Raw genomic sequence first — 56242 nt, forward strand, 5'->3', positions numbered from 1 at the left:
GTGTTGAGCCCGACGAATGGGCAGCGCCGTTGACCGGGCCAGAATTTGGCTACCGCCGCCGGGCCCGCATCGCGGTGCGCTGGGACGCAAGGGCCAAGCGGCTGGACGTCGGCTTTCGGGCTGCCGGCAGTCAGGACATCATCGCCATCGACCACTGTTTGGTGCTGGTACAGGCTTTGCAACCTATTATGAGCGGGCTGCCGGCCATGCTGCGCCAGTTGAGCAATCCGAAAGCCCTGGGGCATGTCGAGTTGTTTAGCGGTTCGGCGAATGCCGTGTTGTTGCGCCATATGGCGCCGCTCAGTGCTGCTGACTTGCAGGTTTTACAGAATTTTTGCGCCACCCATCATGCCCAGTTGTGGCTACAGGGCGATGGCGAGCCGCAACCGGTCGATTTGATGCAGACCTTGGGCTACCGTTTACACCAGTGGGACCTGGAGCTGGCCTACCGACCGGGTGACTTTGTTCAGGTCAACGCCGGGGTCAACGAAGCCATGGTTGCGCAAGCGCTGGAGTGGCTGGCGCCGCAGGCTGACGAACGGGTTCTTGACTTGTTCTGTGGGCTGGGTAATTTCGCATTACCCTTGGCGCGTCAGGTACGCGAAGTGGTGGCCGTCGAGGGCGTTACGACGATGGTCGAACGCGCCGCGCAAAACGCGGTCAGTAACAAGCTGCATAATGCAGCGTTTTTTCAGGCCGACCTGTCGCAGCCCTTGGTGGATGCAACATGGGCCTCGCAGGGCTTTGCCGCTGTCCTCCTTGATCCGCCGCGTGACGGGGCCTTTGAGGTGGTGCGCAAGCTGTCGGGGCTGGGGGCCAAACGTTTGGTCTATGTGTCGTGTAACCCGGCTACGCTGGCTCGCGACACGGTTGAGTTGATGAAACAGGGGTATCGGTTAAAACGTGCCGGAATCCTCGATATGTTCCCGCAAACCGCGCATGTCGAGGCGATGGCGTTATTTGAAGCAGACTAGGACGGTCTGTCTATTTCGACGGGCCCGCAACCCCATGCCGCTAGACCCTGGAGCATGGGGTTGGGATTCGGGTCGGTATATCGGCGCATCAAACCTGCGCCGTAGGGAAGGTAAGCAAGATGGTACAGGTCAGAGCACACCAGCCGATCAACACTGACGGCAGTCTCAACCTCGAGGCATGGCTTGATCATGCGGTGAGTGTCGATGTGGCGCTGGACCGTGAAGCCTTGAAAGAAGCGTGTGAGTACGCACGTGAGGCGGAACAGCAAGCCAATGCAGCAAAAAACCTGTGGACTGAGGGCGCGTCGAGCTTTCGAACCGGGTTGGAAATTGCTGAAATCCTCGCCGATCTCAAGCTCGATCAGGACTCGCTGGTCGCGGCGATTTTGTATCGCGGCGTACGCGAAGGGCAGATTCAACTGCCTGCGGTCAGCCAGCGCTTCGGCCCGGTGGTCGCCAAGCTGATTGATGGCGTGCTGCGCATGGCCGCGATCAGCGCCAGCCTCAGCCCCCGCCAATCCATGGTGATGGGCTCTCAGGGGCAGGTCGAAAACCTGCGCAAAATGCTTGTGGCGATGGTTGATGACGTGCGCGTAGCACTCATCAAGCTGGCCGAGCGTACCTGCGCCATCCGCGAAGTCAAAAGTGCCTCGGACGAGAAGCGCATCCGCGTTGCCCGCGAGGTCTTCGATATTTATGCGCCGCTGGCGCACCGCCTGGGTATCGGCCACATCAAGTGGGAGCTGGAGGACTTGTCCTTCCGCTATCTGGAGCCTGAGCAGTACAAACAAATCGCCACCTTGCTGCACGAGCGCCGGCTGGACCGCGAGCGCTTTATCAGCGATGTGATGAACCAGTTGCGCACCGAGCTTGAGGCCACCGGGGTGGTTGACGCCGACATCAGCGGCCGGGCCAAACACATTTATTCGATCTGGCGCAAAATGCAGCGCAAGGGTCTGGCTTTCAGCCAGATCTATGACGTGCGCGCCGTGCGGGTGCTGGTCCCGGAAATGCGCGATTGCTACACCGCGCTGGGCATCGTCCACACGCTGTGGCGGCACATCCCCAAAGAGTTTGACGACTACATCGCCAACCCCAAAGAGAACGGCTACCGCTCGTTGCACACGGCGGTGATCGGGCCGGAAGGCAAGGTGCTGGAAGTACAGATCCGTACCCATGCCATGCACGAAGAGGCTGAGCTTGGGGTGTGCGCACACTGGCGCTACAAGGGCACCGACGTTAAAGCCGGGTCCAACCAGTACGAAGAAAAAATCTCGTGGCTGCGCCAGGTACTGGAGTGGCACGAAGAGCTGGGCGACATCGGTGGTCTGGCCGATCAGTTGCGGGTCGATATTGAACCGGATCGGGTCTACATCTTTACCCCGGACGGGCATGCCATCGACTTGCCCAAGGGCGCGACGCCATTGGACTTCGCCTACCGGGTGCACACTGAAATCGGCCATAACTGCCGGGGCGCGAAGATTAACGGGCGCATTGTGCCGCTCAACTACAGCCTGCAAACCGGTGAGCAAGTCGAGATCATCACCAGCAAGCACGGCACGCCGAGCCGCGACTGGCTGAACTCCAACCTGGGGTACGTGACCACCTCGCGCGCGCGGGCGAAGATTGTTCACTGGTTTAAATTGCAGGCCCGTGATCAAAACGTCGCGGCCGGTAAAACCTTGCTTGAGCGTGAGCTGGGCCGCTTGGGCTTGCCAGCGGTGGACTACGAAAAGCTCGCCGACAAAGCCAACATGAAAACCGCCGAGGACATGTTCGCGGCGCTGGGGGCGGGCGATTTGCGTTTGGCCCAGCTCATTAACCTGGCGCAGCAACTGGTCGAGCCGGAACGCGGCAGCGAACAGATCGAGCTGATTCCGCGCAAGGCCCAGGGCTACAAACCGGGCAAGCGCGGCGACATCCAGATCGAAGGCGTGGGCAACCTGCTGACCCAAATGGCTGGCTGCTGCCAGCCGCTGCCGGGCGATGCGATTGTCGGTTACATCACTCAGGGGCGTGGCGTGAGCATTCACCGTCAGGACTGCGCCTCGGTGCTGCAGTTGGGCGGCCGTGAGCCGGAGCGGATCATCCAGGTCAGTTGGGGGCCGATCCCGGTGTCGACGTACCCGGTCGATATCGAAATCCGTGCCTACGACCGTTCGGGCTTGCTGCGCGATGTGTCGCAAGTGCTGCTGAACGAACGCATCAACGTGCTGGCGGTCAACACCCGCTCGAACAAAGAGGACAACACCGCGTTGATGTCCCTGACCATCGAGATCCCGGGGCTGGATGCATTAGGGCGTTTGCTGGGGCGTATTTCGCAACTGCCGAACATCATCGAAACCCGCCGTATCGGGCGTAGCGAGCCGCGTTGATCTCTTGTAGGAGCGAGCTTGCCTCGCGATCTTTTGACCTTTAAAAGATCGCGAGGCAAGCTCGCTCCTACATCGTTCTGCACAAGGATTAATGATGTACACCCTCGACGACTTGCTAAATCTCATGGCCCGCCTGCGTGACCCGCAGTTCGGCTGCCCGTGGGATATCAAACAAACTTACGCGACGATCGTGCCTTATACCCTCGAAGAAGCTTACGAAGTGGCCGATGCCATTGAGCGCAGCGACTTTGAGCACTTGCAGGGCGAATTGGGCGATTTGCTATTCCAGGTGGTGTATTACAGCCAGTTGGCCCGCGAAGAAGGGCGCTTTGAGTTTGCCGGAGTGATCGACAGCATTACCCGCAAATTGATCCGCCGCCATCCCCATGTGTTCCCCACCGGCGACCTGTACGCGCCTTTGGATGTGCCGCGCTTGAGCGAAGCGCAGGTCAAGGAGCGTTGGGACGAAATCAAGGCCGAAGAGCGCGCAGAAAAATCCGCGGCGCCGCAGCAGTTGTCGTTGCTCGATGATGTGCCGGTGGCGCTGCCTGCGTTGTCCCGTGCGGCCAAGTTGCAAAAGCGTGCGGCTCAGGTCGGCTTTGACTGGCCCGGCGCCTTGCCGGTGCTGGACAAGGTGCGTGAAGAGCTGGACGAAGTGCTGGAAGCCATGGCGGATAACGACTCGGCGGCGATCCACGATGAAGTGGGCGACTTGCTGTTTTCGGTGGTGAACCTGGCGCGGCATCTAAAAGTTGACCCGGAAACCGCCTTGCGCGGTGCAAATGCCAAATTTGACCGACGTTTCCGGTTTATCGAGCAGGCATTGCGCGATACCCTGCGTCCCATTGAAGATTGCACCCTTGAAGACCTGGACGCCCTGTGGGGTGAAGCCAAGCGCCAGGAAAAGAATTTGCCCAGCTGCGGCTGAGTTTGCCTAAGTGAGTAAGACAATGAGCATTTCCCTACGCGACCAGTTGCTCAAAGCCGGATTGGTCAACGAGAAGCAGGCCAAGCAGGCCGGTAAAGAAAAGCAAAAGCAGCAGCGTCTGGCCCATAAAGGCCAGATCGAGCTGGATGACACGCAGCAGCGCCTGGCCGCAGAAGCCAAGGCCGAGAAGATCAAGCGTGACCAGGAGCTCAATCGTCAACAGCAAGAAAAGGCCGAGCAAAAAGCCCGCGCTGCACAGATCAAGCAATTGATCGAAGTGTCGCGCCTGCCCAAGCTGAACACCGAGGACCACTACAACTTCGTGGATGACAAGAAGGTCAAGCGCCTGTCGGTCAACACCTTGATGCGCAACAAGTTGGCCAACGGTTCATTGGCGATTGTGCAGCACCAGGGCGGCTACGAAGTGATCCCGCGTGAGGCGGCGCTGAAGATCCAGGAGCGCGACCCGCGCCGTATCGTTCAGTTGAACGTGCTGGTCGAGTCGAAAACGCCGGAAGAAGATGATCCGTACGCGGCGTACCAGATCCCTGACGATCTGATGTGGTAAAAAGTTAAACAGACTGTAGGAGCGAGCTTGCCTCGCGATCTTTTTAAAGATCAAAAGATCGCGAGGCAAGCTCGCTCCTACAAGGTAATAAACAAACCCCGCTTCGGCGGGGTTTGTGTTTTTCAAGACTGTCGTTGCAGTGGTTCAGGCTTTGAGTTTCTGCGCTTCAAGCTTTTCCAGCTCTGCTTTGTAGTTATGAGCGTCGCTCTCGCGGTGAAACATGCCAACCAAGATGTTTTCCTGATGAACATCCCACAGGTGTACGCCATGGGCTACAAGCTGGTGGAACATACGTGAATCGTCGCGTTCAGTTACTGTGATAGTCATCTGCTTGCTCCAAATTCTGATAAGGACCTGCGGCAAGACGTCGCAGGACTTCTTTATAGAATTTGTTAGCTTCCTAAGTAAATAGCTAATTGTCGCTCTGTCATCTTGGAAAAAAGCGCAAAACGCTGCAGCCCTTGTACGACGCGGTGTTTACGGATTTTGCCAATAGTTTTATGACAAAAGTTTCATGTTCAAGGTTCTGCGAATCACTCCAATCCCCTGTAGGCGTTGCCGCCCCGTCTACGACGCCGCGCTGTCGCACAGCAAACAGGACAGCGATTATCTTCAGCATCCCCCAATCGGTTCCCTCTCCTTCGGGAGAGGGCTAGGGTGAGGGTTGCTCTTGATTAGAGAGGCTTTTATGTACATATCCGTTGCTGCAGCAATGGATATGTACCCAAGAATCCCGAGGTGGATGGTTTTACGGCTGCACGCAGCCGATCACAGCCTTCGTACCTCGTCAGCGACTACTGTGGCCTGTTTGTTGCGCGGACCCAGAAACGAAAAAACCTCGCCGGAGCGAGGTTTTCTTGAAGCGTGCTGCTTAAGGCATGTCGCGCCTCAGTTGCCCTTGACGGCTTTGCCGTCCACCGTGCCGTCTTGCAGCATGATGTTGTATTCCTTGCCGTCTTTTTCAACCTGGCGCAGTTTGACAAGCAGACCGTCCCAGCTCTTGGCGAACCACATTTCGGTGATGCGCTTGTTCTGGTTCTGGTCCAGTGTCGGGTCGCGTACGCGCTCAACCTTGATGGCGTCTACCTTGCCCGCCTTGGTTTCGACCACTTCCGGGCCTATGACGCGAAAGTCGTAGGTGTCTACGCCATCTTCGTCAACGACCTGGTAGCTCATGCTCTTTTTGCCCGCCACGACATCGCGCTGCAACGCCAACTGGTAAGTCGACTTGTCGAGCATGCCGCTGAGCAATGTCACCTTGACCGGGTCTTTGTTATACGTGCCGGTGACCATGTTGGTGGTCCAGTCAAAGTCCAGGTTTATGTTCTTGGCTTTGCCCAGGCCGCCACGTTCGAAACGGTAGGACTGAGGGATCAGGCTGTCGTTCTTGAACGCGAAGGTGCTGGATTCGGAAAGGCTGGCGATCATCATCGAGGCCTTGAAGTTCAAGGTCCAGGTGCCGTTGTCATTCTTGACCAGACTGCGCTCGGCAGAACCGCTCATGGGTAACTGTTTCCAGTCGGCCGTGTAGCTGGCCTGGAAAGGATGAAGTTCAGCCGCTTGCACTGCTGGGACAGCCAGCAGGCTCAAGGCGAGGAGCAGGGCACGACGCATAATGTCTCCTAGGTTCGTATCAAGTGGCCGCTGGCCGCGAGTAATTGACCGTCTAATAATGCGCCTTGCTCGTCAAGTGACAAGCGACCTTCGGCAAACCAGCGCACTGCAAGCGGGTAAATCCGGTGCTCCTGGGCGTGAACCCGTTGCGCCAGACTGTGCGGCGAGTCACCGGACTCTACCGCAATGATTGCTTGTACGACCAGAGGCCCGCCATCGAGTTCCTCGGTGACAAAGTGCACGCTGCAGCCATGCTCGCTGTCACCGGCTTCCAGCGCACGCTGATGCGTGTGCAGGCCTTTGTATTTGGGCAGCAGGGAAGGGTGGATGTTGAGCAGACGGCCCTGATAGTGACGCACGAAGCCTGCGCTGAGGATGCGCATGAATCCGGCCAGGACTACCAGTTGCGGGTTGAACGTATCAATGACTTCGATCAGTGCAGCATCGAAGGCCTCGCGGCCCTCGAATGCTGTGTGATCCAGTACGCGGGTGTCGATACCCGCGTCTTTGGCGCGTTGCAGGCCGTAGGCGTCTGCGCGGTTGGAGATCACCGCGCGGATTCTGGCCGGGCTGTCCTTGACCGCACAGCTGTCGATCAAGGCTTGCAAGTTGCTGCCGGTGCCGGAAAGCAGCACCACTACATCACAGGTATCGGGCATTAGTGCGCCTTGAGGTTTTGCAGCTCAACTTGCGGCGCGCCTTCGGCGGCCGTAGCGATGTGGCCGATCACCCAAGGTTGCTCGCCGGCTTCACGCAGTACGTTCAGCGCGGTGTCAACGTCAGCCTGAGCCACGCAGATCACCATGCCCACGCCGCAGTTCAGCACGCGGTGCATTTCGGTTTCGTTCACGTTGCCTTTTTCTTGCAGCCAGTTGAAGACTGCAGGGCGCTGCCAGCTGGCCACGTCAACCACCGCTTGAGCGCCTTTTGGCAGCACGCGCGGGATGTTGTCGAGCAGGCCACCACCGGTGATGTGGGCCATGGCTTTAACTACGCCGGTGTCCTTGATCAGCTTGAGCAGCGGCTTGACGTAGATACGGGTCGGCGCCATCAGCAGGTCGGTCAGTGGCTGGCCGTCGAGCTGGGTGTTTTCGATGTCGGCACCGGACACTTCGATGATCTTGCGGATCAGCGAGTAACCGTTGGAGTGCGGGCCCGAAGATGGCAGGGCGAGCAGGGCGTCACCGGTGGCCACTTTGGAGCCGTCGATGATGTCGGCTTTCTCGACCACGCCAACACAGAAGCCGGCCAGGTCGTAGTCTTCGCCTTCGTACATGCCAGGCATTTCTGCGGTTTCGCCGCCTACCAGCGAGCAACCGGACAATTCGCAGCCAGCGCCGATACCGGTAACCACTTGGGTTGCGGTTTCTACGTTGAGCTTGCCAGTGGCGTAGTAGTCGAGGAAGAACAGGGGCTCTGCGCCGCACACGATCAGGTCGTTAACGCACATGGCGACCAGGTCGATGCCGATGCTGTCGTGCTTGTTCAGGTTCAGCGCCAGACGCAGCTTGGTGCCCACACCGTCGGTACCGGACACCAGAACAGGTTGCTTGTAACCGGCCGGGATTTCGCAGAGGGCACCAAAACCGCCGAGGCCGCCCATCACTTCAGGGCGCGCAGTGCGCTTGGCTACGCTCTTGATGCGTTCGACCAATGCTTCACCGGCGTCGATGTCTACACCGGCGTCCTTGTAGCTCAGGGAGGGTTGCTTGCTCATAATCCAGGCCTTTAGGGGGGATTCGGGGGTATCGACCGATCTCAGCGGGCCTGCTTGCAAGTGCTCAGGGTTTGAAACAGAGCATTTGCAGAGTGCCCGGCTGTCGCCGGTCTGCGAAGGCGCGCGATTTTATCAGGCTTGAAGGGCAGCGGCCATCCTCGGGCCGACAGGCAGGGTTATATCTGTCGAAAAAAACCTTTTTTAGTCGTACTGGCTGCTTGGCGCGACGCTGTATAAGGTATATCCGCTAAATTCTGATTTTTTATGACCGTGTGAAATCTGCGAGCTGCACCTGAATGATTTGGCTGCGCGCCTGTCTGAGGTGTTATCGAGTGTGTTTATACGGCCTTTTAATGCCCTTTTTTGCCGTTGGGAATCTTTCATGCGTTTTCATCAATTAATAGCTGTGGGCTGTTTGTCTTTTTTCAGCCTGGCGAGTCATGCCGAAATCCTGACGGGCCTGTATCAAGTGCGTGAGCCGGTCACCAGTCAGTCGCCTGATGAGCGCGCGCAAGCCACGCAAAAAGCCCTGGAAACCCTGGTATTGCGTCTGACGGGGGACGCCAAGGCGGTGCAGAACCCGGCGCTGGAGCCCATTCGCAAAGACCCTCAGCAAATCATCAGCCAGTACGGCTATGACGCAGGCCCACCAGAATCCCTGCAAGTGGATTTCGACCCGGTGAGCACCGACCGCGCCTTGCGCCAGGCCGGTTTGTCACTGTGGGGCAGCAACCGCCCGGCCTTGCTGGGTTGGTGGCTGAACGATTCGGTAGACGGCTCCAGCCTGGTGGGTGACGGTCAATCCGTTGCCGAACCATTGCGCCGCGCCGCCCAACACCGTGGTTTGCCGCTGCGTTTGCCGCTGGCTGACTTGAGTGAGCAGTTGGTGGGTACTGCCGAAAACCTTGAAGGCTCTAATCCGGCGCCGCTGAAAGAGGCGTCCGAGCGTTACGGCGCAGACGCGCTGCTGGCCGTGCATGCTCATGAAGACAGTGGCCAGTGGCAGGCCAAATGGCGCCTGTGGATCGGCGATCAACAAGAGCAAGGCAGTGCAACCGGCGCTGATCAGGCGGCACTGGCGGATGACGTAATGCTGCAAGTCAGCCAGCGTCTGGCTCCGCGCTACGCCGTCAAGCCGGGCGTGTCGACCGATCAGTTGCTTGAAGTACAGGGCATGACCCTGGAGCGCTATGCTCAGTTGAGCCGCTTGCTTGAACCGTTTGGCGGTCAGTTGGTGAGCGTCGACGGCAACCGTATCGTTTATCAGGTCAACGGCAGTGCTGAACAATTGCGTTCGCAGTTGGCGTTGGCGCAGATGCATGAAGTGCCTGCAGATCAGGCGTCGGCTACACCTCAGGCGGCGCAGTTGCGCTTTAGCTGGTAGGTTTTTCTCTTCTATATATAAGGACAGGCATTTATGCGGGATTCGCGACGGTGGGTTTGGTGGGGTGTAGCGCTGGCCGCGGTGCTATTCGTGTATTTCTTGCACGCGATACTGACGCCTTTTCTGATTGCGATTGTTCTTGCTTACATGTTCGACCCGGTGGTTGATCGCCTCGAAAAAATCGGCCTGTCCAGAACTTGGGGCACGATCACGGTCTTTACCCTGTTTACGGTCATTCTGGTCACGTTGCTGGTGGTGCTGGTGCCGATGCTGGCCAAGCAGTTGGTGAAGCTTTACCAGTTGGCGCCACAGGTACTGGACTGGTTGCAGAATACCGCCTTGCCGTGGGTGCAAACCCGGTTCGGGCTGGGTGATGGCTTCTGGAACTTCAACAAGATCAAAGCCACCATTACCGAGCACATGGGGCAGGCCGGGGATATCGCCGGGGTGGTGCTGTCACAGGCGACCGCTTCAAGCCTGGCGCTGTTTGGCTTTTTGGCGAATCTGGTGCTGATTCCAGTGGTGGCCTTTTACTTGCTGCGTGACTGGGATGTCTTGCTGTCCAAGATTCGTGGTCTGCTGCCGCGCGATCGCGAAGAGCGGATCGTGTCGCTGGCCAAGGAATGTCACGACGTACTCGGCGCTTTTGTTCGTGGGCAGCTATTGGTGATGGTTGCCTTGGGCATCATCTATTCGGCCGGTTTGATGCTGCTGGGCCTGGAGCTGGGGCTGTTGATCGGTTTGATGGCTGGTTTGGCGGCTATCGTGCCGTACATGGGCTTTATCATCGGCATCGGCGCCGCGTTGATTGCGGGCCTGTTCCAGTTTGGCGGTGACCTGTACCCGATGCTGGGGATTGTCGCGGTGTTTATGGTCGGGCAGGCGCTGGAAGGCATGGTCTTGACGCCGCTGTTGGTGGGTGACCGCATTGGCCTGCATCCGGTGGCGGTGATCTTTGCGATTCTGGCGGGCGGTGAGCTGTTCGGCTTTACCGGCGTACTGCTGGCCTTGCCGGTCGCGGCCGTGATCATGGTGCTGGTGCGCCATATGCACGATTTGTACAAACATTCGCAGGCCTACAAAGGTGATGAAGAACCTGAGTTGTAGGTGGGTGATCGATTGAATAAGAGGCCGGTTCATGTGGCGATGAGCCGGCCTTTTTTATGGTCGGGCGCGAGCTTGTCTGTTAGAAAAACTTGATTCAATCCAATGCGTTAACGCAAACCTTTGATTTTGCTCGTGGTCTGTTACATTGTGCGCCCGGCTACACGGGTATAAACTTTGCAAACTTTACACAGAGGCCACTAACGGTTCGTTTGAACTGTTCAGTCAGCATGAAACCGATTCAGCTGCCCCTAGGTGTGCGTCTGCGAGATGACGCTACCTTCATCAATTACTATCCAGGCGCCAATGCCGCTGCACTCGGCTACGTCGAACGTCTGTGCGAAGCCGACGCCGGGTGGACAGAAAGCCTGATTTATCTGTGGGGCAAACACGGGGTAGGGCGCACGCATTTGTTGCAGGCCGCATGCTTGCGTTTCGAGCAACTGGGCGAGCCAGCGGTGTATTTGCCATTGGCGGAGTTGCTGGATCGCGGTATCGAGATCCTCGACAACCTTGAGCAATACGAGCTGGTGTGTCTGGACGACCTGCAGGCCGTGGCCGGTCGGGCTGATTGGGAAGAAGCGCTGTTTCACCTGTTCAATCGCCTGCGTGACAGCGGGCGTCGCTTGCTGATTGCCGCCTCGGCCTCGCCGCGTGAATTGCCGATCAAGCTGGCCGACCTTAAATCACGCCTCACCCTGGCGCTGATTTTTCAAATGCGCCCCTTGTCTGATGAAGACAAACTGCGTGCCTTGCAGTTACGCGCCTCGCGCCGTGGCCTGCACCTGACCGACGAAGTCGGGCATTTCATCCTCACGCGCGGTACACGCAGCATGAGCGCATTGTTTGAATTGCTTGAGCGCCTCGATCAGGCCTCGTTGCAGGCACAACGCAAGCTGACCATTCCCTTCTTGAAAGAAACCCTCGGCTGGTAAACCCCCGCCATCCCCTTTTTTTGCAGGAGCGAGCTCGCCTCGCGATCTTTTGCTGTAAAAGCGCATTCCTACAAGGTTTTGGCAGTATTCAGGCGCCAGAAAACCTGCGTGTCAGACGTGTGTCTACGCAAAATCGATTGTCAGGGGTGTAAAACCTTAGATGTCACGTGAAATCGACCAAGTCACATTTAATTCGATTGAATTTGCAAATGAGGATCATAGAGGGCATAGTCGCGGTAACTTTTCCTACAGCCACGGTCGTGCCCATGCTAAAGCGCTTCGCACCCCTCGTGCCTCTCGCACTCGTTACCCTGCTTTTCGGCTGCGCTGCTCACTCGCCAGTGTCCCAGCAAGTTGTCGATTCACAGGTTCAAAAGTCATCTTCGTCGCAGTCTTCCGCTCTTTATCAGGAAGAACTGGCCACTGAAAAAGAACTGGCTCAATTTTCCGAAAACAGCAAGCCTTACGAACTGCCGGCCCTGGCTGACAGCATTCTTGAGCGCGGAATGTCCTTGATCGGTACCCGTTACCGTTTTGGCGGCACCTCTGAAGCTGGTTTCGATTGCAGTGGCTTTATCGGCTATCTGTTCAAAGAGGAAGCGGGCATGCAATTGCCGCGCTCCACCCGCGAAATGATCAACGTAAATGCACCGTTGGTCGCGCGAAACAACCTCAAGCCGGGTGACCTGCTGTTCTTCAGCACCAACGGTCGCGGACGTGTCAGCCACGCTGGCATTTACCTGGGCGATGACCAGTTTATTCACTCCAGCAGCCGCCGCAGCGGTGGTGTAAGGATTGATAGCTTGGGCGACACCTACTGGAACAAGACCTTTATTGAAGCCAAGCGTGCTTTGGCCATGGCGCCAACCAGCGTAGTGGCTCGTAAGTAAAGTTAAAGTCTTACTTGAAGTTTGGCTTCTAAGCGCTAGAATTCAGTCGCAATGTTAAATTCCTGAAGCCGCGAAGGTATCCCCTGTCGCGGCTTCGGGTTTCGCGGCCCAGTAGCCGTATCCAGAATCAGGAACGTTCTGTTTATGTCGACCCTGGCCCGCGTTGCCCTCATCACGTTCGCCGCACTGCTCAGTGCTTGCGCCAACCGTCCTGCACCTGCTCCCGTTGAAGCCAAACCGGTTGTGTCGTCGAGTCCGATCGATGATGGTTCGCCGTTGGCGGCAGACGTACTGTTTCGTGCATTGGGCCTGGTGGGCACGCCGTATCGCTGGGGCGGCAATACACCGGACTCAGGTTTTGATTGCAGCGGTCTGATCAAGTACGTCTACAACGACATGGCGGGTATTTCGTTGCCGCGCACCACCCGCGAAATGATCGTGATGCGCGGGCAGAATGTCGGCAAAGACCAACTGCAAACCGGTGACCTGTTGTTCTTCGCCACCAATGGTGGAACCCAAGTCAGCCATGCCGGCATCTACGTGGGTGAAGGCCGCTTCGTGCATGCGCCTGCCACGGGCGGCACGGTCAAGCTGGACAGTCTCAGCAAAGCCTATTGGCAAAAAGCCTACCTGAACGCCAAGCGCGTCTTGCCAACCGAGCAGCATTTGGCGCGGTTGCCTTAACTCACCGTTCAAGCGCCCCTCACCCCAACCCTCTCCCGAGGGAGAGGGAGCCGATTTGTGTCGTTCACAACACGTGGGTTCGCCTCGATAAAGCTCCCTCTCCCTCCGGGAGAGGGTTGGGGTGAGGGTATTTAAAGGTTTACTCCCCCGACACCCGCCACACTTTGTTGCCGACATCATCGGCCACCAGCAAGTCCCCCTGTTTATCAATGACGACCCCCACCGGGCGGCCCATGGCTTTTTCATCGGAGTTGAGGAAGCCGGTCAGCACGTCAATCGGCATGCCGTCAGGCTTGCCATCGGCAAACGGAACGAAGATCACTTTGTAGCCACTGTGCGGTTTGCGGTTCCATGAGCCGTGCTGGCCGATAAATACGCCGTCGGTGAAGTTCGGCAGTGTGCTGTTTTGCGCGAAGGCCAGGCCCAGCGAGGCGGTGTGCGGGCCGACGGCATAGTCCGGGGCAATGGCTTTGGCCACCAGCTCGGCGTTTTGCGGGTTGACCCGCACGTCGACGTGCTGCCCGTAGTAGCTGTAGGGCCAGCCATAGAAGCCGCCGTCTTGCACCGAGGTGATGTAGTCGGGCACCAGATCGCTGCCGATTTCGTCGCGCTCGTTCACAGCGGTCCACAGTTTGCCGGTCTTGGGTTCCCAGTCCATGCCGTTGGGGTTACGCAGCCCTGAGGCAAAAATGCGGTGGCTGCCGGTGGCCGGGTCGACTTCCCAGATCGCCGCGCGGCCTTCTTCGATGTCCATGCCGTTTTCGCCGACGTTACTGTTCGAGCCGACACTCACGTAGAGTTTTTTGCCGTCAGAGCTGGCGATGACGTTTTTCGTCCAGTGGTGGTTCAGGCCGCTGGGCAAATCAATGATCTTGGTCGGTTGCGCGCTGATGGAGGTTTCGCCCGGTTGATACGGGAAGCGCAGCAACTTGTCGGCATCCGCCACGTACAGGTCGTTGCCCACCAGGGTCATGCCGAAGGGCGAGTTCAGGTTTTCTAGAAATACTGTGCGGGTGTCGGCTTTGCCATCGTGGTTGGTGTCGCGCAACAAAGTGATGCGGTTGGCGCTCGGCACACCTGCACCGGCGCGGCCCATGACCTTGCTGGCGATCCACTCGCGCAGCCCCTGGCTGCCATCCGGTTTGGCCGGTGCGTTGCTTTCGGCCACCAGCACATCGCCATTGGGCAATACATAGAGCCAGCGCGGGTGGTCGAGCCCTTCGGCAAAGGCTTGCACTTGCAAACCTTGTGCGGCAACCGGCTTGGTGCCTTGCGCCCAGCCCACCGCCGGGGCGATGTTGACGGTGGGGATCAGCGTTTTGTTCGGTGCCGGCAGAGTAGGCGAGGGGCCTGTGCCGTCGGTAACTTGCAGGGTCGAGCTTTCACCGCAGGCGGCCAACCCTGCCGCTAAAACGATGACAACAGCGTGCTGGCGCTTGAGCATATGGATCTCCATGAAAACAGTGGGCGTGTAGTCATAGAGAAGCGTAGCCGTTCAAAGGTTCAGGCCGACGGGTTTGTTTGCTGCGCAGCCCGGCACCTTTAATTGACGCTCCACCCCCAACCCTCTAACCTTCGCGGCGTGTTTCAGGTGCTCTGCAACCTCAGGTTGGCAGAGTGAAACAGGGAAGCCGGTGAGGGCGCGTTTGACCCACACAACCGCTTTGATCCCGGCGCTGCCCCCGCAACGGTAAATGAGTCAACTTCACGCTCAATGCCACTGTGTTTATTGCACGGGAAGGCGCGTGGCCCGGTGCTGTTCCTTATTCAGGAACGCCCACTCATGAGCCCGGAGACCGGCCTGATCCATCCAGCACCCTTGCGGCGGGCGAGGGTGTGTCGATTGTTAACGAATTCCCCCGCCTCCCGTTTGCATTTTTTAGCCCCAACGGAGAGCTGCCATGAATGAATCCCCCGAGCGCGACGAACGTCACCTGGCGCGCATGCAACGCAAAAAAGCGATTATGGACGAACGCATTGCCAGCGCTCCCAATGAGTGCGGCCTGCTGCTGGTGTTGACCGGCAACGGCAAAGGCAAGAGCAGTTCGGCTTTCGGCATGTTGGCCCGGGCCATGGGCCACGGCCTGCAGTGTGGCGTGGTGCAGTTCATCAAGGGGCGTAACAGCACCGGCGAAGAGATCTTTTTCCGTCGCTTCCCTGAACAAGTGCGCTATCACGTGATGGGCGAAGGTTTTACCTGGGAAACTCAGGACCGCCAGCGTGACATCGCCGCCGCCGAAGCCGCCTGGCAAGTGTCCCGCGAGATGCTGCGCGACCCGGCCATAGGCCTGGTGGTGCTGGATGAATTGAACATTGCGCTCAAGCACGGCTACCTCGACCTGGAGCAAGTGCTGAGCGACCTGCAAGCCCGCCCGCCGATGCAGCATGTGCTGGTCACCGGGCGCGGCGCTAAACCTGAGCTGATTGACCTGGCCGATACCGTGACTGAAATGGGCGTGATCAAACATGCCTTCCAGGCCGGTATCAAAGCCCAGAAAGGCATTGAATTGTGAGTGTTGAAGCATGAGAGAGTCGCGTCATTGCCCGGCGGTATTGATCGCCGCACCGGCCTCCGGTCAGGGCAAGACCACCGTCACCGCCGCCTTGGCCCGATTGCACCGCAATCAGGGGCGCAAGGTGCGGGTCTTTAAATGTGGCCCCGATTTTCTCGACCCCATGATCCTCGAGCGCGCCAGCGGTGCGCCGGTGTATCAGGTCGACTTGTGGATGGTCGGCGCCGACGAAAGCCGGCGCTTGCTCTGGGAAGCGGCGGGTGAATCGGACCTTATCCTTATCGAAGGGGTCATGGGCCTGTTCGATGGCACGCCGTCCAGCGCCGATTTGGCCCGCCATTTTGGCGTGCCGGTATTGGGCGTGATTGACGGTACGGCCATGGCCCAGACGTTTGGCGCATTGGCCCTGGGCCTGGCGCGTTATCAGCCGGACCTGCCGTTTGCCGGGGTGTTGGCCAACCGGGTGGGCACTGTGCGCCACGCGCAGTTGCTGGAAGGCAGCCTGACCGAAGGCTTGCGCTGGTACGGCGCGTTGTCCCGCGAAACCGGGATCGAGTTGCCCAGCCGTCATTTGGGTCTGGTGCAAGCCAGCGAGTTGAACGATCTGGATATGCGTCTGGACGCCGCCGCCAATGCCTTGGCCAGCACCTGCGAGGTAGCGCTGCCACCGCCGGTGGAATTCGCCGCGCCTGAGCCGGTGGCCATTGAGCCGTTGCTGGCCGGTGTGCGGATTGCCGTGGCGCGCGATGAAGCGTTTGCCTTTACCTATGGCGCGAGCCTGGCACTGCTGCGCGACATGGGCGCTGAACTGGTGTTTTTTTCACCGATTCGCGACACCCAGCTGCCGCAGGCCGACAGTGTGTATTTACCCGGTGGTTACCCGGAACTCCATCACCAGGCCCTTGCGCGCAATACCTCGATGCTTGAAGCGATCCGTGCCCACCATCACGCGGGCAAACCGCTGTTGGCCGAGTGCGGCGGCATGCTTTATCTGCTCGACGCCTTGACCGATGTTGAAGGCCAGCGTGAAGCGCTGGTGGGGTTGCTCAAGGGCGAGGCAACGATGCAAAAGCGCCTGGCTGCGCTGGCCTTGCAAGCCGTCGAAATGCCCGAAGGCCTGCTGCGGGGTCACACTTATCATCACTCGCTGACCAGCACCGAACTTGAGCCCATTGCGCGGGGCCTGAGCCCCAATGGCGGGCGCGGTGCCGAAGCGGTGTATCGCGAAGGGCGTATGACGGCGTCTTATGTGCACTTTTACTTTCCGTCCAATCCCCAGGCCATTGCCGCGTTGTTCGCGCCGTGCGCTGTGAAGGTGCCATGAGCGACAACGCATTTAGCCCTGAAGAAAAGGCCGCTGTTTACCGCGCCATTGCTGAGCGTCGCGATATGCGGCATTTCAGCGGTGGTGAAGTAGCGCCCGAGTTGTTGGCCCGCTTGCTCGAAGCCGCGCATCAGGCACCGAGCGTGGGCCTGATGCAGCCGTGGCGGTTTATCCGCATCACCGACCGTGAGCTACGCGGCAAGATTCAAACCGTGGTCGAAGCCGAGCGGGTGCGCACCGCTGAAGCCTTGGGCGAGCGCTCCGACGAGTTCATGACACTCAAGGTCGAAGGCATTAATGACTGCGCCGAAGTGCTGGTGGCCGCGTTGATGGATGACCGCGAAAAGCACATTTTTGGCCGTCGGACATTGCCGGAAATGGACATGGCGTCGTTGTCCTGTGCGATTCAAAACCTCTGGCTGGCGGCGCGGGTCGAAGGCCTGGGCATGGGCTGGGTGTCGTTGTTTGAGCCTCAGGCGCTGGCCGATCTGCTGGGTCTGCCTGCCGGAGCCAAACCGCTGGCGGTGTTGTGCCTGGGGCCGGTCGAGCAGTTTTATCCGGCGCCGATGCTGGTGCTGGAAGGGTGGGCGCAGGCGCGCCCGCTGAGTGAGTTGGTGTACGAGAATTATTGGGGAGTAAAGCCATGAGTGTGGCGTTGTTGTGCGTTGCCGGTGTGGCGTTGGATGCGCTGCTCGGCGAGCCTAAACGCTGGCATCCGCTGGTTGCGTTTGGCCGCATGGCTGACCGTATCGAACAGCGTTTCAATTCCGGTGGCCGTGGCTGGCGCAGCCATGGTGTGACTGCCTGGGTACTGGCGGTGTTGCCGTTGACGATTCTGGCCACGGCTTTGTCGTGGCTGCCCTATATCGGTTGGCTGGTGGAGATTCTGGCGCTGTATTGCGCGCTGGGCATGCGCAGTCTCGGTGAGCACGTGCAGCCGGTGGCCGAGGCCTTACGCGCCAATGATCTGGACGAGGCGCGTACGCGGGTCGGTTATCTGGTCAGCCGTCAAACCAGCGAACTGGATGCAACCGAAGTGGCCCGGGCCGCTACTGAGTCGGTCCTGGAAAACGGCAGTGATGCGGTGTTCGCGGCGCTGTTCTGGTTTGCCGTTGCCGGTGCGCCGGGCGTGGTGCTCTACCGTTTGAGCAACACCCTGGACGCGATGTGGGGTTATCGCAACGAGCGCTTCGAGCGTTTTGGCTGGGCTGCTGCACGCATCGACGACCTGCTTAATTACATTCCTGCACGGCTGGTGGCACTGACCTACGCCTTGCTCGGTAAAACCCGCTTGGCATTGACCTGCTGGCGCAAGCAGGCGCCGCAATGGGACAGCCCCAATGCCGGGCCGGTGATGGCGGCCGGTGCCGGTGCGCTGGGAGTTGAGCTGGGTGGCGCAGCGATTTATCACGGTGAAGTGCATGAGCGCCCGCAGTTGGGTGAAGGCGTGCCCGCCGATGCCGATTCGATTGGCCGGGGCTGGCAGTTGGTGCAGCGCGGTGTGTGGCTGTGGTTACTGATCTTGTGCGTGGGGAGTGAGTTCTTTGCTTGAGCATGGTGGACGTTTGCGTCAGGCGGCCCTCGACTACGGCATCGCCGAGTCGCAATGGCTGGACTTGTCCAGTGGCCTCGCGCCCTGGCCTTTTGCAATCCCGGCGATCCCCGAGCGGGCCTGGGCGCGTTTGCCCGAAACCGATGACGGGCTGGAGCAGGCGGCCTGCGAGTATTACGGCGCCCCCCACGTATTGCCAGTGCCGGGTTCACAATGCGCGATCCAGTTGCTGCCGCGTCTGCGCCGCAGTGGCAAGGTCGGTGTGCTGTCACCGTGCTACGCCGAACATGCCGAATCGTGGCGACGCAATGGCTTCATCGTGCGTGAAGTTCTGGAGCAGGAAGTCGACATCTACCTCGACACCCTCGATGTGCTGGTGGTGGTCAACCCCAACAACCCCACGGGCCTGAGCTTGCCCCCCGAGCGTTTGCTCGACTGGCACGCACGGCTGGCCCAGCGCGGCGGCTGGCTGGTGGTGGACGAAGCCTTTATGGACAACACCCCCGAGTTGAGCCTGGCTGCCGAGAGCGGGCGCAGCGGATTGATTGTGCTGCGTTCGTTCGGCAAGTTTTTCGGCCTGGCCGGGGTGCGGTTGGGCTTTGTGCTGGCAGAGCTTAAATTGCTCAAGCTGCTGGCAGAGCAGGTCGGCCCGTGGGCCGTCAGCGGCCCGACGCGGATTGTCGGCCAGGCGTGCCTGCTCGACACCCAAGGCCATGCCCGGCAGCGAGAGCGCAGTGAGTTGGCCAGTGCCCGCTTGCAGCACTTGCTGGGCCAGCATGACTTGCTCGCGCAGGGCGGCTGCGCCTTGTTCCAGTGGCTGATCACCCCAGAGTCCGAGCAGCTTTACGACTTTATGGCCCGGCGCGGGATTTTGCTGCGCCTGTTTACCAGCAACAGCAGCGTGCGTTTTGGCCTGCCTGCCGATGAAGCCGACTGGTTGAAGCTGCAAGAGGCTTTGCAGGCTTATACCCAGTCGCGAACCAAGGACGTTTCATGAGCACATTGATGGTGCAGGGCACCACTTCCGATGCGGGCAAAAGCACGCTGGTAACGGCGTTGTGCCGCTGGCTGACCCGCGAGGGCGTGCGCGTGGTGCCGTTCAAGCCGCAGAACATGGCGCTCAACAGTGCCGTGACCGCTGAAGGCGGCGAAATTGGCCGCGCCCAGGCCGTACAGGCACAGGCCGCCGGTTTGCCGCCGCACACCGACATGAATCCGGTGTTGCTCAAGCCCAACAGCGACACCGGCGCCCAAGTGATTATCCATGGCCGCGCCGTCACCACCATGAATGCGGTGGCGTATCACGATTACAAGGCCATCGCCATGCAAGCAGTGCTGGCCTCGCATCAACGGCTCAGTGCTGCGTACCCGGTGGTCATGGTTGAAGGGGCGGGCTCTCCGGCCGAGATCAACCTGCGCGCCGGTGACATCGCCAACATGGGCTTTGCCGAAGCGGTGGATTGCCCGGTGGTGCTGATTGCCGACATCAATCGGGGCGGCGTTTTCGCGCACTTGGTCGGCACTCTGGAGTTGCTCTCCGAGACGGAGCAGGCACGGGTCAAAGGCTTCATCATCAACCGTTTTCGCGGTGACATTGCCTTGCTGCAACCGGGCCTCGACTGGCTGGAACAGCGCACCGGCAAGCCGGTGATTGGCGTGCTGCCCTACGTGCTGGATTTGCACCTTGAGGCCGAAGACGGCATCGACCAGCGCCAGACCGACAAGGTCGAGCACGTGCTCAAAGTGGTGGTGCCGGTATTGCCGCGCATCAGCAACCACACCGACTTCGACCCGCTGCGCTTGCACCCGCAAGTGGATTTGCAGTTTGTCGGGCCGGGGCAAGCGATCCCGCCGGCTGACTTGATCATCCTGCCGGGTTCAAAAAGCGTGCGCAGTGACCTGGCGTATTTGCGCGCCAATGGCTGGGACACGGCGATCAATCGCCACCTGCGCTACGGCGGCAAGGTGCTGGGTATTTGCGGCGGTTTGCAGATGCTCGGTGAGCAGGTGCATGACCCGTTGGGGCTGGAAGGGGCGCCCGGTTCGAGCGCTGGTTTCGGCTTGCTGGGCTTCAGCACCGAACTGGCCGCCGAGAAGCAACTGCGCAACGTGCGCGGCCATTTGCTGCTGGAAGACGCCGAGGTCAACGGCTACGAAATTCACGCCGGTGTCACCACGGGGGCGGCGCTGGAGCGGCCGGCAGTGCGTCTGGATGACGGCCGTTGTGACGGCGCGCAGAGTGCGGACGGGCACATTCTCGGCACGTACCTGCACGGTTTGTTCGAGTCGCCTGAGGCCTGCGGCGCGTTGCTGCGCTGGGCCGGGTTGCAGAACGTGCAGCACGTCGACTACCACGCCCTGCGCGAGCGCGACATCGAGCGCCTGGCCGATCTGGTCGAGAAACACCTGGACACGGCGTACTTGCGCGAGCTTTGCGGTATCTGATGCGTCATGGATCCTGTGGGAGCGGGCTTGCTCGCGATAGCATCGACCTGGTTTGCCAGTAATAGCGCGTCGCTTGCATCGCGAGCAAGCCCGCTCCCACAAGATCAAAAGCGGTATTTTTGAGGTTTTTAAACATGCAGCAACTGATTTTGGGTGGCGCCCGCTCGGGTAAAAGCCGCTTGGCCGAGAAGCTCGCGGCCGACTCTGGCTGCGCTGTCATCTACATCGCCACCAGCCAGCCGCTGGACGGCGAAATGAACGAGCGGGTTCGCCTGCACCGTGAGCGTCGCCCCGCACAGTGGGGCTTGATCGAAGAGCCGATTGAACTGGCCCGCGTGCTGCGTGAAAACGCCGGTGCACAGACCTGCCTGCTGGTGGATTGTCTGACCTTGTGGCTGACCAATCTGCTGATGCTTGAAGACCCGCAGCGCTTGAGCGCCGAGCGTGAGGCGCTGCTGGAGTGCCTGGCTGGATTGCCGGGGCACATTGTATTTGTCAGCAACGAAACCGGAATGGGTGTCGTGCCGCTGGGCGAATTGACTCGCCGTTACGTCGATGAAGCCGGTTGGTTGCATCAAGCCTTGGCCGAACGTTGCCAGCGAGTCGTACTGACCGTGGCGGGCCTGCCCCTGACATTGAAAGGAACTGCGCTATGAATACCCCGTGGTGGCTGAACCCGTGCAAAGCGGTTGATCGTGAGGTGCAAGCGGCGGCGGCCGAGCGCCAGCAGCAGTTGACCAAACCGGCGGGTTCGCTGGGGCAACTGGAAACCCTGGCTGTGCAGTTGGCCGGGTTGCAGGGGCGCTTGAAACCGCGTGTCGATCAGCTGTGGATTGCGATTTTTGCCGGTGATCATGGCGTGGTCGCCGAGGGCGTATCGGCTTACCCGCAGGAAGTGACCGGGCAGATGCTGGCCAACTTTGTCAGCGGTGGGGCGGCAATCAGCGTGCTGGCCCGTCAATTGGGTGCGCACCTGGACGTCGTCGACCTGGGCACGGTAACGCCGATGCTCAACCTGCCGGGTGTGCGGCATTTACAGCTGGGCGCGGGCACCGCCAATTTCGCCACAGGCCCTGCGATGTCTGATGCTCAGGGCCTGAAAGCCCTGGCGGCCGGTCGTGACAGCGTGGTGCGGGCACAAGAGCTGGGCTGCGAGTTGTTCGTGGGCGGCGAGATGGGCATTGGCAACACGGCCTCGGCCAGTGCCGTGGCCAGTGCTCTGCTGCAATGCCCGGCGTCTGAGCTGACCGGGCCGGGGACCGGGCTGGACGCTGCGGGCGTGAGCCACAAGGCGCGGGTGATTGAGCAGGCGCTGGCGTTTCATGACGGCTACCTGGACGACCCGCTGCAAACCTTGTTCCGCTTGGGCGGTTTTGAAATCGCGGCCCTGGCCGGTGCCTATGTGGCGTGCGCGCAAGCCGGGATTGTGGCGTTGGTCGACGGATTTATTTGCACCGTTGCGGCCATGGTTGCCGTGCGCTTGAACCCTGAGTGCCGCGAATGGCTGGTGTTCGGCCATCGCGGTGCCGAACACGGGCATCACCGTGTCCTGCAAAGCTTGCAGGCTGAGCCGTTGCTCGACCTCGGTTTGCGTTTGGGTGAAGGCAGTGGGGCTGCATTGGCGGTGCCGTTGGTGCGTCTGGCCTGCGACCTGCATGGGCAGATGGCAACGTTTGCTGAGGCGGCTGTCGCGGATCGCCCGGCATGAGCGTGACCCTGGACTTGCTTCGCCATGGTGAAACCGAGCTGGGCGGCGGGCTGCGCGGCAGCCTTGATGATGCGCTGACGCCCGTGGGCTGGGAGCAAATGCGCGCAGCCGTTCAGGGCCAAGGCCCGTGGGACCGGATTGTCAGTTCGCCGTTACAGCGTTGTGCCTTATTTGCCCAAGAACTGGCCGGGCAACTCGCGCTGCCAGTGACGTTCGACAAAGACCTGCAAGAGCTGCACTTTGGCGAGTGGGAAGGGCAGAGCGCCGCCGCGCTGATGCAAACCGATGAGCAGGCACTGGGCCTGTTTTGGGCAGACCCTTACAGTTTCACCCCGCCTCAGGGCGAGCCGGTGCTTGAGTTCTCGCAGCGGGTGCTGGCGGCGGTCACGCGCTTGCTGCAGGCCCACGCGGGGGAGCGGGTACTGGTGGTGTGCCACGGCGGGGTGATGAAGTTGCTGCTGGCGCAGGCCCGTGGTCTGCCCCGTGAACAGTTGCTGAACATTCAGGTGGTTAATGGTGCGCTGTTCGAGTTGCAGGTCGACGCACACGGCGTTTTGAGCGAGGGGGGCTGAACATGTTGCCGTTCTGGATTGCCTTGCAGTTTCTGAGCAGCTTGCCGATCCGCTTGCCCGGCATGCCGCAACCCCAGGAGCTTGGGCGGTCGTTGTTGTTCTACCCGCTGGTCGGGCTGTTGTTTGGTGTGCTGTTGTGGGCGCTGAACGGCCTGTTGGCCGGGGCGCCGTTGCTGTTGCACGCAGCCTTGTTGCTGAGCGCCTGGGTGTTGCTCAGTGGCGGCTTGCACCTGGACGGACTGGCTGACAGCGCGGATGCCTGGCTGGGCGGCTTTGGGGATCGCGAGCGCACCCTGACCATCATGAAAGACCCGCGCAGCGGCCCGATCGCCGTGGTCACGCTGGTGCTGGTGTTGTTACTCAAGTTCTGTGCCTTGCTGGCGTTGATCGAGCAGCAACACACGGCCGTCTTGTTGATCGCCCCGCTGATCGGCCGCAGTGCGTTGCTGGCGGTGTTTTTGACCACGCCATACGTGCGGGCAGGCGGCTTGGGCCAGGCCTTGGCCGATCACTTGCCGCGCAAGGCGGGTTGGTGGGTGCTGGGGTTCAGTGCAGTGGCCTGTGTGGTGATGGCCGGTACTGCCGGGATGTGGGCCTTGCTGCTGGCGGCGTTGGGCTTTGTGTGGCTGCGCCGGGTGATGATGCAGCGGCTGGGCGGCACCACGGGCGATACGGCAGGTGCGCTGCTGGAGCTGCTGGAAGTACTGATTTTAGTGGGGTTGGCGCTGGTGGCAGACTGACCCCGGTGTTGTTTAAATCTTGATTCTCCTTCATTGCGGGTATATACATACAAAATGTTACCAACCCAGTGTTTATGCACCAACCTGCGACGTGCTTCGCGGGGCATCAGCCGACATTACGACGGAGCCCTGGATGGCTTCGGGATCAACGTTGCGCAGTTTTCATTGATGAGCAACCTCAAGCGACTGGACCAGCCGAGTATTTCCAGCCTCGCCGAGGCCATGGGGCTGGATCGCAGTACCTTGGGGCGAAACCTGCGGGTGCTGGAAGGCGCTGGCCTGGTGAAGATGTCTGAAGGTGAGGACCACCGTAATCGGCTGGTCTGCCTGACCGAAGAGGGTGAGAGGCGCTTCAATGCCGCCTGGCCAGCCTGGGAGGCCGCACAACAGCGCTTGGTCGCGCGTTTGGGAGAAGACCGGCGCGAACAGTTGCTGCAGTTATTGGATGAGCTGGCGGGTGTCGATTAGCACCCGTTATACGAATAAGAATGGGTATATACCCGCATCAGGAGAATAACAATGACATCGGTGTGGCGAACGAGCGGGTGGGTGCTGCTGGGCAGTGCGTTGATTTTGGCGCTGTCATTGGGGGTCAGGCACGGCTTTGGTTTGTTCTTGCCGCCCATGAGTGCGCAGTTCGGCTGGGGGCGAGAGGTGTTTGCCTTCGCCATCGCCTTGCAGAACCTGATCTGGGGCCTGGCTCAGCCGTTCACCGGTGCGTTGGCTGATCGCTTTGGCGCCGCCAAGGTGGTGATCGTCGGCGGTGTGCTCTATGCCGTCGGGCTGGTGCTGATGGGCATGTCGGACTCGTTGCTGACACTGTCGTTAAGTGCTGGCCTGTTGATTGGTATCGGCCTGTCCGGCACGTCGTTTTCGGTCATTTTGGGTGTGGTCGGCCGTGCCTTGCCGCCAGAGAAACGCAGCATGGGCATGGGGATCGCCAGTGCGGCGGGCTCCTTTGGCCAGTTTGCAATGCTGCCCGGCACGCTGGGATTGATCGGCTGGCTTGGCTGGTCGTCCGCTTTGCTGGTACTGGGCTTGCTGGTGGCCATGATCGTGCCGTTGGTGAGCATGCTCAAGGACCGGCCAACACCGAGCCTGGGCGGCGAGCAAACACTCAAGGAAGCGCTGCGTGAGGCCTGCACTCACTCGGGCTTCTGGCTGCTGGCGTTTGGTTTTTTTGTCTGCGGGTTTCAGGTCGTGTTTATCGGCATCCACTTGCCGGCCTACCTGGTCGATCAGCATTTGCCTGCCACCGTGGGCACCACGGTATTGGCCCTGATTGGCCTGTTTAATATTTTTGGTACTTACACCGCCGGATGGCTGGGCGGGCGTATGTCCAAACCGCGTTTGCTGACCGCGTTGTACCTGGCGCGCGCTGTGGTGATCGTGGTGTTTTTGTGGGCGCCGCTGTCGCAATTCAGCGCTTATCTGTTTGGCATGGCCATGGGCTTTTTGTGGCTCTCGACCGTGCCACTGACCAACGGTACCGTCGCCACAATGTTTGGCGTGCGTAACTTGTCGATGCTGGGCGGGATTGTCTTTTTGTTCCATCAACTGGGCGCATTTCTGGGCGGTTGGCTGGGCGGCGTGGTCTATGATCAAACCGGCAGTTACGAACTGATCTGGCAAGGTTCTATCGTGCTCAGTCTGTTGGCAGCGGCTTTGAACTGGCCGGTGCGTGAGCGTCCGGTTGCGCGTTTGCAGGCACAAGGGAGCATGGCGTGAGTTCACTGTGGCTTTGGTTGGGTGGCATCAGTGCAGGCTTTTTGCTGCTGGCCCTGAGCTGGTGGGGCTGGCATCAAGGTGGCCTGGCCTTGCTGGAGTTAGGCATGGGCACTTGCTAGTGCCGTGCCGGGGCGAGTAAGTTCTGTGCCTGCACCTCTATAAAGGACACGAACAATGCTAAAGCGCTGGATTGCGATGCCCGTACTGTTGTTGGCGTGCGCGGGTTCTGTCTGGGCGGCTGATTGCCCGTCTTTGCTTGAAGGTTCATTACCCAAACTACGGGCTAAAGAGTCGATCGATCTGTGTAAGCAGTTTGCCGGCAAGCCTTTGTTGATTGTGAACACGGCCAGCTTTTGCGGGTTTGCGCCCCAGTTTGAAGGCCTCGAGGCGTTGAACCAGCGCTTTAAGGGCCAGGGGCTGGAAGTGATCGGCGTACCGTCCAATGACTTCAAGCAAGAGGCCAAAGATGGCGAAGAGACGGCCAAGGTCTGCTACGTCAATTACGGTGTGACCTTCACCATGACCGAACCGCAAAAGGTGCGGGGTGACGGTGCAACGCACCTGTTCAAGGTCCTGGCTGAACAAAGCAGCACGCCCAAGTGGAATTTCTACAAGTACGTGGTGGACCGCAAAGGCAATGTGATTGCCAGCTTCTCGAGCCTGACCAAACCGGACAATCCGGAGTTGATCGAAGCTATAGAAAAAGCCATCGCCTCAAAGTCCTGATTCCTACACAAGAAAAAGCCCCGCCTCTGCAAAGAGAGCGGGGCTTTTTAGTTCAGGCTGTGTGAGCGTCAGGCTCTCGCAAGCTTAGAACTTGTACGTTGCACCGACAGCAAAGCCGTTGGCGCTGTTTTCGTACTTGGCGCTGTAGTTGTTGATGCCTTTGGAATCGTTAACTTTGACCGACTCTTCTTTCAGGTAAGAGTAAGCCACGTCGATAACCAGATTCTCGTTAACGGCATAACCGGCACCCAAGCTGAAGATCGTCCGGTCACCGGTAGGGATGCGTGGCGAGCGATTTTCATTGTTGGTAGGCGATTGGTCCCAGGTCAAACCGGTACGCAGTACCCACTGCTTGTTCAACTGATACGACGTACCGATGGCGTAAGCCCAGGTGTCGTGCCAGTTTTGTTCTTCTTTGATGGTCGTGAACGCTTGAGCGCCGCCAGCACCGGCGTTGGCCATGGTCACGCCTTTGTTCTGCACGGTGATGTCTTTCAAGCGGCTCCAGCGGGTCCAGGTGCTACCGGCATAGACCTTCCAGGCATCAGACAGGTCTTGGGTAACGGACAGGTCCCAGGATTCCGGGGTGTCGATCGACAGCGAAGCGTCATAGCGGTTGCTTTGCAGCAGCTGTGGCGGAGTACCTGCGCCCGCTCCGATTTCGGTGTGGCCTTTAAGCTTGTAGGTCACTTTGGAGTGGTAGGTCAGACCGACACGGGTAGTGTCTGTGGCTTGCACCAGAACACCGGCGTTCCAGCCCAGTGCGGTGTCATCACCTTTGATCTTGACGTGGGCTTCAGGTGTGCCGGGCACCAGTGCAAGATCCGACTCCAGCTTGCCGGAGATGCGGTTGATGGTCGGGCCGAAACCTACCGAAACGCGATCATTGAAGGCGTAGCTGACAGTAGGCTGCAGGGTCACGACTTTTACGTCACTGGTGCTGCCGAAGGCACGGCCCTGGAAGCTTTTTTCGTACTCGGTTGCCAGGCCGAAAGGTGCATAAACACCGAAGCCGATGGCCCACTGGTCATTGAGCTTGTTGGTGTAGAAGCCCATTGGCACGCCGGTGAAAGGGACCATGTCGCCTTTGTTGGTGCCTTTGACGTTGCCGTTGGCATTTTTGATATCGGTTGAGGCGTCGATCACGGCGATACCGCCTGTGACCTGTTGTCCGCTTAGGCGGGACATACCGGCAGGGTTACCGAAAACGGTACTTGCATCGTCAGCAGAAGATGAGCGACCTGCGAAGCCGGTCCCCATACCGCTAACGCTTTGTTCGTTGAGGGCGAAGCCGCTTGCGAAAATCTGGCTGGAAGCCAAAGTGACAGCGAGGCTAAGTGTGGTCTTGAGCATTACTTTTTTCATTATTAGAACTCCTTTTGATCACCGGACGAAAGCTACCAACATTTTTGTAAGAGCGCTATAGGCTAAATCGCAGAAGATAACGATGTTTTGTAGGACAATCCGACCGTTTTCCGATCATTTACAGGTTTGCAGAGGGTTGAAAAATCTCAAGCCGCTTGGTTGAGAACGGTCATGCAGTCGCGCCCAACATCCTTGAAAGTGTGCAAACGTCCTTTTAGCTCAACTACTTGGCGCTACTGCAGGTCTTGCGGGTGTGCTGTCGGTGTAAAGGTTGGCTGACTGCAATGCCTGGCAACAAAACATTGGCGTACAAAGTGTATTTTTGTTTGGTCAGGTTAACTTTGATGCAGTGATGTAAAGCTTCAGCTCCCTGGCGTGATCCCTGTGCAGCGTCGGCGCCTGAAAATGGCCGGCGGCACCCAGGCGCTTGGCAGCTGTGGGTCGTGAGGGTGCGCCGGAAGCGGTTTTTGCCGCTTGAGTTGAAGTGTAGTGTCATATCTCTGTTGTAAAGCTCTGTTTTTAAATCGTTTGTAGCTTCTAGGTGTAAACGATATATCCGCAAGTGCTTAAGCGATGCCGGATATTTCTTAAATGACGCCCAACAAAAAGCCCTGCTGTTCGGGCAGGGCTTGTTGGATAAGCGCTTGCGGGTCTTAGGCGATAAGTGCCTGACGAGTACGCTCGATCACAGCTTGCAGAGGCTCTGCGCTGGAATATTGATCGGGGTACAGGCGTTCGCTGTGACGGGCGATGCCGTGTTCGTTGACCAGGGTGAAGCTGAAGCAGCCTTTGCGAGCGGCCATAATCAGGCAGTTCATTGGAGCAAAAGCGTTGGTTAGGGTGCGAATGGCATCCTGAGTGTGGATTTGAGTATTCATAGTTATTAGGTGTTCCTACAAAAGACACAGATATGATCCGTGCTGCGTTAAAACGTTCCAGTGACGTCGGGCCATTTTGGCGGGACGAAGAACCTGTCTGGAACAAAGCCGCCAGTTGGAGCGCATTAAATATGTGGCGCTTGGGCTGGCAGGTAGGTACTTAGGAGGGCAGGCAATCACAACAAGAGCTAAGGTTCCGTGCTCTGGGTGAAGATCCTGATCAATTTGCAGGTTGGTTCGGTCAGAGTAAAAAACTTCGCGATACCCTTTGCTTGTTCAAAGGCTGTATCGGCACAAGATTTACCTGGAAACCATCTTGGGGGTCGATCCCGTTTTATCAGCGCGGCCATCTATCTGAGAGGCTGCTGAGGGATTTGTTCGGCCCGAATTGACTTTCAGCTTGGTACTAACGCTGCGGATACTATCGGGTTGAAAATTTAAATGCAAGTGTGCTAGCAAAAAAACATCCTGCAACGGTGTTCGGGGCATCACGCATAACAGGCCGTATCGGGGCTGTTATTAGCCTGTTTTAGGCAATATTCCACGTGGGCTTGCCTGGGCAGCGAGCGTCACACGGGTGTTGAATGGGGGTGTTTTCTGCGGGTGAGTCCTACATTTTTTGCCTCTGAATCGCCCTGCGCGCTGCACGGAATGTGATCTTTTGCACATTTGCAACACAACCAACATATTCGTCTGCGAGGTCAAAGTCGGCAGCTGTCTAGCCTGTTCCGCAAATTTAAGTCAATGAAAAACATCGTTTTTTTTAATTGGTGAAAAAATCGACAGTTTGACTCTAGGCCCCGTAGGGTGGGGGTTTGCGGGGGGTAAACGAGGGTTGTCCACTGACTTATCCACAGGATCTGTGGATTGTCACGCGCGCTTGCTCTAGATCGCGGGTATAGACTTTTTTCGGCTTTACCCAAGCGAAAAAAGGAGTAGAGTGGCGCGCCTTCTGTTCTGCCCTACAGTGTTTTATGAAGTTTCGCACAGCTACTTCCTCTGCTACTCGCTCCAGCACATCACCTGCAGCGCCTAAACGCTTTTCTTTGCGCATTGCGGTCTGGCTGCTGGACAACCCTCACCTGGGCGCTAAATCCAGCGTCAAACACGTTGCCGGCCATTTGCTCAAGCAGCCTGCCCGCCAAGGTGTGGTGCTGGCGCAAAGCCGTTTGGGGCAATTGATGTGCCGTGATTGTGGAAGCTCCCGGGACCAACGCATTGGTCACGAGCTTTTGCGTCAGGCCGCCCGCGCCGGTGACCGCGTTGCTCAACAGGAATTGAGCAAGATCGAAGACTGAGCTGTCTTCGTGCCCTGAGCTTGGTTAACCTTGCTTTTTTACCTTGCGCGGAGTGGTTATGGCCCTGGACCTGAGCAGTATTTTGCTGGGCTTGGCGTTGGCAGGCGTGCCGTTGTTGGCGTTCGTTTGGCAATTGCAGCGGCGCGCCAGCGGGCATCAAGCCGAGTTGAACCTGCTCGAAGAGCGCCTGAATATGGCCCAGTTGGCTCAGGACGGTCTGAGCGCACAGCTGGACGCCAGTCGCGATGAAATCAGTGACTTGGGGCAGGCCAACACGGCCAAGCAGGCCGATCTGGCGGCACTACGCCGCGAGGTCGAACTGTTGCAGGTAGAGCGCGACAACGCGCGTGATGCTGCCCACGCCTGGAACCTGGAGCGCGCACAGAAAGAAGCCGAGCTGCGTCACCTCGGCGCTCAGGCTGCCGCTCTAAGCGCCGAACTGCGCGAGCAACAAGAAAGCCATCAACAACGTTTGAGCGATCTGCAAGGGGCACGAGATGAATTGCGCGCGCAGTTTTCGGAGCTGGCCGGCAAGATTTTTGATGAGCGCGAACAACGTTTTGCGCAAACCAGCAATGAGCGTCTGGGCCAATTGCTCGACCCGCTTAAAGAGCGCATTCAGTCTTTCGAAAAGCGCGTTGAAGAAAGTTACCAGCAGGAAGCCCGTGAGCGCTTCTCGCTGGGCAAAGAGCTGGAGCGTCTGCAGCAACTTAACCTGCGCTTGAGCGACGAAGCCACCAACCTCACGCGCGCCTTGAAAGGCCAGAAGACTCAGGGCAACTGGGGCGAGCTGATTCTGGAGCGGGTGCTTGAGCATGCCGGGCTCGAAAAGGGCCGCGAGTATCAAACCCAGGTCAGCCTTAAAGGGCCGGATGGCGAGCGCTTTCAGCCGGACGTGTTGATCCTGTTGCCGGGCGACAAGCAGGTGGTGGTCGACTCCAAAGTCAGCCTGACTGCGTATCAGCAGTTTGTCGGTGCCGATGATGACGTGATCGGCCAGGCGGCGCTTAAACAGCATGTGCTGTCACTGCGTAATCACGTCAAAGGCCTGGCCGGCAAAGACTATAAGCGTCTGGAAGGCCTGCACAGCCTGGATTTTGTGTTGTTGTTCGTGCCCATCGAAGCGGCTTTTTCAGCGGCGCTGCAAGCCGAACCCAACCTGTTTCAGGAAGCCTTTGACCGCAACATCGTGATCGTCAGCCCGACCACATTGCTTGCCACCTTGCGAGTGATCGACAGCCTGTGGAAGCAGGAACGCCAGAGCCAGAACGCCCGAGAAATCGCCGAGCGGGCCGGTTGGCTGTACGACAAGTTTGTGCTGTTTATCCAGGACCTGGATGAAGTCGGTAATCGTCTTCAGCAGTTGGATAAAGCCTACGCAGCAGCACGCAACAAACTGACAGATGGGCGCGGCAACCTTGTCAGCCGCAGCGAACAGCTCAAATTGCTCGGTGCACGGGCCAGTAAAAGCTTGCCGCCCGAATTGCTGGAGCGGGCCATGACCGACATCAACGGCGTAGCGCACCCGGCTGAGTAAGTTCTTGTAGGGTCGCTGCGCTACAGGTTTACCGGCTCTTGTAGTCGCTGACGAGGCACGAAGGCTGCGATGCGGGCCCCGGATAGCCGTTTAGGGTCGCTGCGCAAGCCATCGCAGCCTCATGCTTGGGCAGCGACTACAGGTTCAGGCAAGGTGCGGATCACAACGGCACATGCCGGCTCAGCAGTGCTCTCAACACCGCAGGCTTGACCGGCTTACCCAGATATTCCAGCCCCGCTGCATGCACTTCGGCAATCATTTCCTGGCGTCCGTCGGCGCTGATGACCACGCCCGGCACGGGCTCGCCCAGTTGCGCGCGCAGCCAGCCCATCAGCTCGGTGCCGGTTTCGCCGTTGTCCAGGTGGTAGTCGACCAACACCAGTTGCGGGCGCACGCCGTCGTTTAGCAAGGCTGCGCATTCATCGCGGTTTCTGGCGGTCCACACGCGGCAGCCCCAACGCGTCAGCAGGCTCTGCATGCCGATCAAAATGCTGTCTTCGTTGTCGATACACAGCACTTGCGCACCCGTCACCGATTGGCTTTTTGGCTCGCTGGGCACCGCTTGTGGTGCGGCTTGGGCCTGTGCCAGCGGCACGCTGACGCTGAATACGCTGCCTTTGCCCGGCCATGAGCGCACTTGCAGGGTGTGCCCGAGCACTCGGCACAGGCCGTCAGCAATCGCCAAGCCCAACCCCAGGCCTTTTTCGGCGCGGGTCTGGTGGCTGTCCAGGCGTTTGAACTCTTCAAAAATCACTTGCAGCTTGTCTTGCGGGATACCGGGGCCGCGATCCCAGACCTCCAGGCACAAGTGCTGGCCACGCCGCCGCACGCCCAGCAGTATCGGGCCCTTGGCGTAACGGAAGGCGTTGGTCAGGAAGTTTTGCAGGATGCGCCGCAGCAGCTTGATGTCGCTGCTGACCCGCAAGCGGCTGCCACGCACCCGGAACTTGAGGCCTTGCTCTTGTGCCTGGGCGGTAAATTCAGTGCCCAGGGTATTGAACAGATCATTGATTGCAAATGGCTTGATGTCGGGTGTGAATTTGCCGTTTTCCAGACGGGAAATATCCAGCAAGTCGCTGATCAAGTCCTCGGCTGAACGCAGCGAACTGTCCAGATGTTGCACCAGTTTCTGCGCTTCCGGGCTTAAGTCTTCCTGGTGCGAAAGGGCGGCCGAGAACAGCCGCGCCGCATTCATGGGCTGCATCAGGTCATGGCTGACAGCGGCCAGAAAACGGGTCTTCGATTGGTTGGCGGCCTCGGCAATACCTTTGGCTTCGGTCAGCGCCTTGTTCAGTTCCGACAGTTCACGGGTTCGCTCGGCGACGCGCTGTTCTAGGCCTTCGTTGGCCTCGGTGAGCGCCTGTTCGGCCTCACGGAACGCGGTAATGTCGGTAAAACTCATGACGAACCCGCCGCCCGGCATGGGGTTGCCGATCAGCTCGATCACCCGTCCATTGGGGAACAGGCGTTCAGAGGTGTGCGCCCGACCTTGGCGCATCCAGTGCAGGCGGCGCGCCACGTGCACTTCTGCTTCGCCGGGGCCGCACAGGCCGCGTTCGGCGTTATGGCGAATAATATCGGCAATCGGGCGGCCAACGCTGATCAGCCCCTCCGGATAGTCGAACAGTTCCAGGTAGCGGCGGTTCCAGGCCACGAGCCGCAGGGACTGGTCGACCACGCTGATGCCCTGGGTGATGTTTTCGATTGCGCCCTGGAGCAAGGCACGGTTGAACTGCAACACTTCTGACGCTTCGTCGGCAATGCGTACGACGTCTTCAAGCTGCATTTCCCGGCCTTCAATGGCGGCCTTAACCACCGCGCGGGTTGACGACGCGCCCAGTACACCGGCCAGCAAGCGCTCGGTATGGGCGATCCATTCGCCATCTGCGTTCTGATTGGGGTTGAAGCCTTTGCCCTGGCGGTAGGCGAAGCGGATAAAGCTCTGGCGGGCGCGTTCTTCGCCGACAAAGCGGGCCGCCAGTGTCAGCAGGTCGTTGATTTGCACTGAGAGCATGGAGCGGCCGCTGGGGTGGCTGCTGATTTCCTGGCCGATAAAACGTCCGGCCTGCCAGTGCTCTGACACTCGGGTACGCGACAGTACCGAGACCCAGGCAAACAGGGTGAAGTTACCGGCCAGCGACAGCACCACGCCCTGTGTCAGCGGGGTGATCGGCAGACCCAACGGGTTGCTGTGCAGCCACGCCAGCCCCGGAAAGTGATTTAGATGCCAGCCCATGCTGTGGGCGATCAGCGGCAGCACCAGGGTGTAAAACCAGATAAACGTACCGGTCGCCAACCCGGCAAAAACACCCCGGCGGTTGGCTTGTTTCCAGTACAGCGCGCCAAGCATTGCGGGCGCCAGTTGAGTGACCGCCGCGAAGGAAATTTGCCCGATGGTGGCCAGGCTGGCCGTGGAACCCAGCAAGCGGTAACTGACATACGCCAGCAGCAGGATGACCACGATCGACACGCGGCGCACCGAGAGCATCCAGTAACGGAATACTTCGAACGGGCGCTCAGCGTTTTTGTGGCGCAACAACCACGGCAACAGCATGTCGTTGGACACCATGGTCGACAGCGCCACGCTCGCCACAATTACCATGCCGGTGGCGGCCGAGGCGCCGCCAATAAAGGCCAGCAACGCCAGCGCCGGGTGAGCCTGGGCCAGTGGCAGGCTGATCACGAACGAGTCCGGCAGCACCGAGCTAGGCAGCATCATTTGCCCGGCCAGGGCAATCGGCACCACAAACAGCGCCGCTAATATCAGGTAGGCCGGGAACACCCATTTGGCCAGGCGCAGGTCTTGCGGCTCGATGTTCTCAACCACGGTGACGTGGAACTGCCGGGGCAGGCAGATGATCGCCATCATGGCGACGCCGGTTTGCACCACCATCGATGGCCAGTTGATGGTTTCTTTCCAGTACTCTTCAAGACGCGGCGCCAGCATGGCCTGGCTGAACAGGTCGTCGAAACCGTCATACAGCCCAAAGGTGACAAACGCGCCGACCGCTAAAAAGGCGAAGAGCTTGACCAGCGATTCGAAGGCAATTGCCAGCACCATGCCCCGGTGGTGTTCAGTTGAGTCGAGGTTGCGGGTACCAAACACGATGGTGAACAGGGCCAGTACCAGCGATACCAGCAACGCCGTGTCCTGGGCGCGAGTGCCGGTGGCGTCTGCGCCCGCGCCGATCAGCAGGTTAACGCCGAGCACGATGCCTTTAAGTTGCAGGGCGATGTAAGGCAGCACGCCGACCAGGCAGATCAAGGCCACGACAATCGCCAGTGACTGGGATTTGCCATAGCGTGCGGCAATAAAGTCGGCAATCGAGGTGATGTTCTCTTGCTTGCTGATCATCACCATTTTTTGCAGGACCCAGGGTGCGCAGACCAACAGCAGCACCGGCCCCAGGTAAATCGGCAAGAACGCCCAGAGTTGTTCGGCGGCCTGGCCCACGGCGCCAAAGAAGGTCCAACTGGTGCAGTACACCGCCAGCGACAAACTGTAGACCCACGCGCGTACCCGCGGCGGCAGCGGTTTGCTGCGCCGGTCACCATAAAAGGCAATGGCGAACATGATGGCCATATAAGCCAGGGCGACGGCGGCAATCAGCCCGCTGGACAACGACATGGAGACTCCTGAAGGTAAATAGACCCGGGCGATCCGGCCCGCAAGTCTAGTCTCGCACGATGTTTAAATCGCGTCAGGCTCGACCATGGTCTGAGCGCGGCCTGGTGTCGCAGGGCGGCTCATTGGCCCAGTGCCAGGTCGATCTGTTCATTCAGTTGTTCAAGCGTTAATGGCGCTTCGGCAAACAAGATGCGAAACACCACCGGGGCGACGATCACGTTCAACAGGCGGTCAATGTCTGGCAGTTGGTCGACGTGCCCACGGTGACGTTCGAGGATGATCCGCAACTGAGCGCCGAGGATCTGCACGCAGGTCCCTTTGGTCGGGCTGCATTGCACGTCGCGCATCATGTTGCGCCCGGGTTCGGAGTTCATTTCATCCAGATACTGCTCGGCCCATGCCTGGATATCACCGCGCAAACTGCCCGTGGCCAGTGGCTCGGTGTCGGGGCGCATGCGCTCCAGGGCAACGTCGGCGAGCAATACGTTCAAGTCGCCCCAGCGCCGATAAATGGTCGACGGGGTGACCCCGGCGAGGGTGGCCACCATGGGCACGGTGACGTTGGCGCGTTCGTGCTCCTTGAGCAGTTGGCGCACCGCCGAATGGATTGATTCCTGCACGCGGGCACTTCGCCCGCCCGTGCGTACTTCCTTAGGTTGGTTCATGCGTAAAACCTTAACACAAAGAATTTGCTTTAAGCCGCAGGCCGTCGCACACTCCGCAAAAGCAAATTCTTAGCTTTAGCGAGGATGGTATGTCCAACAGCACTGATATCCCGGCTCCAAACCGTTCCAGCATGGTGTTCCTCGGGCTTACCGTCCTGACCTTTCTGGCGGCTTCTGCGGCGCCCACGCCGCTGTACCGTATCTACCAGGAAAACATGCACTTTTCGGCCGCCACTTTGACCCTGATTTTCGGCGTTTATGCCTTGAGCTTGCTGACGGCGCTGCTGACAGTGGGCTCATTGTCGGATTATTTGGGGCGCAAACCAGTCATTTTTTGCGCGTTGATCCTCGACATGCTGGCGATGGGCTTGTTTCTCAGCGCCGACAGCGTGGCCTGGCTGATTGCTGCACGGTTGTTGCAAGGCTTTGCCACGGGCATGGCAACCAGTGCGCTGGGCGCTGCGATGCTGGACAACGACCGCCAGCAGGGGCCGCTGATCAATAGCATTTCCCCCTTGGTGGGCATGGCCTGCGGGGCATTTGGCACCAGCGTGCTGGTGGAGTTCGCGCCGCAACCGTTGCACCTCGCGTACTGGGTATTGCTCGGCTTGCTGGCTGCCCAGGCCGTGTATGTCTGGCGATTGCCCGAGAGCGTTAGCCCGCAACCCGGCGTACTGGGTTCGTTGCGGCCCAGCTTGCACATCCCGTCTCAAGCACGTGCGGCGATGTGGCAGGTGTTGCCGGTCAACGTTGCCGTATGGGCGATGGGGGGCTTTTATCTGGCGCTGGTGCCATCACTGATCCGTGCCGCTACGGGCTCAACTTCTTTTCTGGTGGGCGGGGCGATGGTGGCCGTGCTGACCTTGAGTGGCGCCCTGGCTATTTTCAGCATGCGCAATCAATCTGCCACGCGTGTGCTGACGCTGGGTTCCAGTTTGCTGGTGGTGGGCGTCAGCACGATCATGCTGGCCGTTCACAGCGGCAACCTCGGGCTGTTTTTCTTTGGCTCGTTAGTGGCTGGCAGCGGTTTTGGCACCGGCTTTTTAGGCAGCATCCGCAGTGTCGTGCCGTTGGCGCTGCCCCATGAGCGGGCGGGCTTGATGTCGGCTTTTTACATCCTCAGTTATCTGGCGTTCTGCTTGCCGGTATTGCTGGTGGGGAGCCTGACGCGCATTTTTGGTCTGGTCAGAACCGCCGACGGCTTCAGTGTGGTGTTGATTGTGCTGGCGCTGGGGGCACTGTTGAGTGTGTTTTTAAGGCGAGCTGCCAGCCCTTGCAAGGCTTGAGTCCGCGCCTTTCGCACATATATAGGTAAAACAGATAACAGTTAGAGAAATTACCCGTTATATAGATATTCGATTCAGTTCTACTCTTGAATCACCTCACAAGAGGAACAGGAGGAGCCCATGAATTGCACAACAACTGCCAAAGCTGACTTTCGGCCACTGAGCCAATTGCAGCACCCACGCGAAATGATTCGCCAGTTCACTCCGAACTGGTTTGCCTCCACCATGGGCACAGGCGTCCTGGCCCTGGCGCTGGCGCAATTGCCGGTGCAGATCCCGGGGCTGCATGCCGTTGCCGAAGGCCTCTGGCTGTTCAACATCGGTTTGTTCATTCTGTTCAGCCTGCTCTACGGCGCACGCTGGGTGCTGTATTTCGATGAAGCGCGGAGGATCTTCGGTCACTCCACCGTGTCGATGTTTTTCGGCACCATCCCCATGGGGCTGGCGACCATCATCAACGGTTTTCTGTTGTTTGGCGTCGCCCGCTGGGGCAGCGATATGGTCCAGGTGGCGCATGTGCTGTGGTGGTTGGATGTGGCCATGTCGCTGGCGTTCGGGGTGATGATCCCTTACATGATGTTCACCCGTCAGGATCACAGCATCGACCAGATGACCGCGGTCTGGCTGTTGCCGGTGGTGGCGGCTGAAGTGGCGGCGGCCAGTGGTGGCTTGCTCGCCCCGCATCTGACTGACCCGGTGATGCAGTTCCATGTGCTGATCACCAGCTATGTGCTGTGGGCGTTTTCGGTGCCGGTTGCTTTCAGCATTTTGACCATCCTGATGTTGCGTATGGCGCTGCACAAGTTGCCGCACGAAAACATGGCCGCGTCGAGCTGGCTGGCGCTGGGGCCGATTGGTACCGGTGCACTGGGCATGTTGCTGTTGGGGGCTGATTCGCCCGCGATTTTTGCCGCCAATGGTTTTGCCCGTATCGGTGAAATCGCCGAAGGTTTGGGTTTGATCTCGGGTATCGCGCTGTGGGGCTTCGGGCTGTGGTGGATTCTGATGGCGCTGCTGATCACCATCCGCTACTTCCGTGCCGGTATTCCGTTCAACCTGGGCTGGTGGGGCTTTACCTTCCCGCTGGGTGTTTACTCGCTGGCCACCTTGCGTCTGGGCCATGTGTTGCAGCTGAGCTTTTTCGATGTGGTGGGCTGTGTGCTGGTCGCGATGCTGGTGATGATGTGGTTCATTGTCGGTTCGCGCACCCTTAAAGGTGCCTGGCGCGGCGAGTTGTTTGTGTCGCCGTGCATCGCCGGACTTAAGAAGTAATCCATGTGCCCAGGCTCTGTGCGAAAACGCCGAAATTGACGTTTTTCGTTACAGAACCTGGGTAAGGTTGTGTCTTGAGTGTTAAAACCACACTCCAATGAGAAAGCCTCCGGCGCAACTTGAGTACATGGATGATGAGTCACCCTTCGCAGTTCAGTTTGCTCGGGAAGCGTCGCTTCCTGCCGTTCTTTGTCACCCAGTCCCTGGGTGCGCTCAATGACAATCTGTTCAAGCAGTCGCTGATTCTCGCCATCCTTTATAAGTTGAGCATCGATGGGGATCGCGGCATCTGGGTCAACCTGTGTGCGCTGCTCTTCATCATTCCGTTCTTTTTGTTCTCGGCGCTGGCCGGGCAATTTGGCGAAAAATACCCCAAAGACCAACTGATTCGTCTGATCAAACTGGGCGAAATCGCCATCATGGTTGTCGGCGCCATCGGTTTTGCGTTCGATCATTTGACCTTGATGCTGGTCGCGCTGTTTGCTATGGGCACCCACTCGGCTCTGTTCGGTCCGGTGAAGTACTCGATCTTGCCGCAGACCCTGCACGACGATGAACTGGTAGGCGGTAACGGCCTGGTTGAAATGGGCACCTTTTTATCGATTCTGGCGGGCACCATCGGCGCCGGGATCATGCTCTCGTCGCAGCACTACACGGTGATTGTGTCGGGGGTGATTATTTCGGTGGCCGTGCTCGGGTATCTGGCCAGTCGCGCCATACCGCGGGTTGCTGCCGACACTCCAGAACTGCGCCTTAACTGGAACATCTTCAGTGAGACCTGGGCCACGCTGCGCCTGGGTTTGAATCAGACGCCTGCCGTGTCGCGGTCAGTGGTCGGCAACTCGTGGTTCTGGTTTGTCGGGGCGATTTATCTCACGCAAATCCCGGCCTACGCCAAAGAATGGTTGTACGGCGATGAAACCGTGGTGACGCTGATTCTCACCGTGTTTTCGGTGGGCATTGCCGTGGGCTCGATGCTCTGCGAAAAGCTCTCGGGGCGTAAGGTCGAAATCGGCCTGGTACCGTTTGGCTCGTTTGGTCTGACTGTGTTTGGCCTGTTGCTGTGGTGGCATTCGGGGCACATGCCGCAAAACATCCAGGCCAACGACTGGCTCGGCGTGCTGGGCTTTAGCCAGGCCTGGTGGGTGTTGCTGGATATTTTGGGGCTGGGCGTGTTTGGCGGCTTCTATATAGTGCCGCTATATGCGCTGATCCAGTCGCGCACCGCCGAAAACGAACGCGCCCGGGTCATCGCCGCCAACAACATTCTCAATGCGCTGTTTATGGTGGTGTCGGCCGTCGTCACCATCCTGCTGCTGAGTGTGGCCAAGCTGACGATTCCAGAGCTGTTTCTGGTGGTGTCGTTGCTGAACATCGCGGTCAACACCTACATCTTCAAAATCGTCCCTGAATTCACCATGCGCTTCATGATCTGGCTGCTCAGCCATTCCATGTACCGCGTCAAACACAAAAACCTGGAAGCCATCCCGGATGAAGGGGCGGCCTTGTTGGTGTGCAACCACGTGTCGTTCGTGGATGCGTTGTTGATCGGCGGCGCAGTGCGTCGGCCGATTCGCTTTGTGATGTATTACAAAATCTACAACTTGCCGGTGCTCAACTTTATCTTCCGGACTGCGGGCGCGATTCCGATCGCCGGGCGTGCTGAAGACGAGGCGACCTATGAGCGTGCGTTCAGAAAGATTGCCCAGTATTTGAATGACGGTGAACTGGTGTGCATCTTCCCGGAAGGCAAGTTGACCAGTGATGGCCAAATCAGCGAGTTCAAGGCGGGGGTTCGGGTGATTTTGGAGCAGACGCCAGTGCCGGTCATTCCGATGGCGTTGCAAGGCCTGTGGGGCAGCTTTTTCAGCCGTGACCCGAACAAGGGCTTTTTCCGCCGCTTGTGGTCGCGGGTCACCCTGGTGGCGGGCGCGCCGATACCGGCCAGCGAAGCCACACAAAAGCTGTTGCGTGAGCGGGTCAGTGAATTGCGCGGTGATGTCGCGTGAGGTAAAGGCTGGGGAGGGCGAGCCAGTCTCGCGATCTTTTGATTGTCAGAAGATCGCGAGACACGCTCTAGCGTTTAGCTGCTGAGCTTAAGCCCGGCCAGGCCGGCAATGATCAGCGCAACGCTGGCCAGTCGGAACAGCGCCATGGATTCACCAAACAGAATGATCCCGGCGATGACCGTGCCGACAGCGCCCACACCGGTCCAGATGGCATAAGCGGTGCCCAGTGGCAGTTCTTTCATGGCCAGGCCGAGCAGGCCAAGACTGACCAGCATGGCTGCAACGGTCAGGGCGGTGGGGATTGGCCGGGTGAAGCCTTCGGTGTATTTGAGGCCGACGGCCCAGCCCACTTCAAACAGACCGGCAAAAAACAGAATAATCCAGGACATGGTTATCTCCATCAATTGATGGGGTCGTCCCCAGATTAATCACTCGATGAGTCGCAGGGTCGTCCCCGCAGTGCGCACTATATTGCACACGATTTTTCTGACGATCAACCCCGAGTTTTCAGTCAGCGGATGGCTGGTTGTCCTTCAAGCGATCGTCCTTTTCACTCATCCGGCGGAAATACGTCGACAGCAACGCCCCCGAAATGTTGTGCCACACACTGAACAGCGCACTGGGCACGGCTGCCAACGGCGAAAAGTGCGCGCTGGCCAATGCCGCGCCCAGGCCGGAGTTCTGCATGCCGACTTCCAGGGCCAGGGATTTGCGCTGGGCCAACGGCAGCTTGAACAGGCGGCCGGTAAAGTAGCCGAGCAAATAGCCAAAGCTGTTGTGCAGCATGACCACGGCCATGATCAACAGGCCCGACTCGGCAATTTTTGCCTGACTGGCAGCCACCACGGCGGCAACGATAATCACAATGCTGACCACCGACACCAGCGGCAGCACGTCGACCGCGAAGTGCACGCGCGCGCCGAGCAAGCGTTGCACCAGCACGCCCAGCACAATCGGCAGCAACACCACCTGCAGGATTGACCAGAAAAGCTCCATAAATGACACCGGCAACCAGGCCGATGCCAGCAGCCAGATCAGCGCCGGGGTCAGCAGTGGGGCGAGGAGGGTGGTCACGGCGGCAATCGCCACGGACAGGGCCAGGTCGCCCCGCGCCAGCCAGGTCATGACATTGGAAGACGTGCCGCTTGGGCAGCAGCCCACCAGAATCACCCCGACGGCGATCTCGGGCGGCAGGTGGAAAATCTGGCAGAGCAACCACGCCACCCCGGGCATGATCACGAAATGAGCAACCACGCCTAGCGCAACGCGCCACGGGTGGCGGGCGACTTCAGCGAAGTCATCGAGTTTGAGGGTCAGGCCCATGCCGAACATCACCACACCCAGAAGCGGCACGATGGCGCCTTTGAGGCCGATAAACCACCCGGGCTGCAGAAACGCCAGCACGGCAAAAATCAGCACCCAGTAAGCAAAGGTATTACCGACAAAGCGGCTTAAAGCAGCAAGTGCACGCATGGTGTTCCTTATTATGGTCAGGCTTTTGTGGGAGCGGGCTTGCTCGCGATGCAAGCCACTCGGTCATTGTGATGTACGAGTCGATCCAATCGCGAGCAAGCCCGCTCCCACGGGCGTCAGGGTTAAATCCCTTGTGGAATTTCTTCACCGCCCAGCGCTTCAAACAACTGCGGCAAGAACTCACCGAAGGTCAGCATCATCAAGGTGAAGCTGGCGTCTTGTTGGCCGAGGTCATCGTCACCGCCGTTTTGTTCGGCTTCGTCTTGCAGCAGGTCTTCAAACTTCAGGCGTTTAACCACCAGTTTGTCGTCCAGCACAAACGACAGCTTGTCTTGCCAGGCCAGCGACAGTTGGGTCACGATTTTGCCAGTGCTCAGGTGCAACTGGATTTCATCGCTGGTCAGGTCCTGACGCTTGCAACGGATAATCCCGCCGTCTTCGTGGGTGTCGCGCAGTTCGCACTCGTCCAGCACAAAGAAGTTGTCGGCCGCTTTTTGGGTTTTGACCCATTCGGTCATGGTGGCGCTTGGCGCGACTTTTACGCCCAGCGGGCGAACCGGCAGCGAGCCGATCACTTCACGCAGGGTGGACAGCAAGTCTTCGGCGCGTTTAGGGCTGGAGGCGTTGACCAGGATCAGGCCCTGTTTTGGCGCGATGGCGGCAAAGGTGGCCGAACGGCGAATAAAGGCACGCGGCAGGAAGGCCTGGATGATTTCATCCTTGAGCTGGTCACGCTCCTTCTTATAGACCTTGCGCATTTGCTCGGCTTCGATCTCTTCGACCTTCTCCTTTAATGCATCACGCACAACGCTGCCTGGCAGGATGCGTTCTTCTTTACGGGCGGCAATCAGCAGGAAGTCCTGGCTGGCGTGAACCAGCGGTGCGTCTTCGCCTTTGCCGAAAGGGGCGACGAAACCGTAGGTGGCTAATTCCTGGCTTGCACACGGGCGGGCTGGTTTGGTGGCCAGTGCCGTTTCCAGCACCTGCGCATCAAAAGGCAGATCTTGGGTCAGGCGATAGATAAGCAGGTTTTTGAACCACATGGGGTGAATCACTCCTTTATACAAAGAGGGCATTATTCGCTTGATAGCCTTAATAGGCCAACCCTGCGCTAAGCCTTTGTCGTGCATAAGAAAATTATTTTAAAAAGTGCTTGCCAGACTATAGGTCGCTCCGTAGAATGCGCGCCACACCGAGAGTGAAAGGGTGATTAGCTCAGCTGGGAGAGCATCTGCCTTACAAGCAGAGGGTCGGCGGTTCGATCCCGTCATCACCCACCATTCGCTCACAGTGTTACGCGCAGCGGTAGTTCAGTCGGTTAGAATACCGGCCTGTCACGCCGGGGGTCGCGGGTTCGAGTCCCGTCCGCTGCGCCATTTTTTGTACCACAAGCCCCTTGAACGCTTGTGGTTGGGAAGGTCCGCTGAATGCAGGCTTTTCCTGAAAGGCTTCGGTTCAGCAGCTCGCTGTTGAATCAAAGATGCAGGGCGTTGGAAACGGTAGTTTTTAAACGGTTTTGAAAAAAACTTGAATAAAAACAACCACTTACACAAAAAGTGTGAGAGAATGCGCCCCGCAACGAGAGTGAAGTGAAAGGGTGATTAGCTCAGCTGGGAGAGCATCTGCCTTACAAGCAGAGGGTCGGCGGTTCGATCCCGTCATCACCCACCATTCGCTTTCAGTGTTACGCGCAGCGGTAGTTCAGTCGGTTAGAATACCGGCCTGTCACGCCGGGGGTCGCGGGTTCGAGTCCCGTCCGCTGCGCCATATTCGGAACACAAGCCCCCTTGAACGCTTGTGATCCACAGAAAGCCCGCCTAGTGCGGGCTTTTTTGTGCGCGTGTGTTTTGTATGTGGCTGTAGGAGCGAGCTTGCCTCGCGATCTTTTAAAACTCAAAAGATCGCGAGACAAGCTCGCTCCTGCAGGTTTACTGCACGGGCGCTTTAGAAATCCCAGCGCGTGCTCACCATCACGTTGCGCGGATCACCGTAATACGACGAGTTGTAGAAGCCGATGTTGGTGTAATACGACTTGTCGAACACGTTGTTCAGGTTGACCGTGGCCGAGAGGTTTTTGCTGATCTGGTAGCGCGCCATCAGGTCCACCAGCCAGTACGGGTCTTGGGAAAACTTCTCTACGGTGCCGCCCTTGTTCCAGTTGGTCAGCATTTGCCAGCCCGTGCCTTGCCAGCGTACGCCACCGCCCAGGGTGAGCTTGTCCCAGTCGCCGGTCAGCTTGTAACTGGTGTACAGGTTGATCTGGTCTTCGGGCTCCCAGGTAGACACCTTCTTGCCGCCTTTTTCGCGGCTGACCTTGTGCGTGTAGCCCGCTTGCAGTTGCCAGCCGGGCAGAAGTTCGCCCGAGATTTCTGCTTCGTAACCTTTGGTCGTGGCCTTGATGCCCTTGTAGGCGTACTCGATGTCCGGGTTGGTCGGGTTCGCGTTGTAGGCGGTGTCGTCTTCCGGGCGGTTGTCCTGGTGCACTTCGAAGTAGGCCAGGCTTGAATTCAGTCGCCCGTCGAAGAACTCGCCCTTTAAGCCGATCTCGTAGTTGGTGCCTTCATCGGGCTCAAGCATTTTGTTGTCGCGGTTGCGGTAATACGACTGCGGCAAGAAGATTTCGGTGTAGCTGGCGTAGGCCGAGATGTTTTGATTGATGTCATAAATCAACCCCGCATACGGCAACACCTTGCCCGTGTCCTTGGCCTGGCTGGTGCCGGTGAGGGTGTAGTCGGCCACGCGGGTACCGAGCATCAGGGTCAGGTCATCGGTAAGGCTGAAGCGGCCGGTGATGTAGGTGCCGGTCTGACGGGTAGTTTCGTCGTTTCGCGAGGTCACGTTGCCCCAGTCCGGCTCATACGCATCGCCTTTCCAGTTGTAGTAGTCGTACATGCTTTTAAACTGGATGGCGCTGGTGTAGTCGTTGCCGGTCCAGTGCGAGCGCGATACCGAACCGCCAACCACCAGTTCATGCTCGCGGCCCAGGAACTCGAACGGGCCGGTGGCGTAGATGTCGCCGCTGTCGCTGACGTATTCGCCGGTATATTTGCGCGCCAGCAGTCGTGCTTCGCCGGTTTCTAAGTTGGGGAACAGCAAAGCGCCCAGCGGGGCGTTATAGCCGTTGATCTGGTGGTTGTACTGGGCTTTGGCGACCCAGCCGTTGTCAAAACTGTGTTCGAGGGTGGCGAAAGCGGTGCGCGTGTATTGCTTCCAGCTGCTCCACTTGGCGCTGTTGTTGAACGAGCGCGGGGTGCTGATGCGTTCACCGGCGGAGTTGAACAATGAGGCGCTGCCTGACCAACTGGAGCCTTTGGGGTTGTTGTCCTGATAATCGGCGCCGAGGGTGAGCAGGGTGTCTGGGTCCAGATCAATCTCAAGAATCCCGTAATAGACCTCACTGTCGCGTTTGTAGTGGTCCATGAACGAGTGTTTGTCCTGGTAGGCCGCCACGGCCCGGCCCCGCACATTGCCGCTTTCGGTCAGTGGCCCGCTGACGTCGATTTCCGAGCGGTAGTTGTCCCACGAGCCGGCGCCGACATCGATGTGGGCCTTGAACTCGCGGGTGGGTTTTTTACGCACCATGTTGATGGTGCCGCCGGGGCCGCCAGCGCCAGTGAGCAAGCCCGTTGCGCCCTTGAGGATCTCTACCCGGTCGTAAATCGCGGTGTCGGTGAGGGTGTGCCCGGCGGAGTATTGCGGGTCTTGCAGGATCGGGATGCCGTCGTATTGGAAGTTCTTGATCGCAAAGCCGCGCGAGTAATAGCTGGTGCGGTCGCTGTCATAGGTGGCCACGGTGATGCCGGGGGTATGGCGCATCACGTCATCAATCGAGGTGAGGCCAAAATCGTCCATCGCCTGGCGTGTGACTACCGAAATCGACTGCGGGGTTTCGCGGGGCGTCAGCACCATGCGCGTGGCGGTAGCGATGCTGCCGGGGGTGTAGGAGCCCGAGCCTTCAGTGATGGTGCCCAACTGGTTGGCGCTGACCTGGGTTGCGCCCAATTCAAGCGCGCTACCCGCCGCAGGCAAGGCGTCAAGCATGTAACCGTTAGTGCTTTTGACCACGGTGTAGCCGCTGCCGTGCAGCAGTGTTTCAAAGCCGCTTTGCTCGTTGTAGACCCCATGCAGACCGGGTGTGGTCAGCCCTTCAAGGTTGTGCGATTGAAAAATGATCGCCACGCCCGCCTGTTGTGCGAAGCGATTCAAGGCGCTGCTCAGCGGCCCGGCAGGAATATCGTAAGTCTGCACGGCCGTTTGCGCCTGGGCGATCGAGGTGCTCAACACACCAGCCGCCGACGCCACAATCAAATGAATGGCCAGTGTCAGTGGCTTGCAGGCCTGAGGGCGAAAACGCCCGCGACTAAGGGAGGAGGTCAGCATGGAGAACGCAATCCTTTATGGGTCTGTATACCTTCCTTGACGGCTGACACTAAAAAAGCGGAACGAATGCGAATTATTATTTTTTAGGCGGCGGCAACTGGCTGATCACAATCAGCCACGGGGTATAGGTTTTGATGCTCAACGGCAGGGTGTCGGCGATCAATTGCAGCGCCCGGTCGGTGTCATCCAGCGGCAGCACGGCCGTCACGCGCAAGTCGGCCAAGGCGTTGCGATCAAACTGCAGATGGCCGCGGCGATGGCGCGCTATCTCATCCAGCACCTGATCCAGCGGCTGGTTTTCGACCACCAACTGATGGCGGCGCCAGGCTTCATTGATGCTGGCGGGGTCTACCGTGCCAGACAGTTTTACCGCGTCGCGGCTGATCAACGCCTTTGAGCCGGCGCCCACTTCCAGGGTTTGTTGCTCGTTGGCACTTTGCGCCGCCACCCGCGACTGCAGCATGCTCAGCACGGTGGTGTCTGCCAGATGATTGACCACAAAACGGGTGCCCAGGGCGCGCATGGTGCCCTGCGCGGTCTGCACGATAAAGGGTCGTGAACGGTCATGCGCCACCTCGACCAGAATTTCGCCCTGGAGCAATTCGATCCGTCGCTCCGTGCTGTTGAAGTGCACGTTGACGGCACTGGCACCGCTGAGGGTGAGGGTGGAGTCGTCCGCCAGGTGCAGGGTCTTCCAGTCGTTGGGCCCGGTGCTGATATCGGCCAGCCAGCGTTCGGGGTACTGGCTTTTTAGCGTCAGAGTCACGGGCAAGGCCAGGCATGCAGCAATCAGCACAACACGCAGTATGTGCTTGCGCGGGGCCGTGGGTTTACGCCCGGTAAAGGCGGCATTCAACGCGGCCTTTGCCGGGGCCGACTGTTCGCGCAGCGATTGCAGGCGACTGATGGCGTCTTGCATGCGCTGGGCGGCGGCGGCATGTTGCGGGCTCTGCTGCTTCCAGCACTCGAACTCAAGACGCGCCGCGTCGCTGAAGCCTTCTTCGTGCAGGCGCAGCATCCACTCGGCCGCTTGCTCATCAATGATCTGGCGGGGCGCTGGCATCAGGTATCCAGGCTATGGCTGCAATGCAGCAAGGCTTGAATCAGGTATTTGCGCACAGTGCGGTCGGATAACCCCAGTTGGCGGGCGATCTCGCTTTGGGTCAGGCCGTCGAGGTAATACAGGACAAACGCCTGGCGGACGTTATCGTGCAGGCCTTCGAGCATAAAGGCGATGTGTTCAAGGGCTTCGAGGGTGCTGAGGATGTGTTCGGGGGACTGAAAGCCCTCCAGTGCCTCGGCGGTCAGGGCCAGCTCTTGCAGGTAAGCGTTTTCGATGTGCTTGCGGCGTACTTGATCGATGATCAGCCGACGGGCGGTGGTGCTCAGAAACGCTCGCGGCTCGCGCAGGGAGGCCACCGAATCACGGGCATTGAGAATTCGGGCGAAGGTGTCCTGAGCCAGATCGGCAGCATTGTGCGCACAGCCGAGTTTTCGGCGCAGCCAGCCAAACAGCCAGCCGTGATGTTCGCAGTACAGGTCTGAAATTGCGGCCTGGAACGGAGGTTCACCCGAAGACATAGAATATTACTCAAACGTTATTGAGAATTATTGCTAATTCTGAACGTAAGTTCGGGGTAAACGCAAGCGGGCGAAAAAATGCAACTCAATCACTGTAGCCGCTGACGAGGTACGAGGCTGCGATGCGGGCCGCAGGACCGCCGTTTGGGGGCGCTTCGCGACCCATCGCAGCCTCATTCTTCGGCAGCGACTACAGGTGGGGGGTTTAGTGCTTGGCGATCAGGTTGCCGGCGTGCAGGCCGCATTCCTTTTGCGTGGCTTCTTCCCACCACCAGCGGCCTTCGCGTTCGTGCTGGTTTGGCAGGACCGGGCGGGTGCAAGGCTCACAGCCAATGCTGATGTAACCGCGCTCATGCAGGCTGTTGTACGGCAGCTCGAGCATGCGGATGTAGCCCCAGACTTCCTCGCTGGTCATTTGCGCCAGCGGGTTGAATTTGTACAGCGGGCGCTCCGGCGTCGAGAACGCGCCGTCGATTTCCAGTGCCGCGACCTGGCTGCGGGTGCCAGGGCTTTGGTCACGGCGCTGGCCGGTCGCCCAGGCTTTAACAGTCGACAGTTTGCGTCGCAGCGGTTCGATCTTGCGCACGCCGCAGCACTCGCCGTGGCCGTCTTTGTAAAAGCTGAACAAGCCTTTTTCTTTGACGAACGGTTCCAGCTTGGCCTGGTCCGGCGAGATCAGCTCGATCTGGATCTTGTAGTGATCGCGTACTTGTTCAATAAAGCGATAGGTCTCGGGGTGCAGGCGCCCGGTGTCGAGGCTGAACACTTTGACGTTCTTGTTGAGCTTCCAGGCCATGTCCACCAGCACCACGTCTTCGGCGCCGCTGAACGAGATCCAGAGTTCGTCGCCAAAATGTTCAAAGGCGAGTTTGAGAATGTCCTGCGGGGACTTGCTGGCGTATGTCGCGGCTGTTTGCGCAACGTCGAACGGATGGCTCATCAGGCGGTTTCCTACGGTGAATGGCGCTGGGCGCTCTCTAGTGGGGCGGATGGTAGCAAAAACCGCGCGCTACAGGGTTTGCAGCGTGTCGAGCAGCACCTTCACTTTGGTGATCGATTCTTGATATTCATCGTGCCAGTCAGAGTCGGCAACGATTCCGCCGCCGCCCCAGCAATTGACCCGGCCGTCTTTGACCAGCAGGCTGCGAATGGCGATTGAGCTGTCCATTTCCCCGCGCACATCCAGGTACAGCAGCGAGCCGCAGTAAATGCTACGCCGGGTGGGTTCCAGCTCATCAATGATCTGCATGGCGCGAATTTTCGGCGCGCCGGTAATCGAGCCGCCGGGGAAGCTGTCACCGATCAGGTCCAGCGCGTCTTTGCCCGGCGCCAATTCACCGACAACGCTGCTCACCAAGTGGTGAACGTTGGGGTAGCTTTCGAGGGCGATCAATTGCGGCACGCTCACCGAGCCGGTGCGGCAGGTGCGGCCCAGGTCATTGCGTAACAAGTCGACGATCATCAGGTTTTCCGCACGGTCCTTGGTGCTGGCCAGCAGCTCGGCGGCGTTGGCGGCATCTTCTGCCGGATTTTGACCCCGTGGGCGCGTGCCTTTGATCGGTCGGGTTTCGACCTGATTCTGGCTGACATGCACAAAGCGCTCGGGCGACAGGCTGAGGATGGCAGTGTCTTCGGGCAGGCTGACAAAGCCTGAAAACGGCGTCGGGCACGCGTCGCGCAAGGCGCAATAGGCGGCCCACGGGTCGCCCTCGCAGGGGGCGCTGAAACGCTGGGTGTAATTGACCTGGTAGCAGTCGCCCGCCTGAATGTAGTGCTGGATTTTTTGCAGGGCGTGCCGGTAAAACTCGGCGCTGATGTCGGGCTGCATGGGGTGTTTGAGCGAGAACGTACCAGGCTCGGTCTGTGCCGGCTGAGCGAACAGTTCAATCAGGCGCTCGCGCTCGGCCACCGCCAGGCTTGGGTGAAACACCAGTTGGCTGGTCGCTGCCTGATGGTCGCTGACCAGCGCCCAAGCATACAGCCCAAGCCGTGCATCGGGTAAATGCAGGTCGTTGAGCGACTGGGCGGGCAGGTGTTCAAGCTGGCGGCCAAAGTCATAACTCAGGTAGCCGATCAGCCCGCCGACAAAAGGCAGCTCATAGGGCGCTGGCAGTTCAGCGTCACCCAGTAGTTTTAGCGCATCACGCAGGCGTTGCAGAAACCCGCGGCCTGATTCATCCGCCCGCACGCTCAACTCATCGACTGGCCAGGCGCTCAGCAGGTCATAGCGCCCGCGCTCTGCGGCCGGGCGCCCGCTGTCCAGCAACACGGCGCCAGGGGCATGGCGAATCGCCGCAAAATAAACGGCAGGGTTGGGGTGGTAGGGCAGGGGGTGTACAGAGCAGGTCAACATGCGACGCCAATCAGCCAACGGAGCGGGGTGCTGATTGTAGTCTCGTGTAGGACGTCAAGGCTATGTCGGAACCGTGGGAGCGGGCTTGCTCGCGATGGAATCACCGCAGTGACTCAGACAAACCGGGTTGTCTGAATCGCGAGCAAGCCCGCTCCCACAACAATGTTGCGATCGGATCATTCTTTATTGCTGGTGAATATGCCCGAACAGCTCTTGGGTAAAGCGCACGCGCTCTTCGGGTGTCTCTTGAATGCCTTTTTCTGCCAGTTCGGCGAGGTGGGCCTCCACGGCGTGGGTGCGCAGGGTCAGGCCGCAGTTGTTGGCGATCTGGATGTTCAGGCCCGGGCGGGCATTGAGTTCCAGAATCAACGGGCCTTTGTCCTGGTCCAGCACCATGTCGACCCCGATATAGCCCAGGCCGCATAGCTCATAGCAACCGGCGGCCAGCTTCATGAAGCCGTCCCAGTTGGGCAGTTGCACGCCGTCTACCGCATTGGTGGTGTCCGGGTGCTTGCTGATGATGCTGTTCAGCCAGGTGCCGCGCAGGGTCAGGCCGGTTGCCAGGTCGACACCCACACCGATGGCGCCCTGGTGCAGGTTGGCCTTGCCGCCCGATTGGCGGGTCGGCAGGCGCAGCATGGCCATTACCGGGTAGCCCATCAGCACAATGATGCGTATGTCCGGCACGCCTTCATAGCTGATGCTTTTGAAGATCTGGTCAGGCGTGACGCGGTACTCGATCAGTGCCCGGTCACGGTGCCCGCCCAGGGAATACAGGCCGGTGAGGATGCTGGAAATCTGATGTTCGATTTCTTCGTGGCTGATGATCTTGCCCGACACGGTGCGAAAGCGGTCTTCGAAGCGGTCAGCAATTACCAGGATGCCATCGCCGCCCGCGCCTTGTGCGGGCTTGATCACGAAGTCCGAGCGGCCACCGATGATGTCATCGAGTTTCTCGATTTCTTTCTCGGTGGAGATCACCCCGTACAACTCCGGCACATCAATGCCGGCGGCAATGGCGCGCTCTTTGGTGATGATCTTGTCATCCACAATCGGGTACAGGCTGCGTTTGTTGTACTTGAGTACGTAGTCCGCATTGCGCCGATTGATGCCCATGATGCCCTTGGCTTCCAGGGCCTTCCAGGTCTTCCAGAAGCCAAACATCAGGAGTCAGCCTTCAAGAACGCTTTGAAACGCACCAGCTCGGTCAGGCGGTAGCCGCGATAACGACCCATGGCCAGCATGAAGGCCACCAGAATCAGCAGCACGGCCGGGAAGGTGAACACGAAGTACACCAGCTCAGGCACGCTCATCACCAGATAAGCCAGGGTGGCGGCGAACAGGGTGCCGATGGCGACTTTCATGGCATGGCCGCCGCCACGCTCTTCCCAAGTGATCGACAGGCGCTCAATGGTCATGGTCAGAATCACCATCGGGAACAGTGCCACCGACAGCCCGCGCTCAAGGCCCAGTTTATGGCTGAACAGGCTGATGGCGGCGATCAGGATTACTACGAACGTCAGCACCACCGACAACCTGGGCAGCATCTGCAACTTCAGATGTTCCAGATAGGAACGCAGCATCAACCCAAGCGCCGTTATCACCGTAAACAGGATGATGCCGAACTCCAGTTGGGTTTCGCGGAACGCCAGGGCGATCAGTACCGGGGTAAAGGTGCCGAGGGTTTGCAGGCCGATCAGGTTACGCAGGACCAGAATCACCAGTACGCCAATCGGGATCATCACCATGATCATGAAGGTCTGCTGGGTTTGCAGCGGCAAGCCGTACAGCGAGTACTCGAGGAAGTTGGCGTCGGTGTTCTCGTCGGTCAGCTTGGCCAGGCGAATGGCGTTCATTTCGCTGTTGTTGAGGCTGAACGTCACGTTGGCTTTTTTGCCGCCATCCATCGTCACCAGCGGCTCGTCGCCGATCCACCAGAGCAGGCGGTCAGACGGCAGGCCTTGCTCGCCCGATTCCGGGTTGAAGTACAGCCAGTCGTTGCCGTTGAAGCTGCGCAGCCATAGCTCCGGGTTTTGCGGTTGATCGGCGACCAGACGGATGGTGTGCACGCGCTCCATCGGGACGTGGGCAATCGATAGCAGCAATTCAATGATCTGGGCTTTGTGCGGGGTCGACGAGTCGCCCGCCAGCAGCAACTTGACGTTGTCATCATTGAGGTTGTTCACCCGCTTGATGGTTTCGCTGATAAAGGTTTCGACGTCGGCAGAGTGTTGGCGAATCGGCGCGAGCAGGGCTTCGGCGGCGATTTTCTCCGGGCCGTCGACGGCGATGCTGTCGCGGAATACCGGGCCTTTGACCTTGGTTTTGTCACCCGAATAGCGCTTGGTCAGGACCAGGCGGTAGTAAAGGGTTTGCTTGCCGCTGACCCGGCGTGCCGACCAGGTGACCTTGCGGTTGCCGTCGACGCGGTTGACGCTCACCCCGTAGTTGTTCGAGATAAAGCTCTCATTGAGGCTGACGTAATCGCGGTTAAGCGGCGGGACGAACATCTGGATTTTGACCGGGTCTTTGGCGTTGGCCACGAACTCGACTTTGGCATCGATGTTCCACAGGTCGTCGGTCGCGTCTTCGGTCACAGGGATGCCGATGACGAAAATCTGGTAGGCGGTAATTGAAACGCCCAACACCAACAGAATGGTGATCAAGATTTTCAGGTGAAGGGTAAGAGCGCGCATTTCAATTACTCTGCGATTTGAGCGTTAGCGACGCAGGCAGGTTTGCCAGCAGCGTATTTAAGACTGGGGTCGACCAGCGCATCAAAGCGTTTAAGCGCTTCGGAGCCAATCAACAGCGGGTATTGGAACGCACTTCGGTCGGTCAAGTTCACTTCGATGGTGCGTAAAGCCTTGCCCATACAAATTTCCAGGCTGATGACCGGGCGTGAGGTGTAGTTCTTGTCGGCCTGAGGATCGTAGTCACCGGAGCGGCGTTTGATCTTGCTCACGCGGGCCAGCGGGCGTTCGATGGGGTGGCTGTGGGCGTCGTCGATGGCCAGGTAAAAGCGCACCCAGCTTTCACCATCACGTTTAAAACGTTTGATGTCGCGGGCGCTCAGCGAGGCGGTTTTGGCGCCGGTGTCGAGTTTGGCTGCAACCAGCAGGTCTATGCCTGCCAGTTCGGCGTATTCATTCAGGCCGTACACGGTTTTTTCGCCGCCAAGGCTCAGGCCCGGCAGCGACAGCAGACATAGAAAGGTGAAGAGGGTGATGAATTTCATAAATTGAGGCGTGATCTCTTGCAATCTTCAGTTCAAGGCGACTGGCAAAGATGCAAGTTTCCTCGTGCGGCTGCCCGATGGAAAGGGGCAGGGCGGATGCGGCGGGCATTCTAACATGATGGTTTTATGGCGCCAGCGTTCGCGCCGTCTGCGCGGGCGGTATGTGATGTCGATTACACCAAGGTCTTATTCGATGATTGTCGACAATCCATATTTATCCTTTGACTAATAGCGCTTAAATGGCTAGTTTTTGCGCTATTGATTTCGAAGGTGTCGACAATATGCAGCAAGCACTGGAGCCGTCCCTGGTTACCCAGGATGACTCGGAAACCTTGTCCGAGAACGTCTTTCGACGCATTCAGGCGGCCATTGTTAAAGGCGAAATCGCCCCGGGCAGCAAGATCTCCGAACCTGAACTGGCGCGCACCTACGGCATCAGCCGCGGCCCTTTGCGTGAGGCGATTCATCGGCTTGAAGGCCAGCGTTTATTGGTGCGCGTCCCGCATGTCGGCGCCCGCGTCGTCTCGTTGAGCCATGCCGAGCTGATCGAACTCTACGAAATTCGCGAGTCCCTTGAAGGCATGGCCTGCCGTTTGGCGGCCGAGCGCATGAGCGATGAAGACATCGCCGAGTTGCGCCAGGTGCTCGAAACCCATGAGCGCGATGAGGCGTTTCAGGCGGGTGTCGGGTACTACCAGCAAGAAGGCGACTTTGATTTTCATTACAAGATTATTCAAGGCAGCGGCAATCGCACGCTGACCCAGATGCTCTGTGGTGAGTTGTATCAATTGGTGCGCATGTATCGCATCCAGTTTTCCGCCACCCCCAACCGCCCGCACCAGGCGTTTGCCGAGCACCACCGGATTCTCGATGCCATTGCCGATCGCGACGGCGAACTGGCCGAGTTGTTGATGCGCCGCCACATCGGCGCTTCCAAACGCAATATCGCGCGTCACTACCAAGACAGCGCCCAGCAGACAGCCACTCCACGAGGTGAGTCATGAGCAATAAAAACAGTCCAGGCCAGCGTTTCCGTGATGCAGTCGCCAGCGAACACCCGCTGCAAGTCGTCGGTGCGATCAACGCCAACCACGCACTGCTGGCCAAACGTGCCGGCTTCAAGGCGATTTACCTGTCGGGTGGCGGTGTCGCTGCGGGTTCGCTGGGCGTGCCTGACCTGGGCATTACCGGTCTGGACGACGTGCTGACCGACGTGCGCCGTATCACTGACGTGTGCGACCTGCCGCTGCTGGTAGACGTGGACACGGGCTTTGGCTCGTCGTTCTTCAACGTTTCGCGCACGGTCAAGTCGATGATCAAGTTTGGCGCTGCGGCCATTCACATCGAAGACCAGGTCGGCGCCAAGCGTTGCGGTCATCGCCCGAACAAAGAGATCGTTTCGCAACAAGAAATGATCGACCGTATTAAAGCCGCGGTGGATGCGCGCACCGATGACAGCTTCGTGATCATGGCGCGCACCGATGCGCTGGCGGTCGAGGGCCTGGAGTCGGCGCTTGAACGTGCGGCGGCATGTGTTGAAGCCGGTGCCGACATGGTCTTCCCGGAAGCCATCACCGAGCTTGAGATGTACAAACTGTTTGCCGACCGGGTCAAGGCGCCGATTCTGGCCAACATCACCGAGTTCGGCGCAACGCCGCTGTACACCACCGAGCAATTGGCTAGCGTTGATGTATCGCTGGTGCTGTACCCGCTGTCGGCTTTCCGGGCGATGAACAAGGCGGCAGAGAACGTGTACGGCGCCATCCGCCGCGACGGTACCCAGCAAAACGTGATCAACACCATGCAAACCCGCATGGAGCTGTACGACGCCATCAATTACCACGAATTTGAGCAGAAGCTCGACGCGCTGTTTGCAGCGAAGAAATAACTCAGAGATATGTACAAAGACTTGCCGAATCCCTAACAAATTCAAGATTGGAGAGCGCAATGGCCGAAGCAAAAGTATTGAGTGGTGCCGGATTACGTGGCCAGGTGGCCGGGCAAACAGCCCTGTCGACGGTCGGTCAGGAAGGCGCCGGCCTCACTTATCGGGGTTATGACGTGCGTGAACTGGCAGCCGATGCCCAGTTCGAAGAAGTGGCTTACCTGCTGCTGAACGGCGAACTGCCGACTAAAACCCAGCTGGCTGACTACACCGCCAAGCTGAAAACCCTGCGCGACTTGCCGCAAGCGCTGAAAGAAGTGCTGGAACGCATCCCCGCAGACGCCCATCCGATGGACGTGATGCGCACCGGTTGCTCGTTTCTGGGCAATCTGGAGCCGGAGAAAGACTTCTCCGAGCAGTTGGACAAGACCAACCGCCTGCTGGCCGCCTTCCCGGCGATCATGTGCTACTGGTACCGCTTCAGCCACGACGCCAAGCGCATCGAGTGCGTGAGCGATGAAGCGTCGATTGGCGGTCACTTCCTGCACCTGCTGCACGGCAAAAAGCCGAGCGAGTTGCACGTCAAAGTGATGAACGTGTCGCTGATCCTCTATGCCGAACACGAGTTCAACGCCTCAACCTTCACCGCCCGTGTCTGTGCATCGACACTGTCCGATCTGTATTCGTGCATCACTGCGGCCATCGGCTCGCTGCGCGGCCCGCTGCACGGTGGCGCCAACGAAGCGGCCATGGAAATGATCGAGCGCTTTGCCTCGGCTGAAGACGCGGTCGAGGGCACCCTCGGCATGCTGGCGCGCAAAGACAAGATCATGGGCTTTGGCCACGCGATCTACAAAGACAGCGACCCGCGTAACGAGGTGATCAAGGGCTGGTCGAAAAAGCTGGCTGAAGA

51 protein-coding genes, 4 tRNA genes and 1 riboswitch (1 of these 56 cut by a window edge) are annotated in these 56242 nt (G+C 59.0%); of the genes, 35 read left to right on the forward strand and 20 right to left on the reverse strand.

The genetic code is table 11. The features are described 5' to 3' along the window. The 4 genes from rlmD to GHO41_RS00020 form a co-directional block, all read left to right on the forward strand. On the forward strand, positions 1 to 974 hold a 974-nt coding region (gene rlmD / locus GHO41_RS00005), incomplete at its 5' end, for a 23S rRNA (uracil(1939)-C(5))-methyltransferase RlmD (protein WP_153432521.1). Positions 975 to 1093: 119 nt separating this feature from the next. Then, positions 1094 to 3349 (forward strand): GTP diphosphokinase, encoded by a 2256-nt coding sequence (gene relA / locus GHO41_RS00010; RefSeq protein ID WP_048369728.1) that lies wholly within the window; start codon positions 1094 to 1096, stop codon positions 3347 to 3349. Positions 3350 to 3443: 94 nt separating this feature from the next. Continuing rightward, positions 3444 to 4277, forward strand: coding sequence for a nucleoside triphosphate pyrophosphohydrolase (gene mazG / locus GHO41_RS00015; RefSeq protein ID WP_048369730.1), 834 nt, complete (start codon positions 3444 to 3446; stop codon positions 4275 to 4277). Positions 4278 to 4299: 22 nt separating this feature from the next. Beyond that, positions 4300 to 4845, forward strand: coding sequence for a DUF2058 domain-containing protein (locus tag GHO41_RS00020; protein ID WP_153432523.1), 546 nt, complete (start codon positions 4300 to 4302; stop codon positions 4843 to 4845). Between the two features lie 144 nt (positions 4846 to 4989). Here the strand turns inward: GHO41_RS00020 and GHO41_RS00025 are convergent, their stop codons facing one another. The 4 genes from GHO41_RS00025 to purM form a co-directional block, all read right to left on the reverse strand. Next, positions 4990 to 5172, reverse strand: a complete 183-nt coding sequence (locus GHO41_RS00025) for a hypothetical protein (protein ID WP_048369733.1) — start codon at positions 5170 to 5172, stop codon at positions 4990 to 4992. 561 nt (positions 5173 to 5733) lie between these two features. Then, positions 5734 to 6459 (reverse strand): DUF3108 domain-containing protein, encoded by a 726-nt coding sequence (locus tag GHO41_RS00030; RefSeq protein WP_153432525.1) that lies wholly within the window; start codon positions 6457 to 6459, stop codon positions 5734 to 5736. A gap of 8 nt (positions 6460 to 6467) precedes the next feature. Continuing rightward, positions 6468 to 7118, reverse strand: coding sequence for a phosphoribosylglycinamide formyltransferase (gene purN, locus GHO41_RS00035; RefSeq protein WP_153432526.1), 651 nt, complete (start codon positions 7116 to 7118; stop codon positions 6468 to 6470). After that, on the reverse strand, positions 7118 to 8176 hold the full coding sequence (gene purM, locus GHO41_RS00040) for a phosphoribosylformylglycinamidine cyclo-ligase (RefSeq protein WP_153333886.1): 1059 nt from the start codon (positions 8174 to 8176) through the stop codon (positions 7118 to 7120). Before purM ends, purN begins: the two co-directional genes overlap by 1 nt. A gap of 382 nt (positions 8177 to 8558) precedes the next feature. Between purM and GHO41_RS00045 the strand changes: the two genes are divergently transcribed. The 5 genes from GHO41_RS00045 (at position 8559) to GHO41_RS00065 (ending at position 13173) form a co-directional block, all read left to right on the forward strand. Then, positions 8559 to 9560: a DUF2066 domain-containing protein gene (locus GHO41_RS00045; RefSeq protein WP_048369741.1), complete on the forward strand. Its 1002-nt coding sequence runs from the start codon at positions 8559 to 8561 to the stop codon at positions 9558 to 9560. A 33-nt stretch (positions 9561 to 9593) separates the two neighbouring features. Continuing rightward, positions 9594 to 10667: an AI-2E family transporter gene (locus tag GHO41_RS00050; protein WP_048369743.1), complete on the forward strand. Its 1074-nt coding sequence runs from the start codon at positions 9594 to 9596 to the stop codon at positions 10665 to 10667. A gap of 227 nt (positions 10668 to 10894) precedes the next feature. Beyond that, complete coding sequence (hda, locus tag GHO41_RS00055; protein WP_048369745.1) at positions 10895 to 11599, forward strand: DnaA regulatory inactivator Hda; 705 nt, start codon at positions 10895 to 10897, stop codon at positions 11597 to 11599. A gap of 266 nt (positions 11600 to 11865) precedes the next feature. Then, complete coding sequence (locus GHO41_RS00060) at positions 11866 to 12489, forward strand: C40 family peptidase (protein ID WP_048369747.1); 624 nt, start codon at positions 11866 to 11868, stop codon at positions 12487 to 12489. A gap of 144 nt (positions 12490 to 12633) precedes the next feature. Further along, positions 12634 to 13173 (forward strand): C40 family peptidase, encoded by a 540-nt coding sequence (locus GHO41_RS00065; protein WP_153329062.1) that lies wholly within the window; start codon positions 12634 to 12636, stop codon positions 13171 to 13173. Between the two features lie 139 nt (positions 13174 to 13312). Here the strand turns inward: GHO41_RS00065 and GHO41_RS00070 are convergent, their stop codons facing one another. Next, positions 13313 to 14617, reverse strand: a complete 1305-nt coding sequence (locus tag GHO41_RS00070) for a sorbosone dehydrogenase family protein (protein ID WP_153432528.1) — start codon at positions 14615 to 14617, stop codon at positions 13313 to 13315. A gap of 128 nt (positions 14618 to 14745) precedes the next feature. Continuing rightward, a riboswitch (cobalamin riboswitch) is annotated at positions 14746 to 14993 on the forward strand. A gap of 81 nt (positions 14994 to 15074) precedes the next feature. Between GHO41_RS00070 and cobO the strand changes: the two genes are divergently transcribed. From cobO to GHO41_RS00135, 14 genes are all read left to right on the forward strand, one after another. Further along, positions 15075 to 15686 (forward strand): cob(I)yrinic acid a,c-diamide adenosyltransferase, encoded by a 612-nt coding sequence (cobO, locus tag GHO41_RS00075; RefSeq protein WP_048386786.1) that lies wholly within the window; start codon positions 15075 to 15077, stop codon positions 15684 to 15686. Positions 15687 to 15696: 10 nt separating this feature from the next. Continuing rightward, positions 15697 to 17010 carry a cobyrinate a,c-diamide synthase gene (locus GHO41_RS00080; RefSeq protein WP_153356344.1) on the forward strand — a complete coding sequence of 438 codons (1314 nt, stop codon included), beginning with the start codon at positions 15697 to 15699 and terminating at the stop codon, positions 17008 to 17010. Further along, the gene (gene bluB / locus GHO41_RS00085; RefSeq protein WP_048369756.1) at positions 17007 to 17657 is read left to right on the forward strand and encodes a 5,6-dimethylbenzimidazole synthase; all 651 of its coding nucleotides are present in this window, start codon (positions 17007 to 17009) and stop codon (positions 17655 to 17657) included. The genes GHO41_RS00080 and bluB overlap by 4 nt, the downstream gene beginning before the upstream one ends. Next, on the forward strand, positions 17654 to 18562 hold the full coding sequence (cbiB, locus tag GHO41_RS00090; RefSeq protein ID WP_153329052.1) for an adenosylcobinamide-phosphate synthase CbiB: 909 nt from the start codon (positions 17654 to 17656) through the stop codon (positions 18560 to 18562). The genes bluB and cbiB overlap by 4 nt, the downstream gene beginning before the upstream one ends. Further along, on the forward strand, positions 18555 to 19559 hold the full coding sequence (gene cobD / locus GHO41_RS00095; protein WP_153432612.1) for a threonine-phosphate decarboxylase CobD: 1005 nt from the start codon (positions 18555 to 18557) through the stop codon (positions 19557 to 19559). Before cbiB ends, cobD begins: the two co-directional genes overlap by 8 nt. Next, a complete protein-coding gene (locus tag GHO41_RS00100) occupies positions 19556 to 21007 on the forward strand; it encodes a cobyric acid synthase (protein WP_153432530.1) in 1452 nt (483 codons plus the stop codon). The genes cobD and GHO41_RS00100 overlap by 4 nt, the downstream gene beginning before the upstream one ends. 134 nt (positions 21008 to 21141) lie before the next feature. After that, entirely contained in the window at positions 21142 to 21663 is a 522-nt protein-coding gene (gene cobU, locus GHO41_RS00105) for a bifunctional adenosylcobinamide kinase/adenosylcobinamide-phosphate guanylyltransferase (RefSeq protein WP_048369764.1), read from the forward strand. Beyond that, the gene (gene cobT / locus GHO41_RS00110; protein WP_153432531.1) at positions 21660 to 22715 is read left to right on the forward strand and encodes a nicotinate-nucleotide--dimethylbenzimidazole phosphoribosyltransferase; all 1056 of its coding nucleotides are present in this window, start codon (positions 21660 to 21662) and stop codon (positions 22713 to 22715) included. Before cobU ends, cobT begins: the two co-directional genes overlap by 4 nt. Further along, positions 22712 to 23287, forward strand: coding sequence for a histidine phosphatase family protein (locus GHO41_RS00115; RefSeq protein WP_153432533.1), 576 nt, complete (start codon positions 22712 to 22714; stop codon positions 23285 to 23287). The genes cobT and GHO41_RS00115 overlap by 4 nt, the downstream gene beginning before the upstream one ends. Positions 23288 to 23289: 2 nt before the next feature. Further along, positions 23290 to 24027, forward strand: coding sequence for an adenosylcobinamide-GDP ribazoletransferase (locus GHO41_RS00120; RefSeq protein WP_153432534.1), 738 nt, complete (start codon positions 23290 to 23292; stop codon positions 24025 to 24027). Between the two features lie 54 nt (positions 24028 to 24081). Continuing rightward, positions 24082 to 24495 carry a MarR family winged helix-turn-helix transcriptional regulator gene (locus tag GHO41_RS00125; RefSeq protein WP_048369773.1) on the forward strand — a complete coding sequence of 138 codons (414 nt, stop codon included), beginning with the start codon at positions 24082 to 24084 and terminating at the stop codon, positions 24493 to 24495. 51 nt (positions 24496 to 24546) lie between these two features. Then, positions 24547 to 25755, forward strand: coding sequence for an MFS transporter (locus tag GHO41_RS00130; protein ID WP_048369776.1), 1209 nt, complete (start codon positions 24547 to 24549; stop codon positions 25753 to 25755). After that, on the forward strand, positions 25752 to 25874 hold the full coding sequence (locus tag GHO41_RS30205) for a hypothetical protein (protein ID WP_256677239.1): 123 nt from the start codon (positions 25752 to 25754) through the stop codon (positions 25872 to 25874). Before GHO41_RS00130 ends, GHO41_RS30205 begins: the two co-directional genes overlap by 4 nt. 55 nt (positions 25875 to 25929) lie before the next feature. Continuing rightward, positions 25930 to 26481 (forward strand): glutathione peroxidase, encoded by a 552-nt coding sequence (locus GHO41_RS00135; RefSeq protein WP_048386806.1) that lies wholly within the window; start codon positions 25930 to 25932, stop codon positions 26479 to 26481. A gap of 84 nt (positions 26482 to 26565) precedes the next feature. On the opposite strand, the gene GHO41_RS00140 is transcribed toward GHO41_RS00135, so the two are convergent. Together GHO41_RS00140 and GHO41_RS00145 are read right to left on the reverse strand one after the other, a co-directional pair. Further along, positions 26566 to 27846, reverse strand: coding sequence for an OmpP1/FadL family transporter (locus GHO41_RS00140; protein ID WP_048369780.1), 1281 nt, complete (start codon positions 27844 to 27846; stop codon positions 26566 to 26568). Positions 27847 to 28499: 653 nt separating this feature from the next. Next, entirely contained in the window at positions 28500 to 28724 is a 225-nt protein-coding gene (locus GHO41_RS00145; RefSeq protein ID WP_048369782.1) for a hypothetical protein, read from the reverse strand. A gap of 974 nt (positions 28725 to 29698) precedes the next feature. Here GHO41_RS00145 and GHO41_RS00150 point away from each other — a divergent pair. Continuing rightward, the gene (locus GHO41_RS00150; RefSeq protein ID WP_048369784.1) at positions 29699 to 30022 is read left to right on the forward strand and encodes a hypothetical protein; all 324 of its coding nucleotides are present in this window, start codon (positions 29699 to 29701) and stop codon (positions 30020 to 30022) included. A gap of 172 nt (positions 30023 to 30194) precedes the next feature. Then, positions 30195 to 31559: a DNA recombination protein RmuC gene (rmuC, locus tag GHO41_RS00155; protein WP_178126445.1), complete on the forward strand. Its 1365-nt coding sequence runs from the start codon at positions 30195 to 30197 to the stop codon at positions 31557 to 31559. Positions 31560 to 31719: 160 nt separating this feature from the next. On the opposite strand, the gene GHO41_RS00160 is transcribed toward rmuC, so the two are convergent. Together GHO41_RS00160 and GHO41_RS00165 are read right to left on the reverse strand one after the other, a co-directional pair. Further along, positions 31720 to 35187 (reverse strand): PAS domain-containing hybrid sensor histidine kinase/response regulator, encoded by a 3468-nt coding sequence (locus GHO41_RS00160; RefSeq protein WP_153327678.1) that lies wholly within the window; start codon positions 35185 to 35187, stop codon positions 31720 to 31722. Between the two features lie 119 nt (positions 35188 to 35306). Continuing rightward, positions 35307 to 35852: a TetR/AcrR family transcriptional regulator gene (locus GHO41_RS00165; protein ID WP_048369790.1), complete on the reverse strand. Its 546-nt coding sequence runs from the start codon at positions 35850 to 35852 to the stop codon at positions 35307 to 35309. Between the two features lie 89 nt (positions 35853 to 35941). On the opposite strand from GHO41_RS00165, the gene GHO41_RS00170 reads away from it, so the two are divergent. The 3 genes from GHO41_RS00170 (at position 35942) to GHO41_RS00180 (ending at position 40419) form a co-directional block, all read left to right on the forward strand. After that, on the forward strand, positions 35942 to 37138 hold the full coding sequence (locus GHO41_RS00170; protein ID WP_153432537.1) for an MFS transporter: 1197 nt from the start codon (positions 35942 to 35944) through the stop codon (positions 37136 to 37138). Positions 37139 to 37258: 120 nt separating this feature from the next. Further along, positions 37259 to 38410 (forward strand): TDT family transporter, encoded by a 1152-nt coding sequence (locus GHO41_RS00175; RefSeq protein ID WP_153432539.1) that lies wholly within the window; start codon positions 37259 to 37261, stop codon positions 38408 to 38410. A 134-nt stretch (positions 38411 to 38544) separates the two neighbouring features. Then, complete coding sequence (locus GHO41_RS00180; protein ID WP_048369887.1) at positions 38545 to 40419, forward strand: MFS transporter; 1875 nt, start codon at positions 38545 to 38547, stop codon at positions 40417 to 40419. A 74-nt stretch (positions 40420 to 40493) separates the two neighbouring features. On the opposite strand, the gene sugE is transcribed toward GHO41_RS00180, so the two are convergent. The 3 genes from sugE to rdgC all read right to left on the reverse strand — a co-directional run bounded on the left by sugE (position 40494) and on the right by rdgC (position 42935). Next, positions 40494 to 40808: a quaternary ammonium compound efflux SMR transporter SugE gene (gene sugE, locus GHO41_RS00185; RefSeq protein WP_048369794.1), complete on the reverse strand. Its 315-nt coding sequence runs from the start codon at positions 40806 to 40808 to the stop codon at positions 40494 to 40496. Between the two features lie 118 nt (positions 40809 to 40926). Next, entirely contained in the window at positions 40927 to 41892 is a 966-nt protein-coding gene (locus GHO41_RS00190) for a bile acid:sodium symporter family protein (protein ID WP_153432541.1), read from the reverse strand. A gap of 122 nt (positions 41893 to 42014) precedes the next feature. Beyond that, positions 42015 to 42935 carry a recombination-associated protein RdgC gene (gene rdgC / locus GHO41_RS00195; protein WP_153391316.1) on the reverse strand — a complete coding sequence of 307 codons (921 nt, stop codon included), beginning with the start codon at positions 42933 to 42935 and terminating at the stop codon, positions 42015 to 42017. A gap of 161 nt (positions 42936 to 43096) precedes the next feature. On the opposite strand from rdgC, the gene GHO41_RS00200 reads away from it, so the two are divergent. The 4 genes from GHO41_RS00200 (at position 43097) to GHO41_RS00215 (ending at position 43659) form a co-directional block, all read left to right on the forward strand. Continuing rightward, positions 43097 to 43172 (forward strand) — tRNA-Val (locus GHO41_RS00200). Between the two features lie 19 nt (positions 43173 to 43191). After that, a tRNA-Asp gene (locus GHO41_RS00205) sits at positions 43192 to 43268 on the forward strand. A 219-nt stretch (positions 43269 to 43487) separates the two neighbouring features. Continuing rightward, positions 43488 to 43563 (forward strand) — tRNA-Val (locus tag GHO41_RS00210). Positions 43564 to 43582: 19 nt separating this feature from the next. Beyond that, a tRNA-Asp gene (locus GHO41_RS00215) sits at positions 43583 to 43659 on the forward strand. Between the two features lie 177 nt (positions 43660 to 43836). On the opposite strand, the gene GHO41_RS00220 is transcribed toward GHO41_RS00215, so the two are convergent. From GHO41_RS00220 to GHO41_RS00255, 8 genes are all read right to left on the reverse strand, one after another. Further along, the gene (locus tag GHO41_RS00220) at positions 43837 to 46272 is read right to left on the reverse strand and encodes a TonB-dependent siderophore receptor (protein WP_153432542.1); all 2436 of its coding nucleotides are present in this window, start codon (positions 46270 to 46272) and stop codon (positions 43837 to 43839) included. 76 nt (positions 46273 to 46348) lie between these two features. Then, entirely contained in the window at positions 46349 to 47335 is a 987-nt protein-coding gene (locus tag GHO41_RS00225; protein ID WP_153333372.1) for a FecR family protein, read from the reverse strand. Next, the gene (locus tag GHO41_RS00230) at positions 47335 to 47853 is read right to left on the reverse strand and encodes a sigma-70 family RNA polymerase sigma factor (protein WP_153432544.1); all 519 of its coding nucleotides are present in this window, start codon (positions 47851 to 47853) and stop codon (positions 47335 to 47337) included. Before GHO41_RS00230 ends, GHO41_RS00225 begins: the two co-directional genes overlap by 1 nt. Before the next feature lie 205 nt (positions 47854 to 48058). Next, entirely contained in the window at positions 48059 to 48793 is a 735-nt protein-coding gene (locus GHO41_RS00235; RefSeq protein WP_153432545.1) for a phosphoadenylyl-sulfate reductase, read from the reverse strand. A gap of 69 nt (positions 48794 to 48862) precedes the next feature. Further along, positions 48863 to 50206: an aminodeoxychorismate synthase component I gene (pabB, locus tag GHO41_RS00240; RefSeq protein WP_153432547.1), complete on the reverse strand. Its 1344-nt coding sequence runs from the start codon at positions 50204 to 50206 to the stop codon at positions 48863 to 48865. A 183-nt stretch (positions 50207 to 50389) separates the two neighbouring features. Then, positions 50390 to 51370, reverse strand: coding sequence for an alpha-L-glutamate ligase-like protein (locus tag GHO41_RS00245; RefSeq protein WP_048369809.1), 981 nt, complete (start codon positions 51368 to 51370; stop codon positions 50390 to 50392). Then, complete coding sequence (locus GHO41_RS00250) at positions 51370 to 52902, reverse strand: inactive transglutaminase family protein (protein WP_153432548.1); 1533 nt, start codon at positions 52900 to 52902, stop codon at positions 51370 to 51372. The genes GHO41_RS00245 and GHO41_RS00250 overlap by 1 nt, the downstream gene beginning before the upstream one ends. A 5-nt stretch (positions 52903 to 52907) precedes the next feature. After that, a complete protein-coding gene (locus GHO41_RS00255) occupies positions 52908 to 53444 on the reverse strand; it encodes an ATP-dependent zinc protease (protein ID WP_048369813.1) in 537 nt (178 codons plus the stop codon). 281 nt (positions 53445 to 53725) lie between these two features. On the opposite strand from GHO41_RS00255, the gene GHO41_RS00260 reads away from it, so the two are divergent. The 3 genes in view from GHO41_RS00260 to prpC are tightly spaced (at most 59 nt apart) and all read left to right on the forward strand, a layout consistent with a single transcriptional unit that may run on beyond the window. Beyond that, entirely contained in the window at positions 53726 to 54448 is a 723-nt protein-coding gene (locus GHO41_RS00260) for a GntR family transcriptional regulator (RefSeq protein ID WP_153333934.1), read from the forward strand. Beyond that, positions 54445 to 55332, forward strand: coding sequence for a methylisocitrate lyase (gene prpB, locus GHO41_RS00265; RefSeq protein WP_153432550.1), 888 nt, complete (start codon positions 54445 to 54447; stop codon positions 55330 to 55332). Before GHO41_RS00260 ends, prpB begins: the two co-directional genes overlap by 4 nt. Before the next feature lie 59 nt (positions 55333 to 55391). Beyond that, positions 55392 to 56242 carry the 5' portion of a 2-methylcitrate synthase gene (gene prpC, locus GHO41_RS00270; protein ID WP_153432551.1) on the forward strand. The gene runs 277 nt beyond the window's last position, so 851 of the gene's 1128 nt are visible here — the first part of the coding sequence; its start codon is at positions 55392 to 55394; its stop codon lies beyond the right edge, outside the window.

Origin of the sequence: Pseudomonas sp. FSL R10-0399, from assembly GCF_009600165.1 — a bacterium.
GTDB classification, from domain to species: domain Bacteria; phylum Pseudomonadota; class Gammaproteobacteria; order Pseudomonadales; family Pseudomonadaceae; genus Aquipseudomonas; species Aquipseudomonas helleri.

Coding starts and splice junctions, on each gene's coding strand:
- GHO41_RS00230 (WP_153432544.1), bottom strand. CDS start 47,853: ATGTCTTCGGGTGAACCTCCGTTCCAGGCCGCAATTTCAGACCTGTAC.
- bluB (WP_048369756.1), top strand. CDS start 17,007: ATGAGCGACAACGCATTTAGCCCTGAAGAAAAGGCCGCTGTTTACCGC.
- GHO41_RS00060 (WP_048369747.1), top strand. CDS start 11,866: ATGCTAAAGCGCTTCGCACCCCTCGTGCCTCTCGCACTCGTTACCCTG.
- purN (WP_153432526.1), bottom strand. CDS start 7,118: ATGCCCGATACCTGTGATGTAGTGGTGCTGCTTTCCGGCACCGGCAGC.
- GHO41_RS00115 (WP_153432533.1), top strand. CDS start 22,712: ATGAGCGTGACCCTGGACTTGCTTCGCCATGGTGAAACCGAGCTGGGC.
- sugE (WP_048369794.1), bottom strand. CDS start 40,808: ATGTCCTGGATTATTCTGTTTTTTGCCGGTCTGTTTGAAGTGGGCTGG.
- GHO41_RS00160 (WP_153327678.1), bottom strand. CDS start 35,187: ATGTCGTTGTCCAGCGGGCTGATTGCCGCCGTCGCCCTGGCTTATATG.
- GHO41_RS00020 (WP_153432523.1), top strand. CDS start 4,300: ATGAGCATTTCCCTACGCGACCAGTTGCTCAAAGCCGGATTGGTCAAC.
- GHO41_RS00130 (WP_048369776.1), top strand. CDS start 24,547: ATGACATCGGTGTGGCGAACGAGCGGGTGGGTGCTGCTGGGCAGTGCG.
- cobT (WP_153432531.1), top strand. CDS start 21,660: ATGAATACCCCGTGGTGGCTGAACCCGTGCAAAGCGGTTGATCGTGAG.
- GHO41_RS00165 (WP_048369790.1), bottom strand. CDS start 35,852: ATGAACCAACCTAAGGAAGTACGCACGGGCGGGCGAAGTGCCCGCGTG.
- GHO41_RS00120 (WP_153432534.1), top strand. CDS start 23,290: ATGTTGCCGTTCTGGATTGCCTTGCAGTTTCTGAGCAGCTTGCCGATC.
- cbiB (WP_153329052.1), top strand. CDS start 17,654: ATGAGTGTGGCGTTGTTGTGCGTTGCCGGTGTGGCGTTGGATGCGCTG.
- GHO41_RS00145 (WP_048369782.1), bottom strand. CDS start 28,724: ATGAATACTCAAATCCACACTCAGGATGCCATTCGCACCCTAACCAAC.
- relA (WP_048369728.1), top strand. CDS start 1,094: ATGGTACAGGTCAGAGCACACCAGCCGATCAACACTGACGGCAGTCTC.
- GHO41_RS00260 (WP_153333934.1), top strand. CDS start 53,726: ATGCAGCAAGCACTGGAGCCGTCCCTGGTTACCCAGGATGACTCGGAA.
- GHO41_RS00045 (WP_048369741.1), top strand. CDS start 8,559: ATGCGTTTTCATCAATTAATAGCTGTGGGCTGTTTGTCTTTTTTCAGC.
- hda (WP_048369745.1), top strand. CDS start 10,895: ATGAAACCGATTCAGCTGCCCCTAGGTGTGCGTCTGCGAGATGACGCT.
- GHO41_RS00245 (WP_048369809.1), bottom strand. CDS start 51,370: ATGTTTGGCTTCTGGAAGACCTGGAAGGCCCTGGAAGCCAAGGGCATC.
- GHO41_RS00080 (WP_153356344.1), top strand. CDS start 15,697: ATGAGAGAGTCGCGTCATTGCCCGGCGGTATTGATCGCCGCACCGGCC.
- GHO41_RS00225 (WP_153333372.1), bottom strand. CDS start 47,335: ATGCCAGCGCCCCGCCAGATCATTGATGAGCAAGCGGCCGAGTGGATG.
- GHO41_RS00255 (WP_048369813.1), bottom strand. CDS start 53,444: ATGAAATTCATCACCCTCTTCACCTTTCTATGTCTGCTGTCGCTGCCG.
- GHO41_RS00070 (WP_153432528.1), bottom strand. CDS start 14,617: ATGCTCAAGCGCCAGCACGCTGTTGTCATCGTTTTAGCGGCAGGGTTG.
- GHO41_RS00050 (WP_048369743.1), top strand. CDS start 9,594: ATGCGGGATTCGCGACGGTGGGTTTGGTGGGGTGTAGCGCTGGCCGCG.
- prpB (WP_153432550.1), top strand. CDS start 54,445: ATGAGCAATAAAAACAGTCCAGGCCAGCGTTTCCGTGATGCAGTCGCC.
- GHO41_RS00030 (WP_153432525.1), bottom strand. CDS start 6,459: ATGCGTCGTGCCCTGCTCCTCGCCTTGAGCCTGCTGGCTGTCCCAGCA.
- GHO41_RS00175 (WP_153432539.1), top strand. CDS start 37,259: ATGAATTGCACAACAACTGCCAAAGCTGACTTTCGGCCACTGAGCCAA.
- cobO (WP_048386786.1), top strand. CDS start 15,075: ATGAATGAATCCCCCGAGCGCGACGAACGTCACCTGGCGCGCATGCAA.
- GHO41_RS00125 (WP_048369773.1), top strand. CDS start 24,082: ATGTTACCAACCCAGTGTTTATGCACCAACCTGCGACGTGCTTCGCGG.
- purM (WP_153333886.1), bottom strand. CDS start 8,176: ATGAGCAAGCAACCCTCCCTGAGCTACAAGGACGCCGGTGTAGACATC.
- GHO41_RS00100 (WP_153432530.1), top strand. CDS start 19,556: ATGAGCACATTGATGGTGCAGGGCACCACTTCCGATGCGGGCAAAAGC.
- GHO41_RS00025 (WP_048369733.1), bottom strand. CDS start 5,172: ATGACTATCACAGTAACTGAACGCGACGATTCACGTATGTTCCACCAG.
- GHO41_RS00170 (WP_153432537.1), top strand. CDS start 35,942: ATGTCCAACAGCACTGATATCCCGGCTCCAAACCGTTCCAGCATGGTG.
- GHO41_RS00250 (WP_153432548.1), bottom strand. CDS start 52,902: ATGCGCGCTCTTACCCTTCACCTGAAAATCTTGATCACCATTCTGTTG.
- rdgC (WP_153391316.1), bottom strand. CDS start 42,935: ATGTGGTTCAAAAACCTGCTTATCTATCGCCTGACCCAAGATCTGCCT.
- GHO41_RS00140 (WP_048369780.1), bottom strand. CDS start 27,846: ATGAAAAAAGTAATGCTCAAGACCACACTTAGCCTCGCTGTCACTTTG.
- GHO41_RS00180 (WP_048369887.1), top strand. CDS start 38,545: ATGAGTCACCCTTCGCAGTTCAGTTTGCTCGGGAAGCGTCGCTTCCTG.
- GHO41_RS00190 (WP_153432541.1), bottom strand. CDS start 41,892: ATGCGTGCACTTGCTGCTTTAAGCCGCTTTGTCGGTAATACCTTTGCT.
- GHO41_RS00150 (WP_048369784.1), top strand. CDS start 29,699: ATGAAGTTTCGCACAGCTACTTCCTCTGCTACTCGCTCCAGCACATCA.
- GHO41_RS00065 (WP_153329062.1), top strand. CDS start 12,634: ATGTCGACCCTGGCCCGCGTTGCCCTCATCACGTTCGCCGCACTGCTC.
- cobU (WP_048369764.1), top strand. CDS start 21,142: ATGCAGCAACTGATTTTGGGTGGCGCCCGCTCGGGTAAAAGCCGCTTG.
- GHO41_RS00235 (WP_153432545.1), bottom strand. CDS start 48,793: ATGAGCCATCCGTTCGACGTTGCGCAAACAGCCGCGACATACGCCAGC.
- GHO41_RS00220 (WP_153432542.1), bottom strand. CDS start 46,272: ATGCTGACCTCCTCCCTTAGTCGCGGGCGTTTTCGCCCTCAGGCCTGC.
- pabB (WP_153432547.1), bottom strand. CDS start 50,206: ATGTTGACCTGCTCTGTACACCCCCTGCCCTACCACCCCAACCCTGCC.
- mazG (WP_048369730.1), top strand. CDS start 3,444: ATGTACACCCTCGACGACTTGCTAAATCTCATGGCCCGCCTGCGTGAC.
- GHO41_RS00135 (WP_048386806.1), top strand. CDS start 25,930: ATGCTAAAGCGCTGGATTGCGATGCCCGTACTGTTGTTGGCGTGCGCG.